We start from the raw sequence: 54,985 nt of genomic DNA on the forward strand, positions 1-54,985 counted from the left end.
AAGACCCAGACCGCGACCCTCGAGGCGCCGTGGGCGCCGCTGCCCGACGCCCGCTCCGCCTACCGGATCTACGCCAACGGCATCCCGCAGTTCCTGATCCGGTTGGAGAACAGCGCGCCGGTGCTGGCCGCGGGCTTCGGCCTGACCGCGACGCCGTTCAACGACATCGGCACCTACTTCGGCGTGCCGGAGAACGACCAGCTGGTCGCCTACTGGGACAAGGTCGCCGACCGGCTGTTCAAGATCCGGCACGGCATGAACATCCAGGGCGTCGAGCGGACCCTGCCGCTGTTCGCCGACCCCGTCGACGTCACCGCGCTAGTGCGCGGCGCGGCGGCCGGCGGACCCGCCCCGGGCGTCGCCGGCGGGGTCGAGCCCGCCGTGCCGGCCTACCGCTTCGAGGTCGTCGCCGCCCGCGCCGCCGACCTCGCCGCCCAGGTCGCCCAGCTCGGCGCGCAGCTGCTGAGCTGTCTGGAGAAGCGCGACGCCGACGCGCTCGCCATGCTGCGCGTCACCCAGGAACGCACCCTGCTGGGCCTGCTCACCTCCGTCAAGGAGCAGGCCGTGGAGCAGTGCCGGCGCACCGGCGAGGCGCTCGCGGCCGGGCTCGCCGGTGCCGAGTCGCGGCGGGCGTACTACACCGGGCTCGTCGACGGCGGGCTGTCCCCGACCGAGATCGCCAGCCTCGCCAGCACCGGCCTCGGCGGGCTGCTCACCGCGACCAGCGCCGTGTACCGGGCCGTCGCGGCACTGGCGTACGCCATCCCGCAGGGCGGCTCGCCGTTCGCGCTCACCTACGGCGGCCAGCAGCTGGGCAACGTCGCCTCGGCAGGGGCCGGCGCGCTGGACACCGCCGCCGGCGTGGCCGGCATCAGCGCGGCGATGTCGCTGACGATGGCCCAGTACGCGCGGCGCGAGGCGGACTGGCAGCTGCAGGCGGACCTGGCCGGCTACGACGTCGCCCAGATCACCGCGCAGGTCGGCGCGAACGAGCACCAGCTGGCCATGGCCGAACGGGACCTCGCCGCGCACCTGGCGGCGATCGCCCAGAGCGAGCGCGTCGAGGAGTTCCTGACCGGCCGGTTCGCCGGCGAGCGGCTGTACCGCTGGATGGCCGGACGCCTGTCGGCGCTGCATTTCCAGACCTACTCGGTGGCGTTGGACCTGGCCCGGTCCGCGCAGCGGGCGTTGCAGTACGAGCTGGGCACCGACACCACGTTCGTCAACTTCGGCTACTGGGACGGCGGCCGGCGGGGGCTGCTCGCCGGTGAAGGGCTGCGGCTGGCGCTCAACCAGATGGAGAAGGCGTACCTGGACGGCAACGTCAGGCCGCTGCAGTGCACGAAGACGGTTTCCCTCGCCCAGCTCGACCCGATCGCCCTGCGCGACCTGCTCGAGACCGGTGAGTGCGTGTTCCACCTGTCGGAGAAGCTGTTCGACGACGACTACCCCGGCCACTACGCGCGGCGGATCAGTTCGCTCGCCGTCACCATCCCGGCGGTGACCGGCCCGTACCAGAACCTCCACGCCACCCTCACCCAGCTGGCCAACCAGGTCGTGCTGCGGCCGGACCCGAACGCCGTGGACTTCCTGCTCGGCGGCACCACCGCGACCCTCCCGCCGGCCGGGGTGCTGCGCACCGACTGGCGGGTCAACCAGCAGATCGCCCTGTCGCACGGCCTCGGCGACACCGGCGTGCTGGACACCGCGGGTGACGGGCGGCTGCTGCCGTTCGAGGGCACCGGCGCCGTGTCGACGTGGCGGCTGCGGATGCCGCCGCAGAGCAACCACTTCGACTTCGACACGGTCTCCGACGTCATCGTCACGCTGCAGTACCAGGCCCGCGACGGCGGCGCCCGGTTCCGCGACCAGGTGCTGCGGCTGCCCGGGATGGCCGTGTACACCGGCAGCGTCCGGCTGCCGCTGGCGCAGGTGTACTCCTCGCAGTGGTACGAGTTCCTGCACGTGCCGCCCGCCGACCCGCGTCGTCAGGTGCTGCGGTTCGCCCTCGCCGACCTGGTGCCGCCGCACGTGGACAGGGCGGAGCTGGTGGCCTGGTCGCTGCAGCTGCGGACCGCGGCCGGCACCGCGGTCGCCGGGCGCCGCCCGTACCTGGACCTGACCCTCGGCACCTGGGAGTCCACCCGGTTCGGGGTGGACGCCGCCGGCAACCACACCGCGGCCGTCCCGGCGAAACCCCGGATCACCACCGTCGAGGGGGCCGCGGCGCTCGCCTTCACCCTCGCCGACACGCCGGCGGACCTGCGGCGCGACGGCCGCCTCGACCCGGACGTGCTCGGCGGTGCCGTGCTGGTGCTCACCTACCAGGGGCGCGTCGACTGGCGGTGACCCGCTTCAGGCGGCCACGGTCCCGCCGGCGCGGACCGTGTCGGCGTCCTGGGTGCGGCCCATCCGCTCGTACGTCGTGGCGAGGCTCGTCCTGCACCGCACGGTGTCCGGATGGGTCTCGCCGGCGACGCGCTCGATCCCTTACAGGGTGTCGGTCAGCAGCCGCGTCGACTGCGCGTGCCAGTCGGTCAAGCGGTAGCTGACGCCGAGGTTGTGCCCGGTCTACAGCGTGTCCGGATGGTCCGGGCCGAGCCGGCGCAGGCGGCTGCGCAGGTCCGCCTCGTGCAGCTCGACCGCCGCCTCGTGGCCGTGCACCTCGGCGGTGCTGACGGCGAGGTCGTTGCGGATCATGAGCACCACCGGATGCGCGGGGCCGACGGCGCGCTCCGCGACGGACAAGGCGGCCGGGATCAGCATCCCCCGCGTGACCACCGACCAGGTCCGCGTCGGCGCGCCCGTGCCCAACGCGAGCCTGCTCCGCGCCGGCGATCTTACTGGAACAGGCCAGGGATCATGCTGGGCTCGTAGATCCGAACGAGCGACGTCCGCTCGTACAGCGGGATCGCCACCTGCATGAGGTGCTTCATCCCGCTGCGGGTGTACCGGCGCCATTCCACGCACATGGACTCGATCGCCCTAGCCGAGGCGAGAAGGTCGTCTGTCTGGTCGGCGGCGTCGCACGCTCGGCACCAGGCGCGGATGTTGGCCTCGGTGGGAGCCTGGCTGCCGTGCTCGATGCGGCTGACCTTGCTGTAGTGACAGTCGATGAGCGCAGCGAGCGCCCGGCCCGTGAAGCCGGCCTCACGGCGGAGTTCACGGAGCCGGGCGCCGAGCGCCTCACGCGCCTGCTGTGCAGGACTATTCGGCGAGGTAGTCACGGTCGGGAATGGACAGTTGCCAGACTGCCTCGAACGCGGACCGGCAAAGACGGATGGCATCGGGGTCGGTCGTCGCAAGCCGGTCGACCACCAGGCCATTGCCCGCGAACACCAGGAACATCACCAGCTCGTCGTCAAACAGCCAGAAGTCGTTGCCGGGTAACGGGATCGTCGAGACCCTCCGCCGTGGCACCCATCGGGTGTCCTCACCTGCCTCGACGAACAACGGTGTCAGCTCCCGGATCCAACGCCGACTTCACAGATGACGGTTGGAACGCTCGCACCGCCTGAGCCGACGCCGTCTCAGCGCTGACAGCCGTGTTGACGACCGTCGCGCCGCTACTCAGGACCGGAGGGTGGACGCTCAGCGACGGCGCTGCCCTCAGCCGATGGCAGTGCCTCCAGTGCTGCCCGCCACGGATACGCAGCCAGCTGGTGATCTCCGCTTCCAGGCTCGTGAGGCATCCACTGCCCCGGCCCCAACAACACCTGGACGCCTTCAGCGCGGAGGGATTCGACAGCTTGCGTGAACGGCCGTCGAGCAGCGAGGGCTGAGTTGACGAACGGCAGGACCACGACCGGCGTGCGTCGCCCTATCGCCTCGGCGACGACGTTGAGCGCGTACGTGTCGTTGACCCCGAACGCGAGCTTGTTGATCGAGTTGTAGGTCGCAGGTGCCACGATCACCGCGTCGGCCGGCTTCGACCGTGCACCGCCGGTAGCCGCAGCCCGGAACTCACTTCGTGCCTCGACCCCGTACTGGTCGGCGAGTGTCTCCGTATCGAGGAACCCTACGGCTGCAGGTGTGGCGACAACGCGCACCGCCCAGCCATCTACTTGGGCCATGCCAATCAGTGTGCCGACATGCGGTGCGGGGCCAGCGCCGCAGACGACGACGCACAGGAGCCGCCCCGTATCCGGCTTCCTCATACCGGGGCACCCACCGACATTGCGTACTCGTGGACTCGCCGTTGCAGCGGAGCGGGGCATCGCCGGCCGAGATCGCTGATGAGCTGGCGAATCGGCCGTCGGGAGCGAACCTCTTCCGGCGCGTGCCCTTCGGCGGCGCGGATCGCTTCGAGGGCGCGCTCGTACCTGCCCCACTGTGTCAGGGCCCGGGCCGTGTCCAGCAGGAGCACCGCTCGGCGCTCCGGTACCGCCATCTGTTGCAGGTCAACGGTTTGCGCGAGACTCACGGCTGTTCCGGCGTCACCCAGCTCTACCGCGGCCGCTACCCGATGCGCAAGCACGTTCGTTGCGCTGAAAGCCGTCCACCGGGCATTGCCGTCGATGCCGACGTGCCTCGCCGCAGTTGCGGCTTCATTGAGCAGTGCACCCGCGCGTTCGCGCTGCTCCGCACGAGCGGCGGCGATCGCGCCGCGGAGCAGCAGCGCTCCGTACACGGAAAGCTCCTGCTGCGACCGCATGCCGACGTCGTCCGCCAGCCGCGCAGCTGCCGTGGCGGCGACCTCGGCTGCCTGCGCAGGATGGCCCGCGGCCAGGAGACCGTGCACGACGGCGCGGACGCTGCTGGCGACGGCTAGCGGCTCGCCGCTGGCTCGCGCGGCGGCGATGCTGCGTTCCGCGGCGACAGCCGCCAAGGACGGTTCGTCGGACTTCAGCAGCAGGCCGCTCGCCACCTGATATGCCTCTGCAGTGAGCACCGCCAGCAGGGCGTCGCCAGAGATCGTCTGCGCCACGGCTGAAAGGGCCGTCAACGCCGAGGGCAGGTCCCGCAGCGCTTGTCCATAGCAACCGTGTTGATACGCGCGGCGAACCTTCGCGACCACAGCCGCAGTCTGATCAAGATCGAAGGTGGTAGCGGACTCGCCGCCAGGTGCTGCACCGAATGGAGATGCGACGGCAGCAACCAGGCTGCCGAGGATGACGCGTCGGCGCACGTCGGTCTCCTCCGCGTTCCCGATGTCGGCGAGTGACTCCTTCCCACGGTAGAGACGGTCTGCGCCGGCGGCCAGCCGCGGCACGTCGGGCGGTGGAAGGAGCACGTCCTCGCCCTCCGTCGGCACGAACCACAGCAGGTCCTTGGGAATGCGGAGCAACCGCGCCCAGAAGGCGAGCCGATCGAGTTGCTGATCCGCGGCTTGGCGTTCCAGGCGGCTGATCTGGGCCTGGGTCAGGCTGGCCCATCTCGCTACGACGGTTTGAGGAATCGGGGTGCCGTGGTGCGGATGGTGACGGTAGGCACCGATGAGCCGGCCCATGTGCCGGTCGCGTATTGCCTCAACAATCGGAGGGTGATCCCAAAACGATCGGGGCACCGCAGGAGGATGCCGGCGGTCGACGGTCGTCATCGGAATGCACGCGCTGCAGCGCGGACCGGGATTGTCGCGCGCCAAGCGGGAATGACAACGGACGCAACGACGATCGTTCGTGGAGGACACGCCATATCACCTCCGCCTGCACGATTTGGACTGCGGCGCGACCGGTATACGCATCACGCATATAGACCATACCCGTATCGCATCATCAAAATGTTCCTAGGTGCCCAACCCTGGTGGTGCGGATACACCATCGCTACCGGCTGGCACGAAAGCTGCCGGAACCACCGACGACGGGAACAGTCATGAGCGCGGGATTCACAACAGCCACCAGGCAACACGATCTTGAGTTTGCGTTCCTGTGCTTGGAAGCGGCAGTCGATCTGGTGCCGCTCATCTCGACCGTTATCGAGGACCACGACGGCAGGGTGGTCGTCACCCGCGACGTTGTCGATTGCTGGCTCGCACTCCCCATCGCCATGCGTGCCGCGTACGACATCAAGCGGCTGCCGACTGCGCCGAGCTTCACCGGACGTCCGCCGGTCCCCGCGTTGAGCCGCTTCGTGGGTGACTACGTCGACGTGATTGACGAGTCATGGATTCCGGATAGCGTCGATCCGCATGCCGTCGACTTCGACACCGGCGAGCGCCTGCACCGGCACGCGTGGCGTCGTCATGAACGTCAAATTCGCGAGCGTCTTGCTGCGCACCGCGGCCCGGACGAGCAGTTCATACGCAAACTGGCGCGTCCCGTCGACTTCACCGGCGATGGCTGGCCCTCCAAGACCTGAGCAGGTCCGAACGAGGCGGGCGCTGATCGTGGTGGGGCATGTGGTGCCATGAGGTGATGGTGGCCGGTTGCCTCGCATTGAGCTACGGCAGCTGGGCCTCACATCGAGGGTCAGCTAGCTGCAGCAACCAGTCCGGAAAGTAGGAGCCCTGCCGCAGCTTCGGGATGGCGAGCTCGACGGTGAGGCTGTTGCGTTTTGGATGGTCGATGGAGCCGGACCGGTCAGGGCAGTGTTGGATATCGGTCGTGGCGAACGGGAATGGCAGACAAGCTCGACCCGCAACGCAAGCCGGCACGCTGCCTGAGCGCCAGCGCCGCAGTCCGCACCCCGACCAAATACACCAGCCGCCGGCACTACCCGCGTCACCTCTCGCCGGCCCAAAACGCAACAGCCTCCGTGCCGGCGCGGGTGTCCCAGTCCCGGTGCCGGTAGCCGTTGCACTGGTTGGTCCGCTCGTCGCTGCGCTCACCATACGGCGCGCCGCAGGCCGCGTCGGCTTCGGCGGACATGAGCGCCTCGGCGAAGGTCTTCACCATCGAACGCAGCAGATCGGGTGACGCCGAGCCGAGTTCCTCACGCAGGAACCGGCCAACGTCCACACTCTTGGGTGCGGTCATCGCTTGATCTCTCCTTCGGTACTTTCGCCAGTTCGAAGGATCAAGCGGTGACCGTCTCCATCTCCTCAACCACCTCAGAGGTGGGCGATTCGTACACCACTCCCGTGGACGTGACCCGCCGGGCGCCTGGGTTCACTTGGCCGGCACACAGATCTCTGCCCGCCGGCAAGCGCGAGCGATGCCGCCCGCCGGCACCGGCTGGCTGAACGCTTTTCTGGACTGGTCGCCCGTGCTGGTCACCCATCTGCGTCCGACGCGTAGGAAGGGGGAGGTTGCGCGAGACCACCGAAGCCGAGGAACCGCAAGAGTACGTCTGCGTCGCCGAGGCTCGAGCCGCGGCGTGATGGCGGGGCTCGGGGTAGCGTAGAAGTATCCGATCTTTCGGAGGGAATATGCCGAAGCGGACAGAACTCTTGGTGATCGGTGCGGGACCGTACGCGTACTCGGCCGCTGCCTTTGCTCGTGACAACGGAATCGACACTCACATCGTCGGCCATTCGATGGCCTTCTGGCGTGAGCAGATGCCGGCTGACATGTTCTTGCGCTCGGGTCCTGACTGGCACCTCGACGCAGGCGGCAACTACACCTTCAAGGCCTTCTTCGAGGACCGAGGGATGCGACCCGAGGACTTCGACCCGATTCCGATCGCTATCTTCATCGACTACGCGGAGTGGTTCCGTCAGCGCACGTCGCTCGAAGTCGACGAACGGATGGTCACCGACCTAACCAAACCGAGCGGGATCTTTCTCGCAAACCTGGACGACGGCTCGACGATCACAGCGGAAAAGGTTATTGCCGCCCCGGGCATGTGCTACTTCGCCAACCTCCCGCACTGGCACGAGGACGTACCGCCGACACTCCGATCACATACCAGCGAGCTTGTCACCTTCGAGGATCTCGCCGCCGCCCGTGTCGCCATTGTCGGAGGGCGGCAGAGCGCCTACGAGTGGGCAGCGCTGCTGTGCGACCGGCGCGCCGAGCAGGTGCACGTGGTGCATCGCCATCCCATTCCGGAGTTCGCCAAGGTCAGCTGGTCCTTCATGGACCCATACATCGATCAAACGCTGGCACAGCGGGGATGGTGGCGCCGACGCTCTGCGGAGGAACAACAGAGGATCGCCGGCGAATTCTGGCGAGCTGGCCGCTTCACCCTCGAGCCCTGGCTCCTCCCACGCCTCGCCACGGAGGTTGTCACCAGCCATCCCCATTGCGCGGTCATCGACGTGACGCCCGGTGATCAAGATGTGCGGCTTCAGCTCTCCGATCAGACAACGCTGATCGCGGACCATGTGATCTTCGCATGCGGCTACAAGGCAGACCTATCTCGCATCCCCTACCTGCACAGCGTCTCGCACCAAGTGAGGACGACAGATGGTTTCCCCGACCTGACCGAGGGCTTCGAAACATCGCTGGCGGGTCTCTACGTGATCGGCTTCGCCTCCACCCGCGACTTCGGCCCCTTCTACGGTTTTACTAAGGGCTGCCCGTCATCCGCGCGCATCGCAGTCGACGAACTGATGCGCTGCGCCGCTTGATCGATCAGGGCCAAGATGAGTGCTGCGTCGAGCGGACAGACCCCATGCCGCCGATCGGGCACTGCGGCTCGCCATCGATCGTCACGCTTCGTAAACCGCTCAGGCCCGCCCTGACCCACGGTCCGCTGCACGCTCGTGCTTGATATGCAGGTAATCCTGGTTCACCTTCAGTGTGTTGACGCTGGTAGGTCGGGCAGAGGGGTTATGGCGTGCTGGCCGGCCGTTTCGTGCTCATGCCGATGAGCGAGCACGTGATCATGGCGAGCATCTCCCTACGAGGCAGGGGCTGGCCGATCGAGCCGGCCGGCGACGCCATCGCCTTCGCCGGGTCGAATGATGATGCGAACCGGTTCGGCGTAGGTGATGTGCCCGTAGGCGCAGATCTTGGGCTGGGCCCAGAACTCCCCGGGCGGCGTAGCAGCCGGGACGGCGACGTCGAACTCGACGGACGCCGTGGAGCCGGCTTCGATGGTGAAGCTGCGGGTCGGGCTGCTCATCAGTGGCCAGATGTGGTGCGGGGTGATGAGCTCGACGTGCCCGCGCAGTGGTGTACGGAGTGTGTGAGCCACCTGTACGCGCACGCGGCTTCGCGTCCCCGGGGTCAGCGTCAGCTGCTGGGCCTCGCTGCGCGCGCGCAGCAGCGGCTCGGGCGCGGGCTGGCCCACGGGCACGATGAGCACGTCCTGCAGGTCCTGGCCCTGGTGGTTGATGCTCGCCGCGACCGCGTACCAGCCGGGCGCGGCGGCCGCGGGAGCCGTGACGGTGATCGGCACGCTGAGGTGGCCACCCGCCTTGACGGTCACGGGTAACGATCGAGGCGTGGCGACCCAGCCGTCCGGCGCGGTGACGACCAGGTTCCCGCCGTAGCCGGCGTCGGTGTTGTCGCTGACGATCTGCGCGCGCAGCCGCACGGCCGCCGCGTTGCCGTCGTTCGGCGGCTCGTCGTCCGGTCGGAGGGTGAGCGTGACGGGCAGGTTACCCATGGGCGCGGGGCCGCAGTTGTGCAGCCAATAGCGGGTGAACACGGGCTGGACCGCTTCGCTGCTCGCAACGAGCGCTGTTCGGCCCCGCTCGGCGCGGGCCGGTGACAGGGCGAGAGACGTGATCCGGTACCCCTCGACGTCGACGTATGCGTGCCTGCCGTCGTGCTCGAGGGGTGCGCCCTCGCGGTCGAGCAGGTCGGTGACCGCGGCCGTGGTGATGCCGCCGGCGAGGCGGATCGCGACGCTGCCGGAGCGGCCGTGGGGCTCGTAGCCGCGGACGATCAGGCTGTCGCACGCGTCGGCGGGCGCCGCGGAGCCGGCGGCGAGCGGATCCCAGCGCGGCTTGACCGCGGTGACGACGAAATTCTCGGCCGGCTCGACGTTCAGCAGGGATCCGGTCGCGGGCAGTGGCCCGTCGGTGGCCGGCGCGACGGTTGCGGCCAGGGGATGGTTGACGCACTGCCCGGCGGCGGTGAACCCCGCGGTGCGCCATCCACCGGGCCCGCTCACCAGGTGGTACTCGAAGCGCCTGCTGGTGTGGTGCTGGAAGCTGCGCCCGCCCGGTGCGTTGCGATCCGGCATGTTGATCGCGGTTCCGGTGGGCCAGCCGGTGCAGGCGCGGGCCAGTGACATGTTCAGCGTGCCGTCGGGCTCGACCGCGAAGCCGGGGGTACCGCGGTTGAGCAGGGCGACGGTGTAGTCCTCAACCGTGCTCTCGTTGTGGTGCAGCGCCAACGGCTGCGTGACGTGGACGTTCGCGTCGCGGAGGTCATCGACGAGATCGGTCACGGCCCAGTGCTCGGCCTGCGCGTCGGTGCCGGCGATCAGCAGCACCGGCAGATCGCGGATCGGGCGCACGTCGGCGCCCGGCCGCCACACCTCGCCGAGCGGACGTTCGGCCGGAATCCACAGGCGTGCGGTGCCGGTGGCCTCGAGCTGAGCGGCCAGCTCGGCGGCGATCGGCGCCGGCGCCCGGTCGAGGAGCTCGGCGACGAATCCGTTGCGTTGCGGGGTGCCGACCGCGACTCGGCAGTCGGGCAGGTTGGTGTCGGTGTCCAGCGCGCCGTAACGGTTGCCCGTCGCGGTCGTCACGGTGGCGGTGACACCGGCCCGGGCCAGTCCGACCGCGAGGCGCCGGGTCGAGGGCATGCCCTGATCGCCGTCGGGGACGACGATCTCGGCGATCGACACCGCCCGGGAACGCTCGCCGCGCTGTTGTGGATCGTGCAGGTGGACGGTCAGCGCCGCCCCGAGGCCGAACCACCGGTGCGCCGTGTTGTCCAGAGTCCGGGGATGCTCCGCGGCGTCCGCGTCGAGCAGTGCGTAGCCGCGGCCGATGACAGCGGCCGCGGTCTCGCTGATGGGCATGCCGCCCGGGATGTCGCAGGGGATACGCACGCGCAGGAGCCGGTCGGTGTCGGCGAACCCGTCGACGGACGTGGCGAAGTCGATCCGGTCGATGCCGTGCCACAGCGTGGTGTACTGCGTGTAGCGGCATCCGTCGACGTCCGCGGTCGCGACGATCCGTTCGCCGATCGGGCAGCGTTCGACGGTGACGGCGGCTGCCGTGTTCGAGCTGCGCCAGACGACGTCGCGCGGGAGCAGGTGCCACGGGCCTTCGCCGAATTCCGGATGGTCGGCGTGTTCGGCGACGCAGACCAGGTCGTTGCCCACCCGGCCCGGCGGGAGAATGTCCCGGCCAGAGGTGAGGTCGGTGATCTCGGTCAGCGCGCCGCCCCGCCCGGGATCCGTGCGGAGCCGGTAGCGGTCGTTGGCGATGCTCGTCGTCTCGACGGGCCGCCACGCGGACGCCGACGGCTCGGGGGCGCCGGGCCGCAGGCGGTAGGTGCGGTAGCCCATCGACGGCACGTCGCGCGCGACCCACCGCAGCTGCACCCGGCCGGGCCGCCCGTCGGAGGCGTGCTCGAGGGCCTCAGCTAGGTACGGGACCGGGGCTCCGGCGTCATCGGTGAGCGTGACCCCTGCGGCGTGGTCGAGCTCGATCTCCAGGGTGACGGTGTCGGTCCGGGTGTACGCCAGGGGATTGAACACCACGACCGCGGTGCCCTCTCCGCGGGTGTCGACGTGGCGGGCCAGATGCCGGCGGGCCGCTCGGTCGACGTCGGCGGCCAGGTCGTGCGCCTCGCGCCAGCCCGCGACCAGGTCGAGATAGACCTGGTCGGACTGGGTCCCGGTGACCGCGTCGTGGTGCGCGCCGAACAGCAGCAGCCGCCACGCCTTGTCGACGGCCGCGGCGGGGTAGGCCGCGCCGTGCAGTGCGGCGAAGGTGGCCCATTTCTCGGCGTCCAGCAGCAGCCCCTCCACCAGGCGGTGGGCCTGCTTGGTGTCGATCGCGGTGACGTCCTTGCCGGTGTAGATCGGGTTCATGTCGCGGGTCTGCGGCGTCGGGTGTACGCCCCTCGCGGCGAGCTCGCCGCGGACGGCGGCGAAGAAGTCGCGCGGCAGGCCGTAGCGCAGCCGCACGTGCGGGTAGCGCTCGGTCCAGGCCGCGCGCAGCTCGGTGACCCACCGCATGGGAGGGCTGAAGTCGCTGCCCATCGGAATCATGACGTGGTGGGTCGCGGCGGCCGGCCGGAGCGCGGTGAACAGCTCGTGCAGCTCCGCCGCCGCAGTCTGCGGGTCCTGGGCGGCGTCGAGGCTGAAGCCCGCCGAGTAATGACCGGCCATGTAGTGGGTGAGCAGGCCGTCGCCGCCGGGCGACACCCATTCGAACTCGGTGTGGAACTGGACCGGCGCGAACGGCTTGCGATGTTCGCGGATGTTCCAGCTGGTCAACATGGGTCCCCACTGGTGGTAGGGGCCACGGGCGAAGGCGATCGAGGTCAGCCCGGCGCCGGACATCACCTGCGCGAACTGCGGATCGTGGCCGAACACGTCCAGCTGCCATGCGGTGGACGGGACGCCTCCGACGACGTTGCGCTGGAATCCGACGCCGTGCACGGCGTTGCGGATCGTCGTCTCGATGCCGGTGAGGTTGGTGTTGGGTTCGTTGTAGGTGCCGCCGACCAGCTCCAGCCGGCCTCCCGCGATCAGCCGGCGGATGAACGCGCGATCCTCGGGATACGTGTCCCAGTACGGCTTGAGGTAGTCGACCTCGGCGAGGACCACGCTGTACTGCGGGTCTTCGCGCATCTTCGCCAGGTGCGCCTTGACGAGGCTGAACGCGCTGTGGCCGGGCCACGCGAAGCGCGCCTCGCCCGAGTCGTCGGCGGGCGCTTGGTCCTGCGGCCGATCCCAGGTCTGGGTGTACGCGGACTGGGTGTTCCACCACACCGGGTCGTAGTGGAAGTGCGGGATGAGCCAGACGGTCCAGTTCATGCCTTCACGGCCCCCTGCATGATCCCGCCGATGATCTGCTTGCCGAGGAAGAGGAACACCAGCAGCACCGGAGCCGTGCTGATCAGGGTTCCCGCGAGCACGAGCGAGTAGTCCATGTAGTAGCCACCGGCCAGTGTGGACAGTGCCACCTGGGTGGTCGGGTTGCCCTGGCCCAGGGCCAGCAGGGGCCAGAAGAAGTCGTTCCAGGCGTTCATGAAGGTGAACAGCGCGAGCACCGCGGCGACGGGTCGCGCCGCCGGCAGCACGACGTGCCAGTACAGCCGGTGCGTCGAGCATCCATCCATCCGGCCGGCCTCCAGCAGCGCGGTGGGCAGCGCATCGGAGAGGTACTGGCGCACCAGGAAGACGCCGAAGGCCGACGTGGCCGCCGGAACGATGACCGCCTGCAGGTGTCCGGTCCAGCCCAGCCACTGCGACATCATGATGTACAGCGGGATGATGCCCAGCTGGGCCGGCACCATCATCGTCACCAGGAGGATCCCGAGCAGGGCGTTGCTGCCGCGGAAGCGCAGCTTGGCGAAGGCGAAGCCGGCCAGCGTGCTCGTGAGCACCACGCAGACCGTGATCAAGGTCGCGACGATGATCGAGTTGAGCAGGGCGAGGCCGAAGTTCGCCTGCGTGTACGCCTGCTGCAGGTTGGCCCACAGGTGCGTGCCGGGCAGCAGCTTCGGCGGCCAGCTGCCCGCCGCGGAGTTGTCGTTGGACGCCGCGACGAGCGACCAGTACAGCGGGAACGCCGACACCGCGGCGATGATGCCCAGCAGTACGTAGGTCCTCGTTCCGGCGCGGCGCTGTGCCGGCGCGGCAGCCCTCTGGCCGGGGCGGCGGCCGCCGGTCATGGCACGGGAGACCGGTATCAGGGTCATGAGGAGCTCCGAATCCGTCGGGACAGCAGGTAGTTCGCGCCGACCGCCAGCACGATGATCATGAACATGGCCCAGGACACCGTGGCTGCGTAGGAGTACTTGCCGTGGGTCCAGAACTGCTCGTAGACGTACATGGCGAGGGTCTGGAACTGGCGGGAGTCGCCGCCGGTCGGGCTCATCCCCGGGTTGAACATGAGCGGCTCGGTGAACAGCTGGATCGTGCCGATGGTCGACATGATCACGCTGAAGATGATGGTCGGGCGCAGCGCCGGGACGGTGATGGTGCGGAACTTCTGGAACTGGCTGGCGCCGTCGAGGTCCGCCGCCTCGTAAAGGTCGTCGGAGACCGCCTGCAGCGCGGCGAGATAGATCAGGGAGTTGTACCCGGTCCACCGCCAGGTCAGGATGACGCCCAGCGCCACCCATGACTGCCAGGTGCCCGATTGCCAGTCGACCTTGTCGATGCCGACCAGGCTGAGCCCCCAGTTGATCAGGCCGAGGTCCCGCCCGAACAGCTGGGCGAAGATCAGTCCGACGGCGGCCACCGAGGTGATGTTGGGCAGCAGGACGCCCATGCGCAGCAGCGTGCGGCCGCGCATCTTGCGTTGCAGCAAATGGGCGATCCACATCGCGAGGAGCAGCTGCGGTACCGTGCCCAGCACGCCGATCGCGGCGGTGTTGCGCAGCGCGTTCCAGAAGTAGTCGTCGTGGACGAGCCGCGCGAAGTTGCCCAGCCCCACGAACGTGTGCTCACTGCCCGGGATGTCGCGGTTCCACTGGGTGATGGCCATCCAGCCGGTGTAGAGCAGCGGGAACAGCCCGAACACGCCGAACGCCACGAAGAACGGTGCGATGTAGAGATACGGCGTACCGCTCAGGTCGAACCTGTGGCGCAGCTGGGACCACCGGTTGTCCGTCGCCCGGATGGTGTTGCGCCGCCGACGCAACACTGACGACGGTGTCAAGACTGCCATCAGGCCTGTCGTTCCTTTCTGGAGCTTCCCCTACCGCTGACTGTTCGTCCGACTGCTCGCCGTGGGTTACGGCTCGGTGGCATTCGCAACGTCCTTGAGCACCTGGTCCCACGCCTGCGCGGGTCGCTGTTTGCCCTTGTCGACCCGGGTGATCCCCAGGCCGATCAGCGGTCCGATGTCGCCGTCCTTGGGGCCCTGGTACTGCGGCCGCAGGTTCTTCGCCGCCTCGGTGAAGAGCTGGCCGGTGGGCGCGTTGTTGAAGAACGCGTTGGTGTTGCCGAGCACGGCCGGGTCGTTGTAAAGCGAGGCCTGGCTGGGCAGGTGCCCCTGGGTCCGGAAGATCCAGCTCGCCTGCTCGGGCGCGGTCAGGTACCGGGCGAGCTCGGCGGCCTCCTTCTGGTGCTTGCTCTGCTTCGGCACCGTCAGGAACGAGCCGCCCCAGTTGCCGCTGCCGCCGGGGATCGTGGCGATGTCCCACTTGCCGCTGGTCTGCGGCGCGTTCTGCTTGATGGTGTCGGTCATCCACGCCGGGCAGGCCACGGTCGCGAACGACCCCCGCTGGAACCCGGCGTTCCACTGCTGGCTGAACGTCGCCAGCTTCGCCGACTCACCGGCCTGCACGGCCTCGACCGCGAGGTTGAACGCCCGCTTGACGGCGGGATTTTCGGCCACCACCACCTTGTTGCTGGTGGCGGTGTAGCCGACGGGCGCCTGGCCGATGATGGCGTTGAAGACGTTGGAGCCCGAGTCGAACCAGGCCACGCCGTCCGGTGCGCCTGCCTTGAAGCGCTTGCCGGTCGCGATGTACGACTGCCAGTCCGGCCACAGCGCGGCCACCTGGTCGCGGTCGGTCGGCAGGCCAGCCTGCGCGAACAGGTCCCGGCGGTAGCACATGGCCAGGCCGCCGACGTCGGCCCCCAGCCCCATCAGCTGGCCGTTGGCGCCGGTCGCCTGCTGCGACTTCCACGGCAGCCACTGGCCCGGGGTGGCGCCGTAGTCCCTGAAGTCGACGAACTTGTCCGCCATGACCCTGAACTGCGCGATGTAGCCGCCGTCGATGGCCTCGATGTCGCCGGTGCCCGACCCGCCCAGCAGGTGCGCCTGCAGGTTCTTGTGGTGATCGTCGTACGAGACGACGTGTTCGACGATCTTGATCCCGGGATGGCTCTGCTCGTACCTGGTGTACAGGTCGCGGTATCCCATGTCGCCGAAGATCTCGACGTCGAGCTGTGTCTGGCCCGGCTTGGCGGAGCTGCAGGCGCCAGCCGCCGCGGCGACGAGCGCCAAACAGCTCGCTGTCAGCACCGTCAGCGCCTTGAGCCTGCGGGTGTGCATCGGGGCTCCTCATGGTCTGGGGCATGGTTGCTACGAGTGCCCGATCGGGCACGGACGTGCCTCGATCGCGGGCAGGATTTGGCGAGGCGCGGGTGCGGTCACGACGCCCCCGGCAGGGCGCCGGCTCCCGTGCAATGCGATCAAGCGCAGTGCACTCGGCCTCCGCGGCGGTGGTTGACACACCGCCCTCATGAGGTGACACCCCGTAGGGCGATGCAACTGCCGGAGACTCTAAGCGACGACCATTAGTCTGTAAAGACCGAATTTTGCAGAAGTTCTAATTTGCCCGTTCTTCCACACATTATTGGTGTTCGTGTTGAACCGTGATCGAGTCGGTCTGGAGGCGATCGGCCGCATGGCGGCTGCGACCCCGCGCGGATACAACGGGCAAGCGCCTCGTCCCTCAGCAGATGCCGGACGCGGCGTCCTTGCGGACGAGCGCGAGATCCTCGCGGTCTGCACGAAGATCTTGACGTCGAGGTTGGCCTTCTCGAACGCGGCGACGATCCCTTTGAGGTCCTCGAGGTGATCAGGCGCGGCGGAGGCGGCGGACCTTACCGCTGGGGTCGGCGCAGAGTTGGCCGGCACGTGCGGTGAACATGTCCGGGTCGAGGGTGGCGAGGGCGCGCCATGCTTCGCCGCGGGTTCGCACGTTCGGGTGGTCGAGGAAGGCGATGATCCGGGTGGCATCGTCGCGGGTGCCCATGTCGGCCAGGCCGGCGAGTGCACCGATGATTGCGTCTCGGGTGGCGTCGACGTTGGCGAGTGTCGTGCGGTAGAGGGCGGCGGAGCCGGTGTGGCCGAGGGCGCGCAGGCTGGCGCGGGCCAGGTAGCGCACCCGTGCGTCGGGGTCGAGCAGGGCACGGCGCAGGTGCGGTTCGCTGTCGGGGTGGTGGGTGCGTGCCCGCAGCGCCTTCCACCGGATACGGGGGTTGGGGTCGGATTCGAGCAGCGGCAGCAGCCGGCGTTGGACGGCCGGGTCGAGGTTGCGTGCGGTGGCCACCCCGGCGGCCCAGTGCCGCAGGGCCGGATCGCCTGTGGCGACGGCCTGTTCGACGGAGGCGGCCGGCTCGATGGTGGCGAGCATGCGCAGGCAGCTCGCGGCGACCGAGGTGTCATCGCCGCGGGCGCCGCCCCATAGGGCGGCCCGGCCGGCCGGGTCACCGTCGATCAGCAACTCGCCGATGGTGCGCGCGATCGGGCCGGCGCGGCGGCGCGCGCCGAGGCCCTCGATCAGCGGGAGGAGCTGCACGAGCAGGGCGCCATGGCCAACCGTGAGCCGGGCGTGCACCGCGGTGGTGGCCTGTTGGCGGACGGGGTCGACCGGGTCGTTGAGGCGCAGCAGCAGGAACGGCAGGGTGAACAGCTCGTCGCTGGTGGCCAGCCACCGGACACCGGCCTCACGCAGGTATCCGGACCGGTCGAAGGTCAGCAGCGCCGCGACCGCGGCGGCATGCCGGCCGTAGTCCTCGCTCAGCACACCGACGTCGGTTCGGACCATCGCAGCGAGCGAGCGGCGACGGCCGCGGTACACGCCCTCCAGGACGACGACGGCACGCGGGGTGGCCACGCGCAGCAGGCCGCTGAGCCTCTCGGCTATCCGCGCCGGGTCCTGGTCCCACCAGCGCAGGACCTCCTCGACGCCGACGATCAGGCGCTCAGCGTTGCAGCGCTGCGCCCATTCGTCGTGTTTCCACCGCATCGTTGCACCCGTCCCGCAGCCGGATGGCGATGCGACTGCCCCTGCTTGCGCAGGATAGCCGGGGAAACCAAGGGGCTCCGTTGCGTACGCCGTTCGGCACGATCGAGGCAGGCTTGAACAGTGGGGTCTGCATTCCGCCAGTCCACGAGTCCCCGGGGGAGGTACCAGTCATGGCGTTCAAGGCCGAGTACATCTGGATCGATGGCACCCGTCCGACCGCGAAACTTCGTTCCAAGACGAAGATCGTCGCCGACGGCGCCGAGCTTCCACTATGGAGCTTCGACGGGTCGAGCACCAACCAGGCGCCCGGCGACAAGTCCGACTGCGTACTGAAGGCGGTGTTCACCTGTCCGGACCCCATCCGTGGCAGGGACGACGTGCTGGTCCTGTGCGAGGTGCTCACCAACGACATGGCGCCGCACCCGACGAACACCCGGGCCGCCTGCGCCGAGATCGCGGCGATGTACGCCGGCCAGGAGGCGATCTTCGGCATCGAGCAGGAGTACACGTTCTTCAAGGACGGCCGGCCGTACGGCTTCCCGCCCATCGGCTTCCCCGCTCCGCAGGGCGGGTACTACTGCGGCGTCGGTGCGGACGAGGTCCACGGCCGCGAGATCGTCGAGAAGCACATGGACCTGTGCCTGGCCGCCGGCCTGCACCTGTCCGGCATCAACGCCGAGGTCATGCCCGGCCAGTGGGAGTTCCAGATCGGTCCGGTCGGCGCGCCGCGGGTCGCCGACGAGCTGTGGATCGCCCGCTGGCTGCTGTACCGTATCGCCGAGGACTTCGGTGTCGCCGCCACCCTCGACCCGAAGCCGGTCAAGGGCGACTGGAACGGCGCCGGCGCGCACACCAACTTCTCCACCAACGCGATGCGCGACAACTACGATGCGATCATCACCGCCTGCGAGGCGCTCGGCAAGCGCGTCTCGGAGCACATCGCCGGCTACGGCGCTGAGATCGAGCACCGCCTGACCGGCATGCACGAGACCGCGCCGTGGAACGCCTACAGCTACAGTGTCTCCGACCGGGGCGCCTCGGTCCGCATCCCCTGGCAGGTCAAGGTGGATGGCAAGGGGTACATCGAGGACCGCCGTCCGAACGCGAACTGCGACCCGTACGTGACCACCCGCCTCATCATCGAGACCTGCTGCGGCGCGCTGGCCGACTGACGTTGTGCCTGCCGAAAATGCCATCCGGGCAGGTCAAGCGGCACGCTCGCACCCGTGTAGAACGCTGGCAGGTCACCGGCGGCGCCGGATGCGGACCTGTCCGAGTCATGTCTCAGGTCGTTGATGGCGAGCAATGAGTGGAGCGGCCACGTCGACAGAGCTGGTCCGCGGCAACCTGAGCGCGACGTGGCCCGTACACGAAGGCGGCGTCAGTTCCGGACCGCCGGGAACGGCCGCCGGACGGCATCGGGGCGTCGTATCTTCGGCGCCGACGCCCGGTGCACGAAGGCCGGCGGGAGGTTGCGCCACACCAGCGGGCTCGTCGCGGTCGCACCGAACCGCTGCGCGAGTTCTGCGGCGAACCGGCGCCCGGGTGGGGTCCACGCCGCATGGGCGTAGGCGAACGTGGCGAACATGCCGGTGGGGGCGAGGCGTCCGGCGACGGCGTCCAGGATCCGGTGCCGTGCCGGCCCGGGCATGACGGTCCATGGCAGCCCGGACACCACGGCGTCGACCGGGTCCTCCACCAGGCGCGCCAGGTCGGCGGCCGACGCGTGGACGACCTCGACCGGATGCCCGCGGTACCGGTCCGCGAGGCGGGCGGCCAGGTGACCGTTGAGCTCGATCGCGACGACCCGGGTGCCCGGACCGACCCGGCGCAGGATCGCATCGGTGAACACGCCGGTCCCAGGCCCCAGCTCCACGACAGTCCGGGCGCGCTCCAGGTGCATGCCGTCGGTCATCATGCGCGCGAGTCCCGGAGAACTGGCCGCGATCGCTCCGGTCAGCCGTGGGTACCGCAGAAACTCCGTGAGGATGGACATGAAGGCGACGCTATGGACGGCGGGCGTCGCCGGTCGTCGTGCCGGCCGGCCGTCGTCATCCTGCCCAGGGTGGACCCGGCACCGCCCGGTGGGAGGACGACCGATGAGAGGCGTCCGCCGTACCGTGTGGGCCGTGCACCGGTTGATGTCGTGGCCGAGAAGGTATGCCAGGGTGGTCGAACCGGCACTCGCCGTGGTCCTCGCCGTGCCGGCGCTGGTGAATCCGCAGGCGGGCGGGCCACTGTGGGCGCAGGGAGGCGTGCTGGCCGGGCTGGTCCTGCCGCTCCTGTGGCGTCGCAGCCAGCCCGAGGCGATGACCGCGGTAGTGCTCGCGGCCGCCTGGCTCGGGCTGCTCACCCGGACCTGGTCCCAGCATCTCCCGCTCGCGCACGCCGCACTGCAGCTCATGCTGTACACACTGGTCGTGCGGGGCAGGCGCCGACCGGCCGCGCTCGCCGCCCCGGCCGCGGCGGCGTTCTTCGTCAGCTGGTCGCTCACTCGCTATCCCGCGTCCGACGCCGGCTGGGCCGCGGTCACCTACTGCCTGTCGATCGCGACAGCCTGGCTGCTCGGCGAGTACGTGCGGGCGCGGCGCGCCTACCTGCAGTCGATCGAGCGCCGGGCCGAGCTCGCCGACTCCGAGCGCCGGGCGCTGGCCCGCGCCGCGGCCGCCGAGGAACGGGCCCGGATCGCACGGGAGCTGCACGACGTCCTCGCCCACAGCGTGGGCGTGATGGTCGTCAACGCCGAGGGTGCGCAGCTCATGCGCCACACCGACCCAGCCGTCGTCGACCGGACGCTGCGACTGGTGAGCACCACCGGGCGCGCGGCACTCAAGGAGCTGCGCCGGCTGCTGGAGGTGCTGCACGAGGACGGCACGATACCCCCGCCGCAACCGAGCCTGGCGGACCTTCGCCAGCTGGTCGACGGCGTCGGTGCCGGGCGGGCAATGGCCGGCCTACGACTCACCGGCACCGAGGAGGGCGTGCCGGCCGGCGCGGTGCTGCAGACCTACCGGATCGTCCAGGAGGCGCTGACGAACGTCGTCAAGCACGCGGGAACCGGGGCGGGCGTCGACGTCGCGGTCGACCTCGGCGTACCCGGACTGCATCGAACGGTGCGGATCGAGGTGCGCGACGACGGGGCCGGCAAGCGCGGATCCGGGCCGCGCCTGCCGTCGTCCGGGCGCGGCATCACGGGGATGCGCGAACGCGTAGCGATGTTCGGCGGGACCCTCGAAGCGGCCCCGGCACCGGAGGGCGGATTCCGGGTGAGCGCGACCCTGCCGCTCGACGGCGAACCGTGCCTCACAGGCCCGCCACAGGAGATCACAGCGCCGCCACAGGCGACCCTCAGCACGATGGGCCCATGTACGACCGACCACCGTTCCGGGTCCTGATCTGCGACGACCAGGAGATGATGCGCGTCGGGCTGCGCATGGTCGTGGACAGCCAGCCGGACCTGACCGTCGTGGGTGAGGCCGCAGACGGTACGGAGGCCGTGGACGCCGCCGTCGAGCTGCGTCCGGACGTAGTGCTCCTGGACGTCCGTATGCCGCGACTGCACGGCGTGGCCGCCGCGGAGCGGATCACTGCCGCGCTGCCCGACACCCGCATCCTGATGATCACCACGTTCGACCTCGACGAGTACGCCTTCGCGGCCCTGCGCGCCGGCGCGAGCGGCTTCCTGGTGAAGGACGCACCTGCCGCCGAGATGCTGGTGGCGATCCGCGGGGTGCTGCGCGGCGACCCCATGGTATCGCCGTCGATCACCCGGCGGCTGCTGGACCGCTACGTCACCACGGGCGTCTCCGCGCTGCCGGACACCCGCCTGGAGGGGCTCACCGACCGCGAGCGTGAGGTGCTCGGCCTCGTCGCCCGCGGGCTGACCAACACCGAGATCGCCGCCCGGCTCCACCTCGGCGAGACCACAGTGAAGACCCACGTGGGCCGGATCCTCGCCAAGCTCGGTGTGCGTGACCGGATCGGCGCCGTCATCTTCGCGTACGAGACCGGTCTCAACCGTCCGGGGACCTGAACCGGCCCCCGTCGCGGGAGGCCGTGCCGCGCGCCGCTTGGCAAACGCTGCCCCGCTGCCAGCGACTACTGTTCGCCACGCCACGCTAACCCGGGCATCCCCGGCAATTACCCTCCCCGGCTGCCGTGACCTCGCCGCCGGCTGGGGCCAGAAGAAGTTGGAGCCCTGGTACCCAAACAACCTGCCGGAATCACGGCAGCGCAGGACCCGGAACAGGACCCGGAGCACAACGCCGGTCCCGCCTGACTCGCGCGAAGCGCGGATCATGTGCCATCGTCGCCGGCATGAGTGCCGGTGAAGTCCTGGACTGGCGGCGGCCCGCGCCGACCGTCAGGCAGCAGCGCACCGACCTCGTCGTCGGGATCGCGGTCGCCGGGGTCGCGCTGCTCAACCTGACGCTCGCGCGCAGCGCCGGGTTGTTCTCGTTCGGGCCGCCACCGCCGCTGGCCGAGCAGATCTTCTGGGCCATGGCCGGCACGCTGCCGCTGGCCTGGCGCCGGCGCTGGCCCGAGGTGGTCGCCGTGGTGGTGTCGGCGGCGTACATCGCCGGGCAGGCCCGCGCCGCCCCGGAGCAGCAGCTCACCTCGGGGGCACTGTTCTGTGTCTTCTACACGCTGGGCGCCTGGGCGCGGGACCACCGCCGGGCGATCTGGCTGCGGTTCGTGCTCATCGGCTCGATGTTCGTCTGGCTCGGCGCGTGGTACCTGATCGAGCTGCCTCAGCTGTCGGCGGGCGCGTTCCGCGACGCCATCGGGCCGGTGTCGCCGATCCTGGCCGTGGTGATCAACGGCATCCTGATCAACATGCTGATCTTCGGCTTCGCGTACTTCTTCGGCGAGACCGCCTGGACCTCGGCGCAGCGGCAGCACGAGCTCGAGGTGCAGGCGGCGCAGCTGCGGGCGTCGCAGGCCGAGGCGGGCGAGCGGGCGGTGATGGGCGAGCGGCTGCGTATCGCGCGGGAGCTGCACGACGTCGTCGCCCACCACGTGTCCGTCATGGGCGTGCAGGCCTCGGCCGGGCGGCGCGTGCTGGAGCGGGACCCCGGCAAGGCCAGAGCGGCGCTGGCGGCGGTCGAGCAGAGCGCCCGGACGGCCGTCGACGAGCTGCGCCGCATGCTCAGTCTGCTGCGGCACGACGGCAGTGAGCGCCAGGCCGCCGGCGCCGGGCTGGACCGGGTCGACGAGCTGCTCAGCAGCGCCCGGGAGGCCGGGCTCGAGACAAGCCTGGGGGTGTACGGCGACCCGGTAGACCTGCCGGAGTCGCTCTCCCAGGCGGGGTACCGCATCGTGCAGGAAGCGGTCACGAACACGCTCAAGCACGCCGGGGCGACGTCACTCGACGTGCGCATCCGCTACCTGGCCGGCGAGCTGGAGGTCGACGTCGCCGACAACGGCACCCCGGGGGCGCCGGTGAAGGCCGGGCTCGGGCTGATCGGCATGCGGGAACGGGTCGCCGCCCACGACGGGGTGCTGGAGACCGGCTCCCGCACCGACGGCGGGTTCCGGGTCCGCGCCCGGTTCCCCCTGCAGCGCACCGGGGCCGCCGCGTGATCCGCGTGCTGCTGGCCGACGACCACCATCTCGTGCGGACCGGGTTCCGGGTCATCCTCGAGACGGAGGACGACCTGGAGGTGGTGGGCGAGGCGGCGGACGGGCGGCAGGCGGTGGCGCTGGCCGCCAGTACCGCACCTGATGTGGTGCTCATGGATGTGGAGATGCCCGGCCTGGACGGGCTGGACGCCACGCGGCTGATCACCGCGGCCGATCCGGGGCCGGCCGTGCTCATCCTGACCACCTTCGACCGCGACGACTACCTGTTCGAGGCGCTGGCCGCCGGGGCGAGCGGGTTCCTGCTCAAGAACGGCACGCCCGAGGCACTCATCGACGCGATCCGGGTGCTGGCCAGGGGCGACGCGCTGCTGGCGCCGGAGCTGACGCGCCGGGTGATCGCCACGTTCGCGCGGCCGGGCGGGGGCCGCGGCACCCGGGGCGACCGGCTCGCCGAGCTCACGCCGCGGGAGCAGGAGGTGCTCGTCGCGCTGGCCGCCGGGGCCACCAACGCCGAGATCGCGACCGCGTTGCACCTGGGCGAGGCGACGGTGAAGACACACGTCAGTCGGGTGCTCACCAAGCTCGGGCTGCGCGACCGCACGGCCGCCGTCGTGTTCGCCTACGAGCACGGTGTGGTGACCCCGGGAGGATGACGGGGTCCCCCGCGCGACGGACGCCGCGGGTAGGCCGCCGGCCGGACGACACGGACGGACCGGCCGCATAGCGTGATCTTCATGACGACGGTGCTCCATCTCGAGGCGGTCAGCCGCCGGTTCGGCGAACGGCAGGTGCTGCAGGACGTCACCTTCGACGTGGTGGCCGGGCGGATGACCGGCTTCGTCGGCGCGAACGGTGCCGGCAAGACCACGACGATGCGGATCATCCTGGGCGTCCTGGCCGCCGACGCGGGCACGGTCACGTGGCAGGGCACGCCGCTGACCCGCGCGGTCCGGCGGGGCTTCGGCTACATGCCCGAAGAACGCGGCCTGTACCCCAAGATGACGGTCCGTGACCAGCTGATCTACCTGAGCCGCCTGCACGGGTTGGGGCCCGGCACGGCGAAACGCAACGCCGAGGCGCTGATCGAGCGGCTCAGCCTCGGCGAGCGCGCCGGCGACCCGCTGGAGAACCTGTCGCTGGGCAACCAGCAGCGCGCCCAGATCGCCGCCGCGCTCGTGCACGAGCCCGAGGTCCTGGTGCTGGACGAGCCGTTCTCCGGCCTCGACCCGCTCGCGGTCGACACCGTGGTGGCGGTGCTGCGCGAGCGGACCGCGCGGGGTGTGCCGGTGCTGTTCTCCAGCCATCAGCTCGATGTCGTCGAGCGTCTCTGCGACGACCTCGTCATCATCGCCGGCGGACAGATCCGGGCCGCCGGTCCGCGCCAGCACCTGCGGGAGTCGTACGCGCAGCCGCGGTACACGCTGCACGTGGACGGCGACGCCGGGTGGCTGCGCGACGAGCTCGGCGTGTCGTTGGTCGATCTCGACGGCCCGCGGGCCGTGTTCGACCTCGCCGGCGACGCCGACGACCAGACGATCCTGCGCAACGCCCTGAGCCGCGGCCCGGTCCGCTCGTTCGGCCCCGTCACGCCCTCGCTCGCCGAGATCTTCCGGGAGGTCACCCGATGAACACCAGTGCCGCGACCCGCCTCGTCGCCGGCCGCGAGCTCAAGGTCAAGTTGCGCGACAAGACGTTCGTGTTCAGCACGCTGTTCTTCCTGCTGTTCGCGGTCGGCGCGACGGTGCTGCCGGCGATGTTCGGCGGCGGCCCGTCCAGCGTCGCGGTCGCCGACGAGTCGCTGGCACCGAAGCTGCGCGAGGCCGGGCTCAAGGTCCGCGTCGTGGCCGACCCGGAGCGGCTCGTCCGCGACGGCGACGTCGACGCCGCGGTCGTCGCCGGGCCCCAGGTGCTGGCTATGACCGACGCGCCCGGCGACGTGGTCCGGGCGCTGTCGACCGAGCCGGAGGTCCGGCTGCTCGACCCGGACGCCGTCGAGCCCGTGGTGGGGTTCCTGGTGGCGTTCGTGTTCGCGATGGTGTTCTTCTTCACCTCGCTCACGTTCGGGCTGCAGATCGCGCAGAGCGTCACTGAGGAGAAGCAGACCCGGATGGTGGAGATCCTGGTCGCCGCCGTGCCGGTCCGCGCGCTGCTGGCCGGCAAGGTCCTCGCCGGGGGCATCCTGGCACTGGCCCAGGTCGCGCTGATCGCGCTGGTCACGATCGTCGGCGCGCAGCTCACCGACGGCGGCAGCGATCTGCTGCCGGTGCTGGCTCCGGCGCTGGTCTGGTTCGTGCCGTTCTTCGTCTTTGGGTTCGTCATGCTGGCCGCCCTCTGGGCCGCCGTGGGCGCGCTCGTCAACCGGCAGGAGGACATCGGCGGCGCGTCGACGCCCGTCCAGCTGGTGGTGATGCTGCCGTTCTTCGCCGTCATCTTCCTGCGGGACAACGCCCTGGTGATGACGATCATGTCGTACGTGCCGTTCTCCTCGCCGACGGCGATGCCGGTCCGGCTGTTCGACGGCGACGCCGCGGGCTGGGAGCCGTTCGTGTCCCTGGCCGTGCTCGCGATCTCGGCCGCGGTCACCCTAGCCGCCGGTGCCCGGCTCTACGAGGGCTCGCTGCTGCGCACCAACGGCAGGACCTCGTGGGCGAGCGCCTGGCGCGACCGGGAGATGCAGCGGCTCTGACCGCGGCCCGAAAGCAGCATGTCGGGGCGGATCCCTCGCGGATCCGCCCCGTCGCGCTTGTGCGACTCTGTTGCCTAATTCTGTCTATGCGGCGAGGGTGAGATCGAGCCTGCTCAGGTGGGTGGCTTTGGAGGTCTCCACCAGCACCGTTTGTAGGTCAGTGCCGACACCACCCGGACCAGGAGGGCACCCTAGTGTTGGTGGGAGTTGACACCACCCTGGCGGGCGCGCAAGCGGAGCGAGTCCGAGCAGATTGAGCGGAGGTGGGCGCATGTCGGCGACGAAGCTCCTGATACTCGGTATCGTGCACCTCTCCGGCGGCGCGCATGGCTACCAGGTGCGGTCCGAACTGCAGAGCTGGGGTGCGGAGAGTTGGGCCAAGATCAAGCCCGGCTCGATTTATCACGCGCTGAAGAAGGCGGCGGCTGATGGCCTCCTCACCGAACACGCCGAGCCGGGCAACTCCGGGCCGGAGCGCGTTCTGTACCGCGCGACAGCTCGGGGACGGGACGAGATGGTCGAACTGGTCCGCGACGGTCTGCGGCGCACTCACGACCCGGACATGCTCAACGCGTCCATCGCCATGTTGCCCATGCTGACCAGGACAGATGCCATCGCGCAGGTTAACGAGCGGGTCGCGCGCCTGGAAGCGGAGCTCGTAGAGCAGGCCAAGTGGCGGGAGCACCCCAATAGGGACGCCCCCGAGCACGTCCGCGATCAGGCCGAACTGTGGGCGGGACAGGCACGCACCGAACTGGAGTGGGCGAAGAGCCTGAGCAAACGACTGTCTGAGGGCGCCTACACCATGGCCGATGATCCGGGTTCGTGACGAACGGTCCCCGATCACCTCAAGATACGCTTCTAATCAAACTTGACTAGACGTTACCTCCTCTGTAATCTGACCAAGTAATCAAACTTGACTAGCCTCACCCGAAGACGATTCCCGGGTGGACGCAGGCGGTCGTCGAGGTCAACCCGATCACCCACCTGGCGACCGTGGTACGGCGGGCTGATGGACGGCTTGGTACCCGCCGGGAAATCGGCTGGGTGCTCGTCTCGTCCGTACTTCTCGTCGCGGTCTTCGGTCCCATCACCATGGTCCTCTACCGCAACAAGAAGTAGATGCCGCTACCGCGAGCACTTGGTCGAAATCAACTCCGACAACCCGGCCCACTCGGACAACGCCATCACCGGTACCAGGCCCCGGACACGACAAGGAGGGCCGAATGAGCACCATCGCCAAGAACAACTCGGAAACCGTTGCGCACACGCCCGGGCGGGCGAGCAGCATCGGGGTCTGGATTCTGCAAGTCGTGCTGGCGGCGATAATCGCCGGCGGCGGAATCTCGAAGCTCGCCGGCGACCCGGTCATGGTGGACATGTTCGCCGACATCGGGGCTGGCCAGTGGCTCCGGTACCTGGTCGGAGCGCTGGAGGTCGCGGGAGGGGTTGGACTTCTGATCCCGGCTCTGGCGGGCCTGGCCAGTCTGGGGTTGGCGGCATTGCTGACCGGTGCTGTCATCACCGATCAGTTCGTGCTCGAGCAGAGCCCTTGGCTGCCGCTCGCCCTTCTCGTCGTGGCGGCCGTGATCGCAAGGGCGCGGTGGTCGCGCACCGAGGCCGTCGTCGGCACGCTGCTCAGGCGCTGAGACAAACCTCTCGAACGGAGATGTGAGATGAACGAGATGGCCTTTCGCGTGACATCAAACGATGGCACCACCATCGCCTACGACCGGAAGGGAAGCGGCCCGGCTGTCGTCCTGGTAGGCGGCGCACAGGACGACGGAGCCGAGAACACTCCCTTGATACCTGCTCTCGCCGAGCACTTCACGGTTTACAACTATGCCCGTCGGGGACGCGGCGCGAGCGGCTTCACCGAGCCCTACGCCGTGGAAAGGGAGATTGAGGACCTGGATGCGTTGATCGCGGAGGCGGGCGGCTCGGCACACCTGTTCGGGGCGTCCTCTGGTGGCGCTCTGGCGCTGGAAGCCGCCGCGGCCGGGTCAGCCATCGACACGATCGCCGTGTGGGAGGTGCCGTACGCGGTCGGGGACGACATACGCCCGCGATTCGAGGAGTACGTCGCGGACACCCGACGCGCCTTCGACGCCGGGCGAAACGAGGAGGTTCTCGAACTGTTCATGCGCATGACCGGCGCCTCCGACGACAACATCGCGGCCAGGAAAGCGGCAGGCAAGCAGACGGCGCATTGGGCGGATTCGGTCGCCCTCGCGCCCACGCTGGTCCACGACAGCCTCTTCCTCAACCGCTACCAGTTGCCGGCCGATCGACTGGCAACGGTCACCCAACCGGTCCTGGTCACCACCGGAGGACCGATCACGGTCCCCTACATGGCAGGCCTGCCCTCGGACTTCTTCGACCGCGCAGCCGACGAGCTTGCAGACCTCCTACCCCACGCTCAACGGGAGACCCTCGAGGGGCCGGATCACGTCGTCGACCCACAGATCGTCGGCCCGCTGTTGCTACGGTTCTTCAGCAGCGATCACTGAGGTGCCCGCGAGGTGTTGCGGGAAGACCGATTAGGCACCGCGCAAGCAGATCTTCGTCGCGCCAGGGACACGGGGCGGACAGGTGGTGTCGAGGTTTGATGTCGTCGGCGGCATCACAGGCCTGATCCAGGGCGTGCTCGTCACCAACGTCTTCGTCACCACGCAAGGCCGGGCCGTCGTACTGACCTGGGCTTCACTGGGACTCGACCTGGCCTACTCGCTGCTCATCGGCTCCGTCGTCGTGAGCGGGCTGGTTCCCTCCCTCGTGCCCCCCGGCCGAATGCAGCCGGACTGCTCGGCAGGCCCGCAGGCAGCAGGGTTGGCGCCGCGCTCCCGCAGCGACGCGTGACGCTGCCACGCCCGCCAAGTCTGCGGCAGCGATCGTCGTTGTACGGCCTGGCGATCCTTGATGATCGTGGCCGGGTGACCGCGCACCATGTCCTCGTGCAGCTGAGATGGGTGCCGGTAACGCCGGTGGCGATCAACGAGCGAGGCGGGCTGGTCGTCGCGACCGTCGACGAACGCAGCGGTTTCCGGGTCATGGCGCATGGGCATCTGCGGGTGCCTGCGCCCATTCGCCACTGGGGCTCTCGGCCGGTGAATGAGCCGACACCGTTGAGATTGCGCAGCTCGGCAAGCAGATCCGGGCTGGCCGGGTCGTGCGCCGAAACGGCCGAGGCCACACCCGCGTCCAGAACCGCATCCGCACCGGCAAGGGCTCAGTTGCAAGGCTAACGTCGTTAGCCGATGATCGAAGCTAACAACGTTAGCCAGCTCGGCGGAGGATTCATGATCACCAACAGCTCCACAGTATCGACCACATCGGCGAGGTCGCCGCGATCTGGTCGCGATCGGATCGCAAGGATCATGTTGTGGCTTGCCGCCGTCGGTGCTGTCGGTGCCGCGCTCACCGCGGCCGGCGCGGTATGGGACGCCGACGGCTCGACCAAGGTCGTCGAGACCTGGCGAGCCTACGGCTTCGTCGTCTTCGCGGGCCTGTTCGTCCTACTCGCGCTGGCACCGCGCAGCTATCGAGGTGTGTGGGAGCTGGTGATCTTCCACAAGGTCGCGCTCACGATGACCGCCTTGCTCTACGCCGCTCATGGCGACATCGCGGACACCGCAACGATCGCCGGTTGGGATGGCACGGTCTCGGTTCTCCTCGTCGCGGCCTACGTGCTGAGTCGCGGGTGGACGTCGTCACCTGCCTGGCGCGACACTAGCCAGCGCGCCGGATGAGGAGGCTGGTGGCGGTCCCGGGTTGTCCGGGACGCTCATGAACCGCCGCAGCGAGGTGGTCGACGCGGCCGAGCGGATCCTGGAACGTGAAGGCCCGGACGCGGTGACCATGCGGCGCCTCGCCGACGAACTCGGGATACAGGCACCCTCTCTGTACAAGCACGTCGCCGGCAAGACCGAGATTCAAACTGCGCTGCAACAGCGCGCGCTGGAACGGCTCGGTGCTGTGCTTACCGCGGCCGGCGCCGACCTTCCAACGCTCGTCGCCGCCTACCGCCGCTGGGCACTACAGCATCCCCGGCTCTACGAGCTCAGTGCCCGGCATCCCCTGGATCGTCAACGTCTCGCCTCCGGCATCGAAGCCGCGGCGGCCGCACCGCTGCTGAGGGTCACCGGGGGCAACATCGCAGCCGCACGTGCCATCTGGGGCTTCGCCCACGGCCTCGTCGATCTCGAGCTGGCCAACCGATTCCCACCCGACGCCGATCTCGACGCGGCCTGGGCCCACGCGATCAATGCGTTCGCCGTCTACTGCACGCCATAGCCCGAAGGAGCATCGTGACGTACGCACAGTCCTGTCGCCGTACGGTAGCCCGGCGCGTCGCGCGATCCGGCGAACCAGCCGGTGCACCTGCAAGCGGCTCAGCCGGCGTCCGATGCGATCAACGAAGAGCGGCGCCAGACGCTCGTCGTTGCCGAGGATGCGGCCATGGGTCACCGGCGGTAGGACCACGCCACGAAGCGGGTGTGCAGCACCTCGATGGGCTCGGTGAGATCCTCCGCCGCCGAGATCAGGAACGTCCCGAGGGTGGCGCGGAGCTGCGACCGGCGGCCCTCGAGGGTGCCTGCCCCGCCTTGTCAAACGTGTCCGATCAGCTGCTCAGCGCAGTGATCGTGAGGGTGGCACGGTAGCCACCCTTCTCGACGCTGCCCGGGATCTTCAGATCCCGGGCAGCGCCCAACCGGGCGGTGCCCTTGGCGTGGCCCTGGTTGGCCCAGCCGAGACCGCGCGAGACGGACAGGCCCTGGCCGTGGTCGTCGTAGCCGGAGGCCACCGACCCGCTCGCCTGAGCGCCGGCACCGGCCTCGATCACCTGCGGCGTCCAGCCGAGGTAGGCGCCGGAGAAGGTCTTGTCGCCGTCCCGGAAGTCACTCACGCTGGCCGAGATCGACCAGGGCGCGAGCGAACGCCGGTTGTCCGACACGACGATCGGGTTGATGTGACCCGCCGCCGCGAAGTAGTCGCCGTTGTGGTCCTGCGCGGTGCCGAGGTCCACGAGGCCGTTGTAGCCGTCGATCGTCCAGCCGAACTCGCCGGGGGCGGCGTTCGGCACGTTGACCTGGATGGCCTGGCCATCGCCCTGGTACGGGTGGACGGTGACCGAGTCGACGATCGAACCGACCGGCTGGTTGGCCGGCGTGTTGTTGCACCAGGCGACGTTGCCCCGCTCGACGGCCGCGTTCGGCGCAGCGCAGGTGCCGCTGCGGACGTTCTCGACGACGAGCTTGTCGCTGCGCACCTGGACCTTGACGTAGGTCCGGACGTGCTCCTGGTTCTGCACTTCCTGTTGGCCGCCGGCCGGTCGTCAGGCCGGTTCGACGGGCAGCCAGAGTTCACAGGTCGCGGTGCTGAAGTCGTTCGTAGGCTTAAGCACCGCGACGATCTCCGGACCTGGCCGCAGACGCCACGGGTTGAACGGGAACCACGCGGCTGCGGCCGTGGCCCAGGCCTTCTGCAGGGTCTGCGGATGCGGCCCCGTGGTCCGGATGACCACCCATCTGCCGGCCGGAACTTCGATGATGTCGAGGCCGCCGGGTACCGGCGTACCCGGGGACACGGCGACCCCATGAAGGTAGGTCAGCTCGCTGCCCTCGGCGTAGTCGGGGTCAAGGTCGTCGCTGACCGCGAGCAGGCCGCTCGGCTCAGTGTTGCCGAGAGCCTTCAAACGCAGGTGCTCCTCCGTCGGCAGTGCGGTGATGTGCCGCTGGATGTGCGGGTTGATGCCTTGACGGACCAGCCGGACGCGGGCCGCGTGCCCCACGAGCCGGAACTCGGGATGGTCGACGATGCGGGTGTCCACGTGTTCGCTCCCTTCGGCGGTCAGCCGGAGTGCCGAGATCATCAAGCCACCGTCCGACGTCGACCTTGGTCGCAGCGCACCGGTGGGCACCCGACAAAAGCGGCGCAGAAAATGTCGGGTGATCGAGACCGGCACCGCCACACGATGGGGGCATGGATGACACGACCTTGGTATCCCACTTTCTTCGCGACGGCTTCGTAAAGCTGGAGGGCGCCGTCGCGCCGCGCGTGGCAGCCGACTGCGCGCGGTTGCTGTGGCGGGAGACGGGCTGCGACCCGGACGATCCAGCGACGTGGACACAGCCCGTGCACTGGGTGCCCGGCATGGCGCAGGGGCCGTTCGCCGCCGCTCCCAACTCCCCGTTCCTCCATCACGCGTACGACCTGCTCGTCGGCGCGGGACGCTGGGAGCCGCGCTACTCGCTGGGCACGTTCCCGCTGCGCTTCCCGCACAAAGAGGAGCCGGACGACGCCGGCTGGCACATCGAGGGCAGCTATCTGCCGGAGGGCGAGAGCTGGTACTTCACCAATGTGCGCTCCCGGGGCCGGGCACTGCTGATGCTGTTCCTGTTCAGTGAGATCGGTGAGAAGGACGCCCCGACCCGGATCCGGGTCGGCTCACACCTCGACGTGCCGAAGGTACTGGAGAAGTACGGGGAGGACGGAGCGAGCGGACTGGCCCTTACGCCCGACCTGGTCACGGCGTCCGAGCACCGGCCGCTCGCCCTCGCCACCGGATCTCCGGGCGACGTCTTCCTGTGCCACCCATTCCTGGTGCACGCGGCGCAACCGCACCACGGAGCGCGGCCTCGCTTCATGGCCCAACCGCCGCTGATGCCAGCCGCACCGTACGAACTGGAGCGGGCCGACGGCGCGTACTCACCCGTAGAGATCGCGATCCGTCGGGGTCTCGGGCAGGACGCCCTCGGAACAGACGGAGACGGCACCGACCGCGGCGCCGAGGCGACGTGCTCCGTCCGTTCCTGAGCGCCTGCCCGAAGGTCTTGTCGGAAACCTCGGGGAGCCAAAAGTGAAGTGTGGCAGGCAGGGCATGGGCGGTCTACGTGCGACGGAGGCGGGGTTGTAGTGGTTCTGCGAGTGAGTGGCCGCAATGCACGGTTCCAGCAGTGGAAAGCTCTCCTCGGCAATCGGACCAAGCGGCAGCGACGCGGCGAGTTCCTCGTGCAGGGCGTGCGCCCGATCACCATGGCCGTCGAACACGGCTGGCAGATCCGGGAGCTGCTCTACGACACCAGCGCTCAGCTGTCCGGCTGGGCACGCGAGGCCCTGGACACAGTCCGGGCCGAGAAGTTCGCCGTCTCGCGTGAACTGATGCACGAACTGGGAGGTAAGGCAGACACGGTTCCAGAGCTACTGGCCGTGGTCGCGCTGCCGGAGGACAACCTGCGCCGTATCCCGGTCGGTCCGACCATGCTCACCGTCGTGTTCGATCGGCCCACGAGCCCCGGCAATATCGGGACCCTCGTTCGGTCGGCGGACGCCTTCGGCGCCGGCGGCGTCATCGTCACCGGCCACGCCGCCGACGTGTACGACCCGAAGGCTGTCCGGGCGAGCACCGGCTCGCTGTTCGCCTTGCCCGTGGTCCGGGTGCCCTCACACCAGGCCGTTCTATCCTGGGTCGCTGACGTCCGCGCCAACGGCATCGGCATCGGCATCATGGGAACTGATGAGCGCGGCATCCTCGACGCCGCCGAGTACGACTTCACACAGCCCACCCTGACGTTGATCGGAAACGAGACCACCGGCCTCAGCTCCGGCTGGCGCGAGGCATGCAACCAGCTCGTCCGGATCCCCATGTTCGGGTCCGCCAGCTCCCTGAACGCGGCGACCGCCGCGACTGTCGTGATGTACGAATCGGCACGCCAGCGGGCGGCCGCCGCCGCCCGGTGGTAGCGCGCAGATCGCCGACAGCAGCCACTCCGCCAGGGCCTTCGGCCGCAACGCAACGACTCCCAACCGACTCCGAGGCATGAAACGCTACGGACTGCGGACGGCACCCGGCCAGCGCGGATCTCGGCAGTTCCGGGCACCCGCCAGTGCCGAACGTTGGTCACGACACGTGACCGCTTCCGGTAGCCTGGCGCCCAGTCGGCGGGAGAACCGGACGTCGGGTGCGATCATCGGGTGCATGCAAGCACATGTCGTCGTGGTACATCCGGGTATGCCGACGATGGTCGACATCGTGGTAGCGGGTGTCCCGTTGCAGGCCGAGTGGGTTGGCCTGCCGCCCAACGTCGGCGAGCTCGTCGACGTTGAGCTGGACATCGACGTCGTGCTCGGATGGGCCGACGCGATCGCGATGGACGGCGCTGAAGCGACACTGCGCGAGGGCCCCAAGCTGCGGGGGAACGTCGAGTTGCAGGAGCGGGACCTCCTGACGGTGCGGATAGCTACCGGGCTTCTGCAGGTCGAGGTCGACGACGGTTCCATCGACGTCCCGCCCGGAACGGCCGTCGTCATGGCGGCCGAGCACCTCAAGCTGTATCCCACCGGCGTATGACCACGGCCGTTCCCGACCACCCTGATCTCGGCAAGACATCCCATGTTCTTTTTGTGTCAAGAGGCTGGCTGGATAGGGGCCCAGGCGGTGTCTTCGTGGTAGGTGGTGTTGGTCTTGAGGCAGCCGACGAGGATGCCGACGAGGCGGTTGCCGAGCTGGCGTAGTGCGGCCTGGTGCCCGATGCCGCGGTTCCGCATGGCGTTGTAGTAGGCACGGGCGCCGGCGGAGCCTCTCATGGCGCAGAAGGCCCACTGGTGTATGGCGTCGCCGAGGCGGCGGTTGCGGGCGTAGCGGGCCCGCACGACGCGGCGGGCGCCGGAGGCCCGGGTGATGGGCGAGGTGCCGGCGTAGTTCTTGGGTGCTTTGGTGTCGGCGAACCGCTTCGGGGCGTCACCGAACTCGCCGAGGACCCGGGCGCCGAGGACCACCGGAACATCCGCCAACGTCCGGCGATGCCGCGAATGCATCCGAGACGACGGCACCGCACACGCCTGACAAACGGCCTGACCGCTACGGACCCGACCCGCGATGACCAACTCGGGACCAGCGTCCAAGACCTCGTCGATCTCGATGCCGTCCAGATGGGAAAGCAGCTGTCCGACGGCATCGCGCACTCGGGCAACAATTCATGGTCCGACATCCATCACACAGTTCGCGCCGGAGCCCAGTAGCGACACCACTTGGTCGTCGGTGTGATGCTGAACCCACAGCGAGGACCTACGCCGGCGGCCGCCAGCGCTTGGCCACCACCAGAGGCGCTGCCGGAGCGGACCACGCCTGCAAACGCAGCCGCTCCATCGTCCGCGGATCCTCATCGGAGTCGATGCCAGCCTGATAAGCCCGATCAAGGTTGGATTGAGACACACGCAAACGCAGCCAACCGGTCGCCACTGGAAAGCGGCGCGCGTCGAGCTCGTAGTCGGTGCATCCCATGACCACCAGCTGTCCCGACGAGCAGTAGAAGCTGCCCTCCGCTACGTGGTCGAAGTCAACACTATCGTCAGGCGGCGGCCCGCCCAGCAGCTCAACGCTGACCGCGATATTGACGTTCACCGCGGTGCCGACCGCGACCGCATCTCGGCCGACGGCCAAATGATCATCCGACGCCTGGTCGGTCCACTCGTCGCCGAGGTCAGTCTCCGACCCCTCGTCGAAGACGTGGATCTGGTAGTAGTCCGCGAACAAGGTCAATTCAGCCACGCTGCCATCATGCGCGCCCGCTTCTGTGGTTCACGGGACGCGCACGAATCTCTGCAAGATCATCCGAGCTGGTCCAAGTGGTGTCACTTCTCGCGACCGAAGCCAACTCCGTCCTCCGCCGGCAATGGGCTGATGGGAACGTGACTCAACGCCCATCGAGCCAGCTGCACCACGCGCTCCTGCGGCAGGTCTGGCAGTTGCTCGAAGTCGTCGGGCAGCAAGTCGAGCATGAAGTTCTCCGTGCCATCGCCACCGCACTTCATCACGATGAGGCACCGGTAACTCGGCTGCGGGTGGCTCTCTCGAAGGATCGCCCAGAGCGCACCGTTGGCCGAGTCAGACACGTGGTCCCGCAACCAACCGGCGCGGCGACCAGCGCCCAGATGCAGCGCACCCGCCTTCTCGCTCAGCACAACAAGATCAGACTTGACGACCCATTTGATCGCCTTCGGCACGTCGAATCTCACCGTCGCACACTAGCCGCTCGAACCAGGCGTCGACCGTCCCAGCACCAGAACCCCGGCTGGGGCCAGAATCAACCGTCACACGCATCACTGTTCGTCGCTTCGCCTGAAGGGCACGCGCCGAAACCACGCAACAGCCGCAGACGACCACCGGGGCCAGCTATCACCGCCCCGACGAGGCCACATGGCAGTGTGCGCCGACGGTGAGGAGTGCATGGGCATACAACGGCAACACCCATGACGTAGACGGCAGGGCGGACGCTGGCGGTGCGGCACTACAGTGCGCGGGAGGCGTCGCATTGGAGGCACGGGATGCGGGACACAACGGCGGCGGGGCTGCGCCGGCTCCTCACCGCCGGCATCGACGGCTCCCTGGGCCACCTGCGCGAGCTCGACGTCGACGCCGCCGCGGACATCGAGGCCGAACACCGCCGCGACCTCACGCGGCCGCGGGTCGTCGTGGTCGGTGCGACCAAACGCGGCAAGAGCAGCCTCGTCAACACGCTCATCGGCGTGCCGGGGCTGTCGCCCGTCGACGAGGCCGTCGCCACCGCCGCGTACCTGGACTTCCAGCACGGCCCCGAGCACGGCGTCCGCGCTCACGTGCCGGGCCTCGAGGAACCCGTCCGGCTCGGCCTCGGCGACCTGCGTGACTGGGGCACGGTGCTCGGGCACCTGCCCGACGGGATGCGGCCGCCCCGCCGCATCGAGATCCAGCACTCCGCGCCGCTGCTGCGGCACCTCACGCTGACCGACACGCCCGGCACCGGCGGGCTGGACCCAGCGCACGCCGAGATCGTGATGGACGCCGTGGCCGGGGCCACCGCCGTGCTGTTCGTCGTGGACGCGTCCGCGCCGTTCTCGGCGCCTGAGTTGCGTTTCCTCGTCGAGGCCGGCGAGCGGGTCGACGTCGTGCTGTTCGCGCTGACCAAGATCGACGCCTACCCCGGCTGGCGGACCATCCTCGCCGACAACAAGGGCCAGCTGCACACCCACGCACCCCGCTTCGGGTCCGCGCCGTGGTTCCCGGTGTCGGCCCGGCTCTCGGAGCTCGTCACGACGCTGCCGCGGGACGCGGCGCCCGAGCCCATGGGCGAGTCGGAGATCGTGGCGCTGCAGCGGGTCTTGGTCGACCTGGCGGAGCAGGGGCACCTGCTGCAGCAGGCGAACATACTGCGCTCGGTGCGCTCCGAGTACATCCGCATCGACCAGGACCTCAGCGACCGGATGAAGGCCACGGACCCCGAACGCGTCCGCGAGGAGCGCTCACGGGTCGCCGCCCGCAGACGCGCCGAGAGCCGGCGGTGGTCGCTGACCCTGAACACCGAGACGCAACGGGCCAGGGTCGACACCTACAAGCGGCTGCTCTCCTACATCGCCAGGCTGCGGGACCACTTCGGGGAGCGGATCGATCAGAGCACCAGCGCCGACCTCGCCGGGCTGCCCGCCGAGGTCGACGCGGCGCTCCACGCGCTGTCGGTGCGGTTGTCGCACGACCTGGAGCTGCGGTTCCGCCGGATCGGTGCGACGGTCCTCGCCGAGGTGTTCCAGCCTGACGAGCTGCAGCACGTCCTGCGTGGCATCAACGCCCGGCTCCGGCACGGCCTCGGGCTGCGGCGCCGCCCGGACCGGGGCGGCTCGGACGGCGCCAAGGTCGTCGTGTCATCCGCCGGGGTGGCGATGACGGCCGGCAACGCGGTCACCAGCATCGCCGGCTTCTCGATCCCGGTCGCCGGGGTCGGTCTCGGCCTCGCCGCCGACGCCTACCTGGATTACAAGCGCCGGCTCATGGCGGACCGGGCCGCCGCGCTGACCTGGTTCCGGGAGGTACTCAGCGAGACCCGGTCCGCGCTCGGCGACGAGATAATCCACCGCTTCACCGACCTGCAGTACGCCCTGACGCTCGCCCTCGACGAGGCCATCGAACAGCGGATCAAGCAGCTGGACGAGCACCTCGCCGACATCGAACGCTCACTCGCCGAGGAGAAGGCCGAGCGGGCCCGGCGCCGGGAGGCGCTGAACACCGAACGGGACGGACTGCGCACCCGTATCAAGCAGGTCGACGAGGTCCTCGTCCAGGTGTGTGCCCTCCTCCCGGCCGAGCCCGCCGGGTCGTGATCGCCGGGTTCACGGCCACCACCGGTGAACAGACCTTCGACAACACAGGCACCAAGCATGCGCGCCGTTTACGTGGCCCGGTCGACGGGCCATTGGTGCCCCGCTGGCCACCGTGCGGGTCGGCGTGCGCTGCTTGGCTTCCAGAGCGTCGATGATGTCGCGGGCGGCGAGATCCGGCGCAGGCTCAGACGGCGAGCCGGGCGGTGACCGCGTTCGCCATGCCCTGCTCCCCCGCGGCGTTCGGGTGGAACGGCGCGGCGGTGTTCTCCGGTACGACGCCCTCGACCCAGCGCACGCTCTTGCCGCGGCACACGTCACGGCCGATCGACGGCGTGTACGTGTCGGCGTATTCGGCGCCACCGGCCGCGGCGGTCCGGGCCAGCATCGCGTTGAGCGACTTCGCCACGCTGCGCAGATAGGGCACGTCGCCGAACGCGAACGGCACCGTCGGCCAGCAGCCGTAGCCGCTGTCGGGCACGATCGTGGGATAGCCGACGACGACGATGCGGGCGTTCGGCGCCGCGGCCCGCACGGCCTGCACGACGGCGGCGATCTTCGGCGCGGCCGCGGCGATGCGGGCCTGCAACGCATCGACACCGCCGCTGGTGTACCGGTCCCGGCACGGCGTGCCGAACGGGTTGCCGATCCCGTCCTGCGCGCACGCGGACACGATGCCGGAGAAGCCGATGTCGTTGCCGCCGATGCCGATCGTTACCAGCGCCGTCGCGGCGGTGACCGCGCTGATCTGGGCCGGGACCGGCAACCCGAGTGTGCCCTTGCCGGCGTTGAGGATGTCGCCGGTCGTCGCGCCGCCGCAGCTGACGTCGGCGAACGAGGCCGACCCGATCGCGCGGGCGACGAGCGCCGGGTAGTTGCGGTTGGACCGCACGCAGTTCAGGTCGACCTGGTCGGGGATGAGCGGCCCTGACGTATACGAGTCGCCGAGTGCCACGTACCGGCCGGCGGGCGCGGCGGCATGGGCGGGCCCGCTCACCACCGTCCCGGCGGTCACGGCAACGGCGATGAGGGCGAATGCACGCAGGCACGGCAGAGCAAGCTTCATGGCAGTCCCTTTGGCGGAAGGGCTGATGCGGGGATCGAAGTCTGCCAGACATAGCGATACTCGTCAATGCCGTCGGTCCGAGCAGCGGCGCAAGGAAGTGCGGCGACGCGCTCCGGTCGCCGCGAACGGACCGGGACGTGCTGGCTGCACGCCAACCTCGCTCACCTCGACCGGCAGATTGGCGGACGAGGTTCACCGGCCGCTGGCCTGAGCGCGGGCTTCATGGGTACCGGAGCCGGATGAGTGGCAAAGTGCTGGTATTCGCTCCCGCGCCCGTGCTGACCGTCACCGTCGAGCAGGCGGCCGGCGCCCCCGATCTGCACGTCCACCCGGGAGGGCAGGGGGTGTGGCAGGCGCGGATGGCGGCGACGCTCGGCAGCGACGTCACGCTGTGCGTCAGCGTCGGCGGGGAGACCGGCGAGCTCCTCGACACGCTCCTGGCCGGGCAGGAGAGCACCGTCCGGTCCGTGCGACGCTCGGCCGGCAGCGGCTGGTACGTCCACGACCGTCGCGCCGGCACCCGCGAGGCGGTCGCCGACTGGCCCGGCGCGCCGCTGCAACGGCACGACCTGGACGAGCTGTACACGATCGCCCTGGCCGAGGGGTTGCACAGCGACGTGACCGTGCTCAGCGGCCCCGCCGATCCCACCGTCGTCGACCCCGACGTGTACCGGCGGCTCACCACCGACCTGACCGGTAACGGCATCCGCGTCGTGGCCGACCTGTCCGGCGACCACCTCAAGGCGGTCCTGCGCGGCGGCGTGGCGTTCGTCAAGGTCAGCCACGAGGAGCTGCTGCGTGACGGGCGCTCCATTGACGACACCGAGGACGCGTTCGTGGCCGCCGGCCGGACGCTGCTGGATGACGGCGCCGAGGCGGCGCTGGTCAGCCGCGCCGGTGATCCCGCGTTGGCGTTCTTCGACGGTACGGTGCAGCGCGTGCACGTGCCGCGGCTGCAGATCAAGGATCACCGCGGCGCCGGTGACTCGATGTCGGCGGGTGTCGCCGCGGTCCTCGCCCGCGGCGGCGACCTGGGCGAGGCGATCCGCACCGGCGCTGCGGCGGGAGCGCTCAACGTGACCCGGCACGGGCTCGGCACGGGCCGCGCCGACGCGATCGAAGCGTTGCTGTCGCGGGTTCGGCTCGAGTCACTCGGGTAGTCACCCGCGACGGGATCGCCTCGCCCGGCATCCGCCGTACCTTTCGGGTGTTCCGAACTAGTTACGGCGAATCCGACCGGCTATGACCGGTATGACTGGTGGCGATGGGTTCGCCCGCTCGTGAACGATCGGAACTGCCATGCGCCGCCGCCGTGCCGTCCTGCTGTCCCCCGTCCTCCTGCTCGTTCCGGCCGTGCTGCTCGCCGGGTGCGGTGGCGACGCCAAGACCGGCCTCCCGGCGCCCGGCGTGAGCGCTGGGCCGACGACCGGTGGCAGCGGTGCGCCGGCGCCGAGCGGCAGCGCCGGGGTGACGGCGGCCGGCACGTTCGCGCCGTACACGACCGGCAGCACCGCCGTCACCTACGACCCTGCGCTGGTGCCGGCCGGAGCGACCGCCATGGTCACACTGACTCCCTCCGGGACCACGGCCGTGGTGCGGCTGGCCGTGACCGGGTTGCAGGCGGGCCGCACGTACGGCGCGCACCTGCACGTCAAGCCGTGCGGCGCCACCGGCGACGCGGCCGGCCCGCACTACCAGCATCACCCGGACCCGGCCGCCTCCGCTTCCGCGCCTTCGGTCGACCCGAGCTACGCCAACCCGCACAACGAGGTCTGGCTGGACGTCACCACCGACGGCAACGGCAGCGCGACGAGCACCGCCACCCAGCCGTGGATGTTCGACCCGGCCCACGCACCGCGGTCGCTCGTCATCCACACGCAGGCCACCAAAACGGCCCCCGGCGTGGCCGGCACCGCCGGGACCCGGCTCGCCTGCCTCACCCTGCCCGCCTGAGCGACGCCGTTGGACGGAACAGCGACGGTAGGGGTGCGGCTGGTTCCGCGGCAGTGGCCTGCCGCGGAACCAGCACCCGGTTTCCCAACGCCGATGGGAAACGCGCGATCGCTGCCGGCTCCGCCAAGCCGGGACGCGATCAAGCACGACGTCACTGTTCGACATTCATCATGACCGGCCGACTTTTCCGCCGTGTAAACAACACCCGCCACACCCTGTGAGTGCAGTCACACGGATGGTGATCAATCTTGATGACTTCAGCCGGGCCCTGGCCGCCTGGTGCGCGGACCCGGACGCGTTCGGGCTGCTCGGCGTAACCCGCGCCGCGACCGCGCTCCCGCAGTGACGTCGGCGGCGCCGACGACCTCGAGGATCCACGCCGCAGACGCCACGAACCGATACCGTCCAGATACCTTCGGAAGGTGTCGATCCCGCTCGGACGGGAGAACAGATCCCGATGCAGCAGGATCAGACCCTCGGCGACCGCTACCGCCTGCTCGCCCAACTCGACGAGGGCGGCATGGCAGTCGTGTGGAAAGCCCACGACCAGCTGCTCAACCGGCACGTCGCGGTCAAGGTCCTCGCCGGTCCCCACACCGCCAGCCCGGCCGCCCGGCGCCGCGTCCAGGCCGAGGCACAAGCCGCCGCCCAGCTGTCACATCCGAACGTCACCAACGTCTATGACTACGGCGAAGCACTCGACGAAACCGGCGACTGCGTGCCGTACGTCGTGATGGAGCTGCTGCCGGGCCGCACCCTGTCACAGCGGCTGGCGGCCGGGCCGCTCCCGCCGCAGGTAGCACTGCGGATCTGCGCTGAGGTCGCCGAGGCCCTCGCCGCCGCCCACGACCGCCACGTCGTGCACCGCGACGTCAAACCCGCCAACATCATGCTGACTCCGACCGGAGCGAAAGTCCTCGACTTCGGGCTCGCCGCCGTCGCCGGGCAGCCCGACATCGACGAAGAAGGCCAGCTGCTCGGCACCGCGGCCTACCTCGCCCCGGAACGGCTCACCGGCGACGAGGTCCTCCCCGCTTCCGACGTCTACGCCCTCGGACTGCTCATCCACCGCGCCCTCACCGACAAGCTGCCGTGGCAGGCGGACACCCCCTCCCAGATGCTCAACGCCCACGTGTACGTCGAACCCGAACCGCTGCCTCCCATCAACGGCGTGCCGCCCGTCGTGCACGACATCTGCTGCCGATGCCTGGCCAAAGACCCCGCCGACCGGCCGTCCGCCGCCGAGGTGGCCGCCGTCCTCACCGCCGCAGCCGGCATCACGCCGCGACCGTCGGACGACCTCGCCGCCGCCGCGGCGGCCGGGCCGACCAGCCTCGAACGTTTCCTCGAACGTTCCCTCGAACCTTCCGTGGAGCCGGAGCACACCGGACCGGCCGGCCCGCGTGATGACGCCGAACCGCAGCCCACCGCGGTTGTCCGCCCACCGACCGGCACAGCCGTTGCCGGCCGTGGCCGGCGCCGGGCCGTCGCGATGATCGCCGGTGCGAGCGTCCTTGCGGCCGTCGCCGTCACCGCGTCTCTGCAGCGCAACCCCCCGATCCGGGACAACAACACGGCGACCGCGGCGCACAACCCCGCGCACAGCCCCGCACCAGGATCATCCGGAAGCCTGATCAGCCAGCCTGCGCCGGCGTCGGCTGCTGGCCAGGCCGGCCAATCCGGTGCCACCACACCGACCGGCGCGGTGGGCACGCCCGAGCCGGTCAACCCCGCGAATCCGAGCCCGCTCACGTCGTCGGCCGCCCCGGCCCCCACCGTGTCCCCTCCACCGGCGCCCGAACCTGGCGTCGAGATCCGCGCGAAGGGCGGCGTCGCCCGCGTGTCCTGCACCGGCAGGAAGGCACAGATCCTGGACCTCGACCTCACCCCTGGCTACACCCTCGGTGACTACCGGCCAGGACCGGCCGACGAGATCCGGGCCGTGCTGATCTCCAGCACCAACACCAGTGAGATCAAGGCAAAGTGCCCGAAGGGCACACCAGCACCCGCCGTCAAGGAGACACCCGCGAAGCCCTGACCGGCCCGCGTCAGACGGTGTACGTGGGTGTGTACCAGTCGACGCCGAGCTCGCCGGTCACCGTGGTGGTGTTGATGCGCAGGAGCGGCTTCGGGGTGGCGTACTTGTATCCCATCCGCCAGAACTTCCGGGTGCCGGCGGTCGGGTCGTGCCATTCGGTGTGGCGGCCGCGGTACACCTCGATCTCGTGCAGCATCGTGTCCAGCGGGCGGATGCAGCAGTACGTGCCGGCGCGGACCTCGGTGCCGTCGGACTGCTGGGTGACCTGCAGCGGCCATTGCTGGTAGCCGACGATCGTCGTGTTGAGGACGCGGCCCCACAGTTGGCGGCCCTGAGCGTCCTGGTCGTGCAGGACCTCGCGCATTCCCGTGGACAGCGAGGCGGACAGGTACCGCACGGTGAGCCAGGGCTCCGCGACGCCGAGGACGGGAATCGGTGTCGCCGCGGTGTCCAGTGGCGCCGGTGCCAGCTGCTGCGTCGCGATCGACCACGAGAACGCCCCGGAGCGGGTGTAGTCCATGCCGAACGCGCCGTTGGACGTGAAGCGGTACATCAGGCCCTGGATGCTCGACGCCAGGACCGACGTGGTCGTGTAGACCTCGAACTGATGCAGGTCCTTGTCGACGAGCCGGATGAAGTTGACGATCCCGAAGCCGTCGAAGAAGAACAACGCCGGGTTGCCGAAGGCGGTGCCGGCCACGCCGCCGGCGGTGCTCCACAGCTCGCCAGAGTTGACCTTCCCGAAGAACGTGAGCGCGCCGGCCGTACCGGCCAGGTTGATGGGCCACACGAGGTGCCGCCCGTCGGTCGCGTGGGCCGCGGTGGCGCCGGTGCCGAGCACCCCGGCGGTGGCGGCGGCCGCTGCCAGCAGTACCTGTCGACGATGCATCGTGTGGCTCCTCGCTGTGGATGGTTTCGCCGGCTACCACGCCGCGTGCCGGAGCCCTGTTCAACCGCTCGGTGTCGAGGACCGGACACCACGCCGTTCGGTTGATGACCGCACCCTGGCCGCCGGAGCGATCACGACCGCGTCCTCGTCCCGTTCGACCGGCCGGTGCTTCGGTGCCTGGACGCTGAACCCCATGCGGTGCAACAGGTACGCGGTGCCGCGCAGCGAGCACCGGGTGCGGAACCACGTGCGGAACTCCGGGCTTTTGATCGTGGGCTCGCCGACCAGTTCGCTGAGCCGGGTGTCGTCGGCGTTGCGACCGGCGTACGGGCGCAGGGCACCGGCGCCGGCGGCGTCGGCAGCCACGGACGGCCGGTCGAGGCACACGGCGCGGGCGCCAGATGTTCGCGAGTTCAGCGCCACGATGCCGACACCGGGCGCCGCAAATGTTCGTGAGTACCGGCACCACTCGCGGGATCATGACCGCTCGGCGGCGCCGACGATCACTCCGGAGCCCGTTCACGCTGCGCGCAAGTGATCACGATCTCGCTTGGGCGCGAGGTGCGCGGAGCTGCCGATTTGCGTGCACGTGATCCTGCAAGTTCGTCGGTACGCTGGGACCAACTCGGACTCCTGAACCATCGCCTACAGTCCTTGTCGTGAACCTCCCGACCGGCTTGAGTCAGCAAACGCGCCAAGTGCTGGCGGCGGCCGGGTGGCATGTCGGCCGTAAGGTCGATACGGCGTGCTGGGAGGCCGAGCTCACGGCGGACGGCTTCCCGGAAATACATCTGGCCGCTCGTCGGTTCCTTGCCGAGTTCGGCGGTCTGACCGTCGCCGATGGTGGGGCAGGCGTCACCCGCGCCCGTGAGCCGTTTACGCTCCGACCGACCGATTGCCTCGGCGAAGCCGACCGATTCATCGAGTGGGGCGAGCACACCGGACGAAACCTTGCCCCAATCGGCGAGCTGGCCGGGAACAGCTGTGCTTGCGCTTGGCTGGGCATGGATGAATACGAGGAGATCTACGTGGTCGTTGACGAGCTGGCCACATTCGGCCGAATGCCCTTGGCTATGGAGCATCTTGCTCTGGGGTACATGCCGCGCCGCATCAACTGAACTTATGCCGGACAGGGATCGAACAGGTCATCGACAACGCGCAGCATCGCGACACTCCCGCCGAACCGGACCGCATCGACCAACTGCTGCACGAACTCTGGCTGGCCAAGAAGTTGCTGGAACTCGTATGCGGCCACGATGCCGCGAAGGCGGGCCAACTGACACCCGCGCCCCGGCCCGGTGCACAGTGGGCCGCCATCGCCGATCAAGAGGTTGACCTCGTCAATGTCAGCAACTCGTCGACCAGTACTCTTCAGTCGTGCCGAGACTCAAGGTGCTGGCGGTCGCGTCGGTGGTCGTCGCCGTGGTGGCCACGTTAGTGCTGCTGCCCCGCCGCGAACGGTTCAAGGCCGGTGACTGCATCCAGCTCGTGGGCTTGGCGGTGGTCGACTGCGATGACGGCGACGCCGACCATGTCGTCCTCGGCGTCGAAGACATCGAGGACGACGAGCCACGCCGGTTGCCCTGCGGTGCCTGGCCGGAGACCAACACCGACCTGCGTATGGACGGGCCGAGCGGACGTCCGATACGTGTGTGCATGAAGAGCCTGCCGCGGTAGGCCTCGAACCGCTGCCAAGGAACGTATGGCGGTCCTCGTCGGACCTGAGTTGACCGACGGGCACCGCTGCAGAGCCACCTGCTCACACCTGCCGCCGGTCGCGCACTTTCTGGAGCACGACCCGCAACGCTTGGACCGTGGCCGGGGTGCTCAACCCGGGCGAGAAGCTTCATTCGGCGGATAGCGCCGCAATCGTCGTGGTCAGCCGGAGCAGCTATTCGGGCGCGAAGACGATGTACAACCTCAGCGTCGGCACGATCCATACGTACTATGTGATTGCCGGGGCCAGCGCGATCCTGGTCCACAACGCTCCGGTTGAGCCCCATGAGGTCGGAACGAACGATGACTTGAAGGCGAGGTCAGTGTCGGGCGACGGCTTGGACATCCTGGACGCAAGAAGATACAGGCGGATTGGATGGCGGCAATGGAACCGATCGAAGGTTTGCGGGCCGAGCTGGATCGGCTCCAGCCGGCCGACTTCGACGACATGCATGAGAACGCCGACGGGGTTGAGCGTCTGGCAGCCGTCTGCGACGAACTGCCGGGAAGCGCCGACGCGCAGCTCTGGATGCCGCTGCTGTTCGCGCTGTTCGAACGGCTAAACGACGTGGACCTCGGAAGTCCGGGGCCCGCCGTACACACTCTGGAAGCCACCGGTAGTGGATATCTGCCGTTGCTGGCCGACTCGGTCCGGCGGAAGCCGACACCACTGACGGTGTGGATGGTGAATCGGGTGCTGAATCAGCATCCGTCCGACCGGGCCGCCTGGATGGAGCTTCTTGAGAGCGTGCAAGGCGCCCCGACGGCGTCGGACGAGGCTGTGAACGACGCCAGACGATTCCTGGCCTATCAGCGAGGGCAACAGCCAGGCCACTGAACACACTTGCGGCGGCTCGCAACGATCCGGTCGCGCGTCCGAACAGAGGGCCATTCGGTGACATTTGTCGCCGGTGGCCCTCTGCCCCGCTTCGCCTACACAGACCGCCGGTCAGCGTCTGGCAGCGGCAACATGAACCCGCGGTCCTCTGCCTCGGCCGCCCACGCGGCGCTGGGCTCGAGCATCCCGGCCAGCCGGTCCACCTCCGGCAGCAGGCGCACCGCGAGGATGAGCTCGCCGAAGCCCACACCGGCGGCGGCGATGACCAGCCCGGCCGCCGGTGCGACGGCGACCGCCATCGCGGCGATCAACGAGCAGACCGCCCGCACCCACAGGCAGCCACGGGCAAGGCTGGGGAACTGCGCCGCGACCCCGGCGTCGGCGGCTGCCGCGACGCCGAAGGCCAAGCTGGTCATCGCGACCGCGACCGCCGATTCGTACGCCGGCTGCTGGAGCACGATCACGCCGGCCACCGCCAGCAGCGCGGCGCCGGACTGCAGGAGGTGGGATCCGCCGTACCGGGCCAGCAGCAGCTGCCCGCCGCCGAACCTGCCGAACGCGACGAACAGCAGCCAAGCGCCGACGGCCGCGGCGCCGAGCGCCCGCACGGATGACGGCCAAAGCACTGCCAGCACCGCGAGCAACAGGCTGAGCAGACCGAAGCTCGTCACCGCCCACCAGCCGAGCACTCCGTTCAGACGGCCGGCCTGACTGCCCGTGGCGCGCAGGCCGGTCAACGTGTCGAGCCCGGCCGCGCGCAGCCGGGCCCGGATCCGGTGGGCATCGACGGCAGTTGAGGGGTGCATGGGCCGCCTCCTTCGAACGGGGCCGGCAAACCAGTACCCGCCGCACCGGCCGATCGAACGGACGGCTTCGCCGCGTGTCCGGTACCGACCCGACCATCGTCACCGGTGGCGGGTGGTGCCTGCCATCCGTCCGGGTGTGCGCCACCCGATCGAGGTCTGATCTGCGGCATTGGACGCGCGCCAGGTAGCGCAGCAGGATGCTGGCCAGGAACCCGGCGGCCCGGGCCAGCCGACCATCCACATCGCTGGCGTGGTGTTCTTCGGGTCCGGTCCCGGTCCAGCATCCCCCGCGGTGAGCAGGCGGCGAAGGTCTTGGACGGTACCCTGGCGCTGGCCAGCTACCCGGACTTTCGAGGTGGGACTACTGCTCATGCCACCTCTTGATGAGCAGAGCAAGGCGTTTGGACCTGCCTTCGTCCGACAGGATCCAACAGAGTGCGCCGACAAGGGTGAGCTAGATCTTGGTAGACCCGGCGGCGGGGACAGCCGACGGGTCATGGTCCTGCCGTAGCTGGCGTGGCTTGGCCGCCAGCACACTGTCAGCCCGGCGCTCGGGCCGCCGCCGGACGTCGCTCGCCGCCAGATCGTCTGTGGTCGAGTTGGCGGTTCAGTTCCGTGTGGCACGGCCGGTTTGTGCCAGTGCGCTGTGGTGGTGTTCGGTGGCGGCCCAGGAGGCGAGCAAGGCGAGGGCGTGGGCGGTTGGGGAGTTGGGTTCGGCGGCGTAGATGGTCATGGTGAGGCCGGGTTCGGCGCGCAGGTCGAGGCTCTCGTAGGCGAGTTCGAGGTCGCCGACGACGTGGTGGTGGAAGTGTTTGACGCCGGTGCCGTGGGTGCGGACGTTGTGTGCGGCCCAGCGGCGGCGGAAGTCGTCGCTGCGGGTGGACAGTTCCCCGACGAGGTCGTGCAGTCCTTTGTCGCCGGGGTCCTTGCCTGCGGCGGTGCGCAGGTTCGCGACGGTCATGTCGGCGGCGAGGTCCCAGTCCGGGTAGAAGCGGTGGGCTGCGCTGTCGAGGAATGTGAACCGGGCGAAGTTCGGAGGGTTGGCCGGGTCGCCGGTGACGTCGCTGTACATGGCCCGGCCGAGGTGGTTCGCGGCGAGGAAGTCGAGGCGGTCGTTGCCGACGATGGCGGGAGCAGTGATGGTGTCGAGGGTCCATTGCAGGCTGGGCCGGACCGTCCACCGTTTCGGCCGGCGGCGGCGCAGGATCGCGTTGCTGCCGTCGGCCTCGTGAGCGAGGCGTAGCAGGTGGGCCCGTTCGGCGTCGTCGAGCTGCAGCGCGCGGGCGAGCGCCTCGAGGACACCGGTGGACACTCCCGCGAGGGTGCCGCGTTCCAGCTTCGCGTAGTACTCGACGCTCATCCCGGCCAGGGCGGCGACCTCGCTGCGCCGCAGCCCCGGGACTCGACGCTGCCCCGCGGCCGGCAATCCCGCCTGCTCCGGAGTGATCTTGGCGCGGCGTGAGGTGAGGAACTCGCGCACTTCGGGCCGGTTGTCCATCCCTCGACGGTACGGCGAGTCTCCGCAGGCTGGGATGTACTGGCAGTACACCCATCGTCAGTGACTTCTCCGCGCAGTCTCGCTGGGGTGTGCTGGATGTCATGACCGAGCCCGTGACCATGACCGCCACCCAGCGGACGCTCCGCCGGGCAGCTGCCGTCCTGGCGGTGCTGGTCAGCGTCCTGGCCGGTTGCTCCGCCAGCGCCGGCGCCGGGACGCTCTCGGCCTGCGCCTGATCATCACGACCGTAACAAGGAGAGTTCTGCTCATGCGTGTTGCCGTCATGACCGCCCCTGGTGCCGTCCATGTCGAGGATCGGCCCGAGCCCCGGGTCGTCGAGCCCACCGATGCGGTCATCCGGTTGGCGGCGACCTGCATCTGCGGGTCGGACTTGTGGCCGTACCGGGGCATCGAGACGATCGACGGGCCACGACCGATGGGCCACGAGTACGCCGGCATCGTCGAGGAGATCGGCCCAGCGGTCACTACCGTACGGCCCGGTCAGTTCGTCGTCGGCTCGTTCTTCGCCTCCGACAACACGTGCGAGATCTGCCGCTCCGGTTACCAGTCGTCCTGCATTCAGCGGGAGGCCGCCGCCCCGGGCGGCGCCCAGGCCGAGCGGATGCGGGTCCCGCTCGCCGACGGCACCCTCGTCGCGACCCCCGGCATGCCCGACGACGACCTGATCCCGAGCCTGCTCGCCGCGTCAGATGTCCTCGGCACCGGCTGGTTCGCAGCCGTCGCCGCCGCGGTCGGGCCGGGCAAGACCGTCGCCGTGGTCGGCGACGGGGCCGTCGGCCTGCTCGGCGTGCTTGCCGCGAAGGAACTCGGCGCGGAACGGATCATCGCGATGAGCCGGCACGAGTCCCGTCAGAAGCTCGCCCTCGAGTACGGCGCCACCGACATCGTCACCACCCGAGGCGATGCCGGGGTGGCCGAAGTCAAGGACCTCACCGGCGGGCTCGGTGCGCACTCGGTCATCGAGGCGGTCGGCACGCAGGAGTCGATGCTGCAGGCGATCGCCGCCACCCGTCCCGGCGGGCACGTCGGCTACGTCGGTGTCACCCACAACGTCACCCTGCCCGGCATGGACCTGTTCTTCTCCCACGTGCACCTGCACGGCGGTCCCGCCCCCGTCCGCCGGTTCCTGCCCGACCTGATCGACCGGATCTGGACCCGCCGGATCGACCCCGGCAAGGTCTTCGACCTGCACCTGCCCCTCGACGAGGCCGCCGCCGGCTACCGGGCCATGGACCAGCGCGACGCGATCAAAGTCCTGTTGCACCCCTGACCCCGGATGCTTACCGCCGCCGAGAAGAGTCTGCGATGTCCCAGTTGATGTCTCTGCCCGGCACCGATGTGCCGCTCCCTTCCCTGCGCCGCCAGGCCCGGATCACCGCTGGCCTGGTCGCGACCGTCATCTTGCTGTCGGCGATCGCGCCCCTCGCCACCGACATGTACGTCCCGGCGTTCCCGCGGGTCGCCGGGGACCTGTCCGCCACCGCGAGTCAGGTCCAGCTGACCCTGACGACCTACTTCGTCGGCATGGCATTGGGGCAGCTGATCGGCGGGCCGGTCTCCGACCAGCGGGGGCGGCGCCGGCCGCTGCTCGCCGCGCTCGCCGTGATGACCGTCGCTTCGATCGCCTGCGCGGTCACCGGCTCCATCGCCGTCATGATGGCGGCCCGGTTCGTGCAGGGGTTCAGCGGCGGCTGGGCCATGGTCATCGGCCGGGCCGTCATCATCGACCTCGCCTCCGGCGCGCGGCTGGTTCGGCTGCTCAACGTCATGGCCGGCATCGGCGGCGTCGCCCCGATCGTCGGGCCGTTGCTCGGCGCGGTCATCCTGCAGCTGACGCACTGGCGGGTGTCGTTCTGGATCGTCGCCGCCCTCGGCCTGTTCATGGCCGTTGCGGTGGCGCTCGCCGTGCCAGAGTCGCTGCCGCCCGAACGCCGTCACGGCGGCGGCCTGCGCGCCGTCATGACTGCCGGCGGGGCGGTGCTCGGCCAGCGCCGCTACGTCGGCTACCTGCTGGTCAGCGGTTCGATCATGGCTGCCCTGTTCGCCTACGTCGCCACCTCGGCCTTCGTGCTGCAGTCGATGAACGGCATGTCCCCGATCGCCTACTCCACCGACTTCGCCGCCAACGCCGGCGGCATGACCGCCGCCGCGCTCATCGCCGCCCGGCTGGCCGGCCGGGTCGCAACCCGCACCGTCATCCTCACCGGGCAGCTGACCGCCCTCACCGCCGGCGCCGCCATGCTCGTCGGCGCGCTGTGGTTCGACACCCCGCTGGCCCTCGTGCTCGGGTGCTTCCTCGCGCTCATGGTCGCGACCGGACTCATCATCGCCAACAGCGGCGCGCTCGCCGCCGCGGAGGTGCCCGACCACCCCGGCACCGGCTCGGCAGTCCTCGGCTTCGTGCAGTGGGTCGTCGCCGGCCTCACCGCCCCGATCGCCGGGCTCGGCGGCGAGGACACCGCCGTCCCCGCGGCGCTGATCATGGTCTCGGGAGCGGCACTGTCCATGATCGGCCTGCTGGTCATCGCACGGCCCAAGAGACCCGAGTAACGAGCTCGGCCACGTCGCTGCCAGCCGTGCCGCTCCGGCCGCATCGGCAGACGCGAAGCACCTACCGCTGCTGAGGCCTGTTGCGGATGCAGGAGGGCGGGCCGGTCGAGGAGTTCCGCGCCGGCGGCGTGATCTGGTGCCCGCCGGGCGTCAAGCACTGGCACGGCGCCGGCCTGATGGACCCATGACGCACCTCGCGCTCACCGGTTGGCTCGGCGCTGAACCAGCCCGTGGCGATGTTCGCCAGAAACACCGCCCGCTGCTTCACCGCCTCGGGTTCGAGGCCGTTGTCCGGCTGCGCGATGAGGTCCGTCGCCCGCTCCAAGCCCCCAAACCTATTCGTGAAGCACGCCGTGGCGACCAGCTGCCGGGACGGACATGCGGCGGACGACGACGCCGAGGAGATGGCGCTCCTCGGCGTATCCGTAGTGCCGGGAATCGGTGCTGATCGGGCTGTCGCCGAGCAGGACGAGCCGGCCGGGCGGCACTGCCGGCTCCGGCACGTCGGCGAGCGGCGGGACGCGGTCGCGTGGCACCGGGTCGCCGGGCACGGCAACCGCCCGTTTGATGACGTGATGGATCGTGTGCGGGCCCGGGGTGTACCTCATGACGACGACGTCCCCGGTGCGGATGCGACCGAGCGTCGTGCGGCGCACGAGCACCCGGTCGCCGTCGCTGAAGGTGGGCAGCATGCTCCCGCCGTCGACGGTGACGACCACGAAACGCCTGCCGGCCCAGATCGCGGCCGCCGCCAGGCCGAGCAGCACAGCGAGGCCGCCGAGGATCATGAGGTGTACCCGTTCGCCTGCAGCTTGAAGAGCCGGGCGTAGACGCCGCCCGCCTCGATCAGCTCGTCGTGCCCGCCCAGTTCGGTGATCACGCCCTCGTCGAGCACGGCGATCCGGTCGGCCTCGCGCACCGCGTTGAGCCGGTGGGAGATCAGCAGGCTGGTGCGGTCGGCGCGGTGTTTGAGCATGCGTTCGTGCACGTCGTGCTCGGCCTCCGGGTCCAGGCCGGAGCTTGGCTCGTCGAGGATCATCAGGTCGCACGCGTCGCGGAGGAAGGCGCGGGCCAGGGCGACCCGCTGCCACTGACCGCCCGAGAGCATGACGCCGGTGTCGGGCCCGTCCATGCCCTGCCCGGCCGCGAACATCCGGGTGAGCATGGTGCCGTAGCCGCCGGGGAGGGCGGCGAGCCTGTCGTGGGCACCGGCACGGACCGCGGCCGCGCTGATCCTGTCCAGGTCGTCCAGTGCGGTCAGATCACCCACGGCGATGTTGTCTGCGGCCGTGAAGTCGTAGGCCATGTGGTCCTGGAAGACCGCGCCGATCCGCTCGCGCAGCCGGGCCGGGTCGACGTCCCGCAGGTCGGTGCCGTCCCAGAGGATCGTGCCCCTGGTCGGGTCGTACAGGCGGCAGAGCAGCTTGACCACGGTGGACTTGCCCGCGCCGTTGAGCCCGACCAGCGCCACGGCCGCGCCGTGCGGGATGGTGAGATCGACCCCGCGCAGGATCCACGGATGGTCGTCGCTGTACCGGAACCACACGTCGCGCAGCTCGATCGAGCCCCGCAGACCGTGCAGCGCAACGGGTTCGGCGGCCACCGCGAGATCCGGTGCGCTGTGGACGATCTCGGTGAAGTGGTCGAACATCAGCAGCCGCTGGTGGGTGCCCGCCGCGTCCCGGATCAGTCCGCCGAGCGCCGACCGTACCGCGGCCACCGCGATGATGAACATCGACACATCGCCGATCGTCAGCTGATTGCGGCGGGCCGCCAGCAGCGCCCACACGAGGGCGCCGCCGGTGACGAGGGCACCGAGGACCTCCAGCCCGGCGCGCGTGCGGAGGTCCTTGCGATCCATCCGCCGCTCGGCGGCGTCGGCGGTGCCGCGCTCCCCCAGCATCCGTCCCAGCAGGAACGACCCGAGGTTGAAGAGCCGGATCTCCTTGGCGGCCTCGACGGTGCTGAGCAGCTGCCCGTAGAAGAACTCACGGCGCTGGTGCGGCGCGATCTGCCACATCACGCCCGCGCGATTGCGCGACAGCCCGAACTCGGCCCAGAGCGACGGGATCGCGGCGACCGCGACGACGACGGTCACCACGGGGCTGATCACGGTGAGCGCGGCGAGGAACCCAATGAGGCTCACCGCGCCACGGCCGAGCCCGAAGACCCCGGTCACGAGGTTGCCCGCGGCGCTGACGCCCTGCTGGGCGAGGCGCAGGCGGTCGAGGAAGGACGGGTTCTCAAACGGCGCGAGACCCACGAACCGGTCGGTCGCGGTGAAGAGCCGCTCCGACGCGCCGAGGCTCACCCGGCGGCCCAGATCGTTGCTCAGAAACCTTGCGAGCTGCGGCACCAACGCGACCACCACGCCGGTGGCCGCGAGTGCGGCGGCGAGCGCCGCGATCGGCCCGTCACCGACGAGCCGATCGAGGATGGACTTCGTCAGCCACGCCACCGCGACGGGTGCGACCGCCTCGACGAGCGTGGTCAGTCCATAGAGGACGGTCAGAGCGGGAGCGGTACGCCAGACCAGGCCTCCCGCCTCGGCGGCGCTGCGTCTCATCGCATCGACGGCTTCGGCAGCACCGTCATCTCGGTGCCGCTGCTGACGACCTTTCCCTCACCGTCCAGCACGTACAGCGCGGGATAGGTCCGGGACTTGAAGGCCTCGGAGATCTGGCCCTCGAACCCTTCGGTGACGACCCGAGCGACCGGCGTGAGCAGGTCGGCGTACGCACCGGACTGCCCGGTGTCGCCGACGACGACCGCCATGACCTGCGCCCGCCCGCCCGGCAGGGTGGCGGCGTATTCGACGAAGGGGGGAATCATCGCGCCGCAGGGCTTGCAGCCCGGCGAGAAGAACGCGACGACGCTCATGGCCGGGAGCATCTCGCGGGAGATCGGTTCGCCGTCGGTGGTCGTGGCGGCGAAGTCGGCGACCTGGGTGCCCTCCTCGAGCAGCTGCATCGGGCCGCCGGCCACGACGCGCTGGGTGGTGCCGGCCAGGAGCTCGGTGTGCTCGCGGAGGCGTCGGATGACACCCACGGTGAGCAGGAGATCGATCACGCACAACGCGCCCACGATCACCACGGCGGCGGTTAGAAGACCCATCGGAAACTCCTCGGGCAGGTTGGCATCAGGCCCGGTGACGGTATTCAGCGCGGATACATTGCGGATACTTGTCCGCCACATCCTGGCGGTTTCGCGATATACGGCTCGTATCGCCGGAATGTGCCGGTCCTCCCTAGCGTGACCTGGACGAAAGGAGGGCCAAATGGTCAAGACCATGAACGCTGTCAGCGACCGGCTGCTGAGCATTGTTGCCCCTAAGGCAAAGGCTCAGGCGGCGTGTTTCGCGGGCGGCCACGGCTGCAACTACTGCGGCGCCGGCGCTTACCAGTACTGGTGGCGCATCTACTGCGAGGGTCAGGGCGTCACCACGTACTACAACCCGTGCGGTAGCTGCTAAAAGAGTGATCGATGCCGGCCGTGCCTGTTGCACATCGAACAGGCACGGCCGGTGCCAGTTTGTGGCGTGAC

Annotated in this window: 54 protein-coding genes and 2 pseudogenes (1 of these 56 running past the window's edge); 30 read left to right on the top strand and 26 right to left on the bottom strand. The window is 69.7% G+C overall.

The annotated features are described in order from the left end of the window. Nucleotides 1-2,349, top strand: the 3' portion of a protein-coding gene (locus Dsi01nite_RS39855) for a Tc toxin subunit A-related protein (RefSeq protein WP_203851580.1). 7,458 nt of this gene lie to the left of the window's left edge; the window shows 2,349 of its 9,807 coding nt (coding positions 7,459-9,807); the start codon falls outside the window, past its left edge; the stop codon is at nt 2,347-2,349. Between the two features lie 222 nt (nt 2,350-2,571). Here the strand turns inward: Dsi01nite_RS39855 and Dsi01nite_RS39860 are convergent, their stop codons facing one another. From Dsi01nite_RS39860 to Dsi01nite_RS39880, 5 genes are all read right to left on the bottom strand, one after another. Beyond that, on the bottom strand, nt 2,572-2,814 hold the full coding sequence (locus Dsi01nite_RS39860) for a tetratricopeptide repeat protein (RefSeq protein WP_203851581.1): 243 nt from the start codon (nt 2,812-2,814) through the stop codon (nt 2,572-2,574). 26 nt (nt 2,815-2,840) lie between these two features. Then, nucleotides 2,841-3,227, bottom strand: coding sequence for a helix-turn-helix domain-containing protein (locus Dsi01nite_RS39865; protein WP_203851582.1), 387 nt, complete (start codon nt 3,225-3,227; stop codon nt 2,841-2,843). Next, complete coding sequence (locus Dsi01nite_RS39870; RefSeq protein WP_203851583.1) at nt 3,208-3,453, bottom strand: DUF6879 family protein; 246 nt, start codon at nt 3,451-3,453, stop codon at nt 3,208-3,210. The genes Dsi01nite_RS39865 and Dsi01nite_RS39870 overlap by 20 nt, the downstream gene beginning before the upstream one ends. Before the next feature lie 113 nt (nt 3,454-3,566). Then, on the bottom strand, nt 3,567-4,157 hold the full coding sequence (locus tag Dsi01nite_RS39875) for a flavoprotein (protein WP_203851584.1): 591 nt from the start codon (nt 4,155-4,157) through the stop codon (nt 3,567-3,569). After that, nucleotides 4,154-5,449: a hypothetical protein gene (locus Dsi01nite_RS39880; protein WP_203851585.1), complete on the bottom strand. Its 1,296-nt coding sequence runs from the start codon at nt 5,447-5,449 to the stop codon at nt 4,154-4,156. The genes Dsi01nite_RS39875 and Dsi01nite_RS39880 overlap by 4 nt, the downstream gene beginning before the upstream one ends. 362 nt (nt 5,450-5,811) lie before the next feature. Here Dsi01nite_RS39880 and Dsi01nite_RS39885 point away from each other — a divergent pair, with 362 nt between their 5' ends. Continuing rightward, entirely contained in the window at nt 5,812-6,297 is a 486-nt protein-coding gene (locus Dsi01nite_RS39885) for a hypothetical protein (RefSeq protein WP_203851586.1), read from the top strand. Between the two features lie 383 nt (nt 6,298-6,680). Here Dsi01nite_RS39885 and Dsi01nite_RS39890 read toward each other — a convergent pair. Then, a pseudogene (locus tag Dsi01nite_RS39890) lies at nt 6,681-6,914 on the bottom strand (transposase); the annotation flags it as partial. A 392-nt stretch (nt 6,915-7,306) separates the two neighbouring features. On the opposite strand from Dsi01nite_RS39890, the gene Dsi01nite_RS39895 reads away from it, so the two are divergent. Then, nucleotides 7,307-8,449 carry an NAD(P)-binding domain-containing protein gene (locus Dsi01nite_RS39895; RefSeq protein WP_203851588.1) on the top strand — a complete coding sequence of 381 codons (1,143 nt, stop codon included), beginning with the start codon at nt 7,307-7,309 and terminating at the stop codon, nt 8,447-8,449. A 272-nt stretch (nt 8,450-8,721) separates the two neighbouring features. Here the strand turns inward: Dsi01nite_RS39895 and Dsi01nite_RS39900 are convergent, their stop codons facing one another. From Dsi01nite_RS39900 to Dsi01nite_RS39920, 5 genes are all read right to left on the bottom strand, one after another. Next, nucleotides 8,722-12,771 (bottom strand): glycoside hydrolase family 38 N-terminal domain-containing protein, encoded by a 4,050-nt coding sequence (locus tag Dsi01nite_RS39900; protein WP_203851589.1) that lies wholly within the window; start codon nt 12,769-12,771, stop codon nt 8,722-8,724. Next, complete coding sequence (locus tag Dsi01nite_RS39905) at nt 12,768-13,631, bottom strand: carbohydrate ABC transporter permease (protein ID WP_203851682.1); 864 nt, start codon at nt 13,629-13,631, stop codon at nt 12,768-12,770. The genes Dsi01nite_RS39900 and Dsi01nite_RS39905 overlap by 4 nt, the downstream gene beginning before the upstream one ends. A gap of 23 nt (nt 13,632-13,654) precedes the next feature. After that, entirely contained in the window at nt 13,655-14,632 is a 978-nt protein-coding gene (locus tag Dsi01nite_RS39910) for a carbohydrate ABC transporter permease (RefSeq protein WP_203851590.1), read from the bottom strand. Between the two features lie 66 nt (nt 14,633-14,698). Continuing rightward, on the bottom strand, nt 14,699-15,967 hold the full coding sequence (locus Dsi01nite_RS39915) for an ABC transporter substrate-binding protein (RefSeq protein WP_203851591.1): 1,269 nt from the start codon (nt 15,965-15,967) through the stop codon (nt 14,699-14,701). 529 nt (nt 15,968-16,496) lie between these two features. Then, nucleotides 16,497-17,669 (bottom strand): HEAT repeat domain-containing protein, encoded by a 1,173-nt coding sequence (locus Dsi01nite_RS39920; RefSeq protein ID WP_203851592.1) that lies wholly within the window; start codon nt 17,667-17,669, stop codon nt 16,497-16,499. Between the two features lie 170 nt (nt 17,670-17,839). Between Dsi01nite_RS39920 and glnII the strand changes: the two genes are divergently transcribed. Further along, nucleotides 17,840-18,841 carry a glutamine synthetase GlnII gene (glnII, locus tag Dsi01nite_RS39925; RefSeq protein WP_203851593.1) on the top strand — a complete coding sequence of 334 codons (1,002 nt, stop codon included), beginning with the start codon at nt 17,840-17,842 and terminating at the stop codon, nt 18,839-18,841. A gap of 209 nt (nt 18,842-19,050) precedes the next feature. On the opposite strand, the gene Dsi01nite_RS39930 is transcribed toward glnII, so the two are convergent. Further along, nucleotides 19,051-19,665, bottom strand: a complete 615-nt coding sequence (locus Dsi01nite_RS39930; protein WP_203851594.1) for a class I SAM-dependent methyltransferase — start codon at nt 19,663-19,665, stop codon at nt 19,051-19,053. A 145-nt stretch (nt 19,666-19,810) separates the two neighbouring features. On the opposite strand from Dsi01nite_RS39930, the gene Dsi01nite_RS39935 reads away from it, so the two are divergent. From Dsi01nite_RS39935 to Dsi01nite_RS39990, 12 genes are all read left to right on the top strand, one after another. Beyond that, nucleotides 19,811-21,064: a sensor histidine kinase gene (locus tag Dsi01nite_RS39935; RefSeq protein ID WP_425554531.1), complete on the top strand. Its 1,254-nt coding sequence runs from the start codon at nt 19,811-19,813 to the stop codon at nt 21,062-21,064. Then, on the top strand, nt 21,034-21,702 hold the full coding sequence (locus Dsi01nite_RS39940) for a response regulator (protein WP_203851596.1): 669 nt from the start codon (nt 21,034-21,036) through the stop codon (nt 21,700-21,702). The genes Dsi01nite_RS39935 and Dsi01nite_RS39940 overlap by 31 nt, the downstream gene beginning before the upstream one ends. 284 nt (nt 21,703-21,986) lie before the next feature. After that, complete coding sequence (locus Dsi01nite_RS39945) at nt 21,987-23,252, top strand: sensor histidine kinase (protein WP_203851597.1); 1,266 nt, start codon at nt 21,987-21,989, stop codon at nt 23,250-23,252. Then, nucleotides 23,249-23,905 carry a response regulator gene (locus Dsi01nite_RS39950; protein WP_203851598.1) on the top strand — a complete coding sequence of 219 codons (657 nt, stop codon included), beginning with the start codon at nt 23,249-23,251 and terminating at the stop codon, nt 23,903-23,905. The genes Dsi01nite_RS39945 and Dsi01nite_RS39950 overlap by 4 nt, the downstream gene beginning before the upstream one ends. A gap of 81 nt (nt 23,906-23,986) precedes the next feature. Further along, nucleotides 23,987-24,880: an ABC transporter ATP-binding protein gene (locus Dsi01nite_RS39955; RefSeq protein ID WP_203851599.1), complete on the top strand. Its 894-nt coding sequence runs from the start codon at nt 23,987-23,989 to the stop codon at nt 24,878-24,880. Continuing rightward, nucleotides 24,877-25,938 (top strand): ABC transporter permease, encoded by a 1,062-nt coding sequence (locus Dsi01nite_RS39960; RefSeq protein WP_203851600.1) that lies wholly within the window; start codon nt 24,877-24,879, stop codon nt 25,936-25,938. Before Dsi01nite_RS39955 ends, Dsi01nite_RS39960 begins: the two co-directional genes overlap by 4 nt. Before the next feature lie 271 nt (nt 25,939-26,209). Further along, on the top strand, nt 26,210-26,767 hold the full coding sequence (locus Dsi01nite_RS39965; RefSeq protein ID WP_203851601.1) for a PadR family transcriptional regulator: 558 nt from the start codon (nt 26,210-26,212) through the stop codon (nt 26,765-26,767). A gap of 397 nt (nt 26,768-27,164) precedes the next feature. Next, nucleotides 27,165-27,587 carry a DoxX family protein gene (locus Dsi01nite_RS39970; RefSeq protein WP_203851602.1) on the top strand — a complete coding sequence of 141 codons (423 nt, stop codon included), beginning with the start codon at nt 27,165-27,167 and terminating at the stop codon, nt 27,585-27,587. A 27-nt stretch (nt 27,588-27,614) separates the two neighbouring features. Continuing rightward, a complete protein-coding gene (locus Dsi01nite_RS39975) occupies nt 27,615-28,448 on the top strand; it encodes an alpha/beta fold hydrolase (RefSeq protein ID WP_203851603.1) in 834 nt (277 codons plus the stop codon). 85 nt (nt 28,449-28,533) lie between these two features. Then, nucleotides 28,534-28,797, top strand: a complete 264-nt coding sequence (locus Dsi01nite_RS39980) for a hypothetical protein (RefSeq protein WP_203851604.1) — start codon at nt 28,534-28,536, stop codon at nt 28,795-28,797. Between the two features lie 398 nt (nt 28,798-29,195). Then, nucleotides 29,196-29,687, top strand: a complete 492-nt coding sequence (locus Dsi01nite_RS39985) for a hypothetical protein (RefSeq protein ID WP_203851605.1) — start codon at nt 29,196-29,198, stop codon at nt 29,685-29,687. A 37-nt stretch (nt 29,688-29,724) separates the two neighbouring features. Next, nucleotides 29,725-30,231 carry a TetR/AcrR family transcriptional regulator gene (locus Dsi01nite_RS39990; RefSeq protein ID WP_203851606.1) on the top strand — a complete coding sequence of 169 codons (507 nt, stop codon included), beginning with the start codon at nt 29,725-29,727 and terminating at the stop codon, nt 30,229-30,231. A 328-nt stretch (nt 30,232-30,559) separates the two neighbouring features. Here the strand turns inward: Dsi01nite_RS39990 and Dsi01nite_RS39995 are convergent, their stop codons facing one another. Together Dsi01nite_RS39995 and Dsi01nite_RS40000 are read right to left on the bottom strand one after the other, a co-directional pair. Continuing rightward, entirely contained in the window at nt 30,560-31,249 is a 690-nt protein-coding gene (locus Dsi01nite_RS39995; protein ID WP_239136516.1) for a hypothetical protein, read from the bottom strand. Nucleotides 31,250-31,273: 24 nt separating this feature from the next. Further along, nucleotides 31,274-31,909 (bottom strand): GyrI-like domain-containing protein, encoded by a 636-nt coding sequence (locus Dsi01nite_RS40000; RefSeq protein WP_239136517.1) that lies wholly within the window; start codon nt 31,907-31,909, stop codon nt 31,274-31,276. Between the two features lie 11 nt (nt 31,910-31,920). Here Dsi01nite_RS40000 and Dsi01nite_RS40005 point away from each other — a divergent pair, with 11 nt between their 5' ends. The 3 genes from Dsi01nite_RS40005 (at nt 31,921) to Dsi01nite_RS40015 (ending at nt 34,288) form a co-directional block, all read left to right on the top strand. Next, entirely contained in the window at nt 31,921-32,754 is an 834-nt protein-coding gene (locus tag Dsi01nite_RS40005) for a phytanoyl-CoA dioxygenase family protein (RefSeq protein WP_203851607.1), read from the top strand. Between the two features lie 99 nt (nt 32,755-32,853). After that, nucleotides 32,854-33,681: a TrmH family RNA methyltransferase gene (locus Dsi01nite_RS40010; RefSeq protein WP_203851684.1), complete on the top strand. Its 828-nt coding sequence runs from the start codon at nt 32,854-32,856 to the stop codon at nt 33,679-33,681. 277 nt (nt 33,682-33,958) lie between these two features. Continuing rightward, complete coding sequence (locus Dsi01nite_RS40015; RefSeq protein ID WP_203851608.1) at nt 33,959-34,288, top strand: hypothetical protein; 330 nt, start codon at nt 33,959-33,961, stop codon at nt 34,286-34,288. 56 nt (nt 34,289-34,344) lie between these two features. Here Dsi01nite_RS40015 and Dsi01nite_RS40020 read toward each other — a convergent pair. From Dsi01nite_RS40020 to Dsi01nite_RS40030, 3 genes and pseudogenes are all read right to left on the bottom strand, one after another. After that, nucleotides 34,345-34,737, bottom strand: a pseudogene (locus Dsi01nite_RS40020) (transposase); the annotation flags it as partial. A 268-nt stretch (nt 34,738-35,005) separates the two neighbouring features. Further along, nucleotides 35,006-35,488 carry a hypothetical protein gene (locus Dsi01nite_RS40025; protein WP_203851609.1) on the bottom strand — a complete coding sequence of 161 codons (483 nt, stop codon included), beginning with the start codon at nt 35,486-35,488 and terminating at the stop codon, nt 35,006-35,008. Between the two features lie 83 nt (nt 35,489-35,571). Then, nucleotides 35,572-35,955: a hypothetical protein gene (locus Dsi01nite_RS40030; protein WP_203851610.1), complete on the bottom strand. Its 384-nt coding sequence runs from the start codon at nt 35,953-35,955 to the stop codon at nt 35,572-35,574. 309 nt (nt 35,956-36,264) lie between these two features. On the opposite strand from Dsi01nite_RS40030, the gene Dsi01nite_RS40035 reads away from it, so the two are divergent. Then, nucleotides 36,265-38,070: a dynamin family protein gene (locus tag Dsi01nite_RS40035; protein WP_203851611.1), complete on the top strand. Its 1,806-nt coding sequence runs from the start codon at nt 36,265-36,267 to the stop codon at nt 38,068-38,070. A gap of 184 nt (nt 38,071-38,254) precedes the next feature. Here the strand turns inward: Dsi01nite_RS40035 and Dsi01nite_RS40040 are convergent, their stop codons facing one another. Then, entirely contained in the window at nt 38,255-39,133 is an 879-nt protein-coding gene (locus Dsi01nite_RS40040; RefSeq protein WP_203851612.1) for an SGNH/GDSL hydrolase family protein, read from the bottom strand. A gap of 239 nt (nt 39,134-39,372) precedes the next feature. Between Dsi01nite_RS40040 and Dsi01nite_RS40045 the strand changes: the two genes are divergently transcribed. From Dsi01nite_RS40045 to Dsi01nite_RS40055, 3 genes are all read left to right on the top strand, one after another. Next, on the top strand, nt 39,373-40,293 hold the full coding sequence (locus tag Dsi01nite_RS40045; protein WP_203851613.1) for a 1-phosphofructokinase family hexose kinase: 921 nt from the start codon (nt 39,373-39,375) through the stop codon (nt 40,291-40,293). 139 nt (nt 40,294-40,432) lie between these two features. Then, on the top strand, nt 40,433-41,086 hold the full coding sequence (locus Dsi01nite_RS40050; RefSeq protein WP_203851614.1) for a superoxide dismutase family protein: 654 nt from the start codon (nt 40,433-40,435) through the stop codon (nt 41,084-41,086). A gap of 457 nt (nt 41,087-41,543) precedes the next feature. Continuing rightward, a complete protein-coding gene (locus Dsi01nite_RS40055) occupies nt 41,544-43,124 on the top strand; it encodes a serine/threonine-protein kinase (RefSeq protein WP_203851615.1) in 1,581 nt (526 codons plus the stop codon). Between the two features lie 10 nt (nt 43,125-43,134). Here the strand turns inward: Dsi01nite_RS40055 and Dsi01nite_RS40060 are convergent, their stop codons facing one another. Together Dsi01nite_RS40060 and Dsi01nite_RS40065 are read right to left on the bottom strand one after the other, a co-directional pair. Then, nucleotides 43,135-44,013, bottom strand: a complete 879-nt coding sequence (locus Dsi01nite_RS40060; protein ID WP_203851616.1) for a hypothetical protein — start codon at nt 44,011-44,013, stop codon at nt 43,135-43,137. Between the two features lie 60 nt (nt 44,014-44,073). Further along, entirely contained in the window at nt 44,074-44,379 is a 306-nt protein-coding gene (locus Dsi01nite_RS40065) for a helix-turn-helix domain-containing protein (RefSeq protein WP_203851617.1), read from the bottom strand. Nucleotides 44,380-44,672: 293 nt separating this feature from the next. On the opposite strand from Dsi01nite_RS40065, the gene Dsi01nite_RS40070 reads away from it, so the two are divergent. Continuing rightward, nucleotides 44,673-45,131, top strand: a complete 459-nt coding sequence (locus Dsi01nite_RS40070) for an SUKH-3 domain-containing protein (RefSeq protein WP_203851618.1) — start codon at nt 44,673-44,675, stop codon at nt 45,129-45,131. Nucleotides 45,132-45,133: 2 nt separating this feature from the next. On the opposite strand, the gene Dsi01nite_RS40075 is transcribed toward Dsi01nite_RS40070, so the two are convergent. Further along, nucleotides 45,134-45,340: a hypothetical protein gene (locus Dsi01nite_RS40075; RefSeq protein WP_203851619.1), complete on the bottom strand. Its 207-nt coding sequence runs from the start codon at nt 45,338-45,340 to the stop codon at nt 45,134-45,136. A gap of 50 nt (nt 45,341-45,390) precedes the next feature. Here Dsi01nite_RS40075 and Dsi01nite_RS40080 point away from each other — a divergent pair, with 50 nt between their 5' ends. Beyond that, nucleotides 45,391-45,690, top strand: coding sequence for a hypothetical protein (locus Dsi01nite_RS40080; RefSeq protein WP_203851620.1), 300 nt, complete (start codon nt 45,391-45,393; stop codon nt 45,688-45,690). 424 nt (nt 45,691-46,114) lie between these two features. Further along, entirely contained in the window at nt 46,115-46,567 is a 453-nt protein-coding gene (locus tag Dsi01nite_RS40085) for a hypothetical protein (RefSeq protein WP_203851621.1), read from the top strand. A 95-nt stretch (nt 46,568-46,662) separates the two neighbouring features. Here Dsi01nite_RS40085 and Dsi01nite_RS40090 read toward each other — a convergent pair whose 3' ends face one another. Further along, a complete protein-coding gene (locus Dsi01nite_RS40090) occupies nt 46,663-47,373 on the bottom strand; it encodes a hypothetical protein (RefSeq protein WP_203851622.1) in 711 nt (236 codons plus the stop codon). A gap of 607 nt (nt 47,374-47,980) precedes the next feature. Beyond that, a complete protein-coding gene (locus tag Dsi01nite_RS40095; RefSeq protein ID WP_203851623.1) occupies nt 47,981-48,871 on the bottom strand; it encodes a helix-turn-helix transcriptional regulator in 891 nt (296 codons plus the stop codon). A gap of 101 nt (nt 48,872-48,972) precedes the next feature. On the opposite strand from Dsi01nite_RS40095, the gene Dsi01nite_RS58490 reads away from it, so the two are divergent. From Dsi01nite_RS58490 to Dsi01nite_RS40105, 3 genes are read left to right on the top strand one after another with little or no spacing between them, the layout of a single operon-like run. After that, complete coding sequence (locus Dsi01nite_RS58490) at nt 48,973-49,107, top strand: hypothetical protein (RefSeq protein WP_275423450.1); 135 nt, start codon at nt 48,973-48,975, stop codon at nt 49,105-49,107. A gap of 32 nt (nt 49,108-49,139) precedes the next feature. Beyond that, entirely contained in the window at nt 49,140-50,162 is a 1,023-nt protein-coding gene (locus Dsi01nite_RS40100; RefSeq protein ID WP_203851624.1) for a zinc-dependent alcohol dehydrogenase family protein, read from the top strand. A 35-nt stretch (nt 50,163-50,197) separates the two neighbouring features. Then, nucleotides 50,198-51,442 carry a multidrug effflux MFS transporter gene (locus tag Dsi01nite_RS40105; protein WP_203851625.1) on the top strand — a complete coding sequence of 415 codons (1,245 nt, stop codon included), beginning with the start codon at nt 50,198-50,200 and terminating at the stop codon, nt 51,440-51,442. Nucleotides 51,443-51,777: 335 nt separating this feature from the next. On the opposite strand, the gene lepB is transcribed toward Dsi01nite_RS40105, so the two are convergent. Genes lepB through Dsi01nite_RS40120 form a run of 3 tightly spaced genes read right to left on the bottom strand, consistent with a single transcriptional unit; the run spans nt 51,778 to nt 54,556 of the window. Continuing rightward, entirely contained in the window at nt 51,778-52,230 is a 453-nt protein-coding gene (gene lepB / locus Dsi01nite_RS40110) for a signal peptidase I (protein ID WP_203851626.1), read from the bottom strand. Beyond that, nucleotides 52,227-54,008: an ABC transporter ATP-binding protein gene (locus Dsi01nite_RS40115; RefSeq protein ID WP_203851627.1), complete on the bottom strand. Its 1,782-nt coding sequence runs from the start codon at nt 54,006-54,008 to the stop codon at nt 52,227-52,229. Before Dsi01nite_RS40115 ends, lepB begins: the two co-directional genes overlap by 4 nt. Continuing rightward, entirely contained in the window at nt 54,005-54,556 is a 552-nt protein-coding gene (locus tag Dsi01nite_RS40120) for a redoxin domain-containing protein (protein ID WP_203851628.1), read from the bottom strand. Before Dsi01nite_RS40120 ends, Dsi01nite_RS40115 begins: the two co-directional genes overlap by 4 nt. A gap of 163 nt (nt 54,557-54,719) precedes the next feature. Here Dsi01nite_RS40120 and Dsi01nite_RS40125 point away from each other — a divergent pair, with 163 nt between their 5' ends. After that, nucleotides 54,720-54,914, top strand: a complete 195-nt coding sequence (locus Dsi01nite_RS40125; protein ID WP_203851629.1) for a hypothetical protein — start codon at nt 54,720-54,722, stop codon at nt 54,912-54,914. The last annotated feature ends 71 nt before the right edge of the window (nt 54,915-54,985 follow it).

It is taken from the genome of Dactylosporangium siamense (assembly GCF_016862795.1).
Lineage (GTDB): Bacteria > Actinomycetota > Actinomycetes > Mycobacteriales > Micromonosporaceae > Dactylosporangium > Dactylosporangium siamense.

Bases quoted from the DNA above. Each gene is read 5' to 3' on its own strand.
- Dsi01nite_RS39875 (WP_203851584.1), bottom strand. From the start codon at position 4,157: ATGAGGAAGCCGGATACGGGGCGGCTCCTGTGCGTCGTCGTCTGCGGC.
- Dsi01nite_RS39880 (WP_203851585.1), bottom strand. From the start codon at position 5,449: ATGGGCCGGCTCATCGGTGCCTACCGTCACCATCCGCACCACGGCACC.
- Dsi01nite_RS39885 (WP_203851586.1), top strand. From the start codon at position 5,812: ATGAGCGCGGGATTCACAACAGCCACCAGGCAACACGATCTTGAGTTT.
- Dsi01nite_RS39895 (WP_203851588.1), top strand. From the start codon at position 7,307: ATGCCGAAGCGGACAGAACTCTTGGTGATCGGTGCGGGACCGTACGCG.
- Dsi01nite_RS39900 (WP_203851589.1), bottom strand. From the start codon at position 12,771: ATGAACTGGACCGTCTGGCTCATCCCGCACTTCCACTACGACCCGGTG.
- Dsi01nite_RS39905 (WP_203851682.1), bottom strand. From the start codon at position 13,631: ATGACCGGCGGCCGCCGCCCCGGCCAGAGGGCTGCCGCGCCGGCACAG.
- Dsi01nite_RS39910 (WP_203851590.1), bottom strand. From the start codon at position 14,632: ATGGCAGTCTTGACACCGTCGTCAGTGTTGCGTCGGCGGCGCAACACC.
- Dsi01nite_RS39915 (WP_203851591.1), bottom strand. From the start codon at position 15,967: ATGCACACCCGCAGGCTCAAGGCGCTGACGGTGCTGACAGCGAGCTGT.
- Dsi01nite_RS39920 (WP_203851592.1), bottom strand. From the start codon at position 17,669: ATGCGGTGGAAACACGACGAATGGGCGCAGCGCTGCAACGCTGAGCGC.
- glnII (WP_203851593.1), top strand. From the start codon at position 17,840: ATGGCGTTCAAGGCCGAGTACATCTGGATCGATGGCACCCGTCCGACC.
- Dsi01nite_RS39930 (WP_203851594.1), bottom strand. From the start codon at position 19,665: ATGTCCATCCTCACGGAGTTTCTGCGGTACCCACGGCTGACCGGAGCG.
- Dsi01nite_RS39935 (WP_425554531.1), top strand. From the start codon at position 19,811: ATGTCGTGGCCGAGAAGGTATGCCAGGGTGGTCGAACCGGCACTCGCC.
- Dsi01nite_RS39940 (WP_203851596.1), top strand. From the start codon at position 21,034: ATGTACGACCGACCACCGTTCCGGGTCCTGATCTGCGACGACCAGGAG.
- Dsi01nite_RS39945 (WP_203851597.1), top strand. From the start codon at position 21,987: ATGAGTGCCGGTGAAGTCCTGGACTGGCGGCGGCCCGCGCCGACCGTC.
- Dsi01nite_RS39955 (WP_203851599.1), top strand. From the start codon at position 23,987: ATGACGACGGTGCTCCATCTCGAGGCGGTCAGCCGCCGGTTCGGCGAA.
- Dsi01nite_RS39960 (WP_203851600.1), top strand. From the start codon at position 24,877: ATGAACACCAGTGCCGCGACCCGCCTCGTCGCCGGCCGCGAGCTCAAG.
- Dsi01nite_RS39965 (WP_203851601.1), top strand. From the start codon at position 26,210: ATGTCGGCGACGAAGCTCCTGATACTCGGTATCGTGCACCTCTCCGGC.
- Dsi01nite_RS39970 (WP_203851602.1), top strand. From the start codon at position 27,165: ATGAGCACCATCGCCAAGAACAACTCGGAAACCGTTGCGCACACGCCC.
- Dsi01nite_RS39975 (WP_203851603.1), top strand. From the start codon at position 27,615: ATGAACGAGATGGCCTTTCGCGTGACATCAAACGATGGCACCACCATC.
- Dsi01nite_RS39985 (WP_203851605.1), top strand. From the start codon at position 29,196: ATGATCGAAGCTAACAACGTTAGCCAGCTCGGCGGAGGATTCATGATC.
- Dsi01nite_RS39990 (WP_203851606.1), top strand. From the start codon at position 29,725: ATGAACCGCCGCAGCGAGGTGGTCGACGCGGCCGAGCGGATCCTGGAA.
- Dsi01nite_RS40005 (WP_203851607.1), top strand. From the start codon at position 31,921: ATGGATGACACGACCTTGGTATCCCACTTTCTTCGCGACGGCTTCGTA.
- Dsi01nite_RS40015 (WP_203851608.1), top strand. From the start codon at position 33,959: ATGGTCGACATCGTGGTAGCGGGTGTCCCGTTGCAGGCCGAGTGGGTT.
- Dsi01nite_RS40035 (WP_203851611.1), top strand. From the start codon at position 36,265: ATGCGGGACACAACGGCGGCGGGGCTGCGCCGGCTCCTCACCGCCGGC.
- Dsi01nite_RS40040 (WP_203851612.1), bottom strand. From the start codon at position 39,133: ATGAAGCTTGCTCTGCCGTGCCTGCGTGCATTCGCCCTCATCGCCGTT.
- Dsi01nite_RS40045 (WP_203851613.1), top strand. From the start codon at position 39,373: ATGAGTGGCAAAGTGCTGGTATTCGCTCCCGCGCCCGTGCTGACCGTC.
- Dsi01nite_RS40050 (WP_203851614.1), top strand. From the start codon at position 40,433: ATGCGCCGCCGCCGTGCCGTCCTGCTGTCCCCCGTCCTCCTGCTCGTT.
- Dsi01nite_RS40055 (WP_203851615.1), top strand. From the start codon at position 41,544: ATGCAGCAGGATCAGACCCTCGGCGACCGCTACCGCCTGCTCGCCCAA.
- Dsi01nite_RS40060 (WP_203851616.1), bottom strand. From the start codon at position 44,013: ATGCATCGTCGACAGGTACTGCTGGCAGCGGCCGCCGCCACCGCCGGG.
- Dsi01nite_RS40085 (WP_203851621.1), top strand. From the start codon at position 46,115: ATGGAACCGATCGAAGGTTTGCGGGCCGAGCTGGATCGGCTCCAGCCG.
- Dsi01nite_RS40090 (WP_203851622.1), bottom strand. From the start codon at position 47,373: ATGCACCCCTCAACTGCCGTCGATGCCCACCGGATCCGGGCCCGGCTG.
- Dsi01nite_RS40095 (WP_203851623.1), bottom strand. From the start codon at position 48,871: ATGGACAACCGGCCCGAAGTGCGCGAGTTCCTCACCTCACGCCGCGCC.
- Dsi01nite_RS58490 (WP_275423450.1), top strand. From the start codon at position 48,973: ATGACCGAGCCCGTGACCATGACCGCCACCCAGCGGACGCTCCGCCGG.
- Dsi01nite_RS40100 (WP_203851624.1), top strand. From the start codon at position 49,140: ATGCGTGTTGCCGTCATGACCGCCCCTGGTGCCGTCCATGTCGAGGAT.
- Dsi01nite_RS40105 (WP_203851625.1), top strand. From the start codon at position 50,198: ATGTCCCAGTTGATGTCTCTGCCCGGCACCGATGTGCCGCTCCCTTCC.
- lepB (WP_203851626.1), bottom strand. From the start codon at position 52,230: ATGATCCTCGGCGGCCTCGCTGTGCTGCTCGGCCTGGCGGCGGCCGCG.
- Dsi01nite_RS40115 (WP_203851627.1), bottom strand. From the start codon at position 54,008: ATGAGACGCAGCGCCGCCGAGGCGGGAGGCCTGGTCTGGCGTACCGCT.
- Dsi01nite_RS40120 (WP_203851628.1), bottom strand. From the start codon at position 54,556: ATGGGTCTTCTAACCGCCGCCGTGGTGATCGTGGGCGCGTTGTGCGTG.
- Dsi01nite_RS40125 (WP_203851629.1), top strand. From the start codon at position 54,720: ATGGTCAAGACCATGAACGCTGTCAGCGACCGGCTGCTGAGCATTGTT.